The sequence below is a fragment of the Microbispora sp. H10830 genome (assembly GCF_014161375.1).
Classification (GTDB): Bacteria; Actinomycetota; Actinomycetes; order Streptosporangiales; family Streptosporangiaceae; genus Microbispora; species Microbispora catharanthi.
Window position 1 is genome coordinate 227,538 of sequence record NZ_JABBWX010000003.1, and the last position, 57,468, is coordinate 285,005.

A 57,468-nucleotide genomic window follows, 5' to 3' on the forward strand; every position below is an offset into this window, starting at 1 on the left:
CGGGAGGCCGCGGATCACGCCCGCGATCTGGCGGAGCCGTGGCGGCGGCGCGGGGAGGACGACCCTGCGGGGACGCTCGACCGGCTCTATCTCACCTACCGCGTCGGCCGCTGGCACGCCGCCTCCCGGGCCGCGCTGCTGCGCGGCGGGACGCCGGTTCCGCCGTTCCTCGACAACCTCGTCGTGCGGACCGCGCTGAGCATCGACCCGATGTGGCGGCGTTCCGAGGATGTGGTCCACCGGTGCATCGTGGCCTTCGCGCCCGCGCTGCGGGACGTCCCGATCGAGGGCAGGCCGTGGCGGTTCGCCGCCGAGCCCGCGGGCCGGACGTTGCTGGGCCGCGTCCGGCGTCGCCTGTGGGACGTCCCGTCGCCGGTCGCCGGCGGAGGCGGCCCCAAGCCCTGGAACTGGCGCGTCGACATGCCGGAGGCACTGGCCGCCGAGCTCCGCGCCGGCGTCCTCGCGTCGGACGGGACGGCCGTCACGGACGAGCTGGCGCGGATCGTGGACGAGGCGGCGGTCGCCGGTCTGTTCTCCGGTCTGTCCGCCATGTCCGGGGGGCGGCCGAAGGCGCGGCGGCCCCAGGTGGCGTGGCACCTGTTCACGGTGGCCGCCATGGTGGCCGACGGCTTCTCCGGCTCCGCGCCCCCCGCGGACGCGCCGATGCGGATCGCCGATCCGATGGACGATCACAGGGGCGATGGCCGCGTGCCTTCGAGGGCACGGGCGTGACGCGGGCCTCCACGGCCGGGGTGGAGGCTCAGGCGTCCTTGATCTCGCACAGGACGGCCCCGGCGGTGACCGTCTGGCCGACGGCGGCCGCGAGGCCGGTGATCGTGCCGCCCTTGTGGGCGGTCAGCGGCTGCTCCATCTTCATCGCCTCGAGGACGACGATCGTGTCGCCGGGCTCGACGGTGTCGCCGTCGGCGACGACGACCTTCACGATCGTGCCCTGCATCGGGCTGACGAGGGAGTCGCCGCTCGCCGCGGCCTTCTTGGCGCCGCCCCCGCCGGACCGCCGGGGCGCCGCCTTCCTGGCCGGGGCGGAGCCGGCCGTTCCCAGGCCCGCGGGCAGGACGACCTCCAGGCGCTTGCCGCCGACCTCGACCGTGATGCGTTCGCGCTCGGCGGGCTCGGCCGCCTCCACGGCCCCCTCGTACGGGGGGATCTCGTTGACGAACTCGGTCTCGATCCACCGGGTGTGCACGGAGAACGGCTCGCCGGTGAAGGCGGGGTCGTCCACCACGGCCCGGTGGAACGGCAGCACGGTCGGCATGCCGCCGATCTCGTACTCGGCCAGGGCGCGGCGCGACCGCTCCAGCGCCTGCTCACGGGTCGCGCCGGTGACGATCAACTTGGCCACGAGCGAGTCGAACGCCTGCGGCACGCTCATGCCGGTCTCGTAGCCGCCGTCCAGCCGCACGCCGGGGCCGGACGGGACGCGCATCGACGTGATCGTCCCCGGCGCGGGCAGGAAGTTGCGGCCCGCGTCCTCGGCGTTGATGCGGAACTCGATGGAGTGGCCGCGCAGCACGGGGTCGTCGTAGCCCAGCGGCTCGCCGTCGGCGATGCGGAACATCTCGCGGACCAGGTCGATGCCGGCGACCTCCTCGCTGACCGGGTGCTCGACCTGCAGCCGGGTGTTGACCTCCAGGAAGGAGATCGTGCCGTCCTGGCCGACGAGGAACTCGCAGGTGCCGGCGCCGACGTAGCCCGCCTCGCGCAGGATCGCCTTGGAGGAGGAGTAGAGGAGTTCGAGCTGCTCGTCGGTCAGGAACGGGGCCGGGGCCTCCTCCACCAGCTTCTGGTGCCGGCGCTGGAGCGAGCAGTCGCGGGTGCTGACGACCACGACGTCGCCGTGGGCGTCGGCCAGGCACTGGGTCTCGACGTGACGCGGCCGGTCGAGGTAGCGCTCGACGAAGCACTCCCCGCGCCCGAAGGCGGTGACGGCCTCGCGCACCGCGGACTCGTACAGGTCGGGGATCTCCTCCATGGTGCGGGCCACCTTGAGCCCGCGCCCGCCGCCGCCGAACGCCGCCTTGATCGCGATCGGCAGGCCGTGCTCCGCGGCGAAGGCGACGACCTCGTCCACTCCGGAGACCGGGTCGGGGGTTCCGGCCACGAGCGGGGCGCCCACGCGCTGCGCGATGTGCCGGGCCTGGACCTTGTCGCCGAGCGCGGTGATCGCCGAGGGCGGCGGGCCGATCCAGATCAGGCCGGCGTCGAGCACGGCCTGGGCGAAGCCGGCGTTCTCGGCGAGGAAGCCGTAGCCGGGGTGGACGGCGTCCGCGCCCGTCTTCTTCGCCACCGACAGGATCTTGTCGATGTCGAGGTAGGTCTCGGCCGGGCTCTGCCCGCCGAGCGCGTGCGCCTCGTCGGCCACCCGCACGTGCAGCGCGTCCAGGTCCTGGTCCGCGTAGACCGCGACACTGGACATCCCGGCGTCTGCGCAGGCCCGGGCGATCCGTACGGCGATCTCGCCGCGATTGGCGATCAGGACCTTGTGCACCGCGTCCATCCTTCCGTCGGACCCCTGGGTTACGAGCCTTGGTGGATTTTATGCACCTGGCGACGCTGGACGGCGTCCGCCCCCTTACTGAGTGGGACTGGTGTCGTGCCTCGCCCCCACCCCTCCACGTCCCCATCACCGGTATGCCGGGTTTGAACCGGCATGTTTTGAAGCGGCATCGCCGGTCGGGTTCGTTAGGCTGATCACTTATGCGGGGACCCGGCCTTCTGGCGACCGTGCTGGCGCTGCTTCTCATGGCACCGCCCGCGCCGCCCGCCCAGGCGCGCGCCGCGCCGGTGCGGTGCGTGCCGCGCAAGGGCGGCATGGGGGTGGCCGAGCCGTGGGCGCAGCGCAGGCTCGACCCGAAGCGGTTGTGGCCGCTCACCACGGGTGAGGGGGTCACGGTCGCGGTCATCGACAGCGGGGTGGACCTGACCCATCCCCAGATCCGGGTGGCCAAGGACGTGGACTACACCGGGACGGGACATCGCGACTGTGTCGGCCACGGCACCGCCGTCGCCGGGATCATCGCCGCACAGTACGTGAAGGGCGTCCCCTTCATCGGCGTCGCGCCGGGCGTGCGGCTGATCTCGCTGAAGCAGACGAACGAGGAGAACGGCGACCCGGACACGCTGGCCAGGGCCATCGTGGACGCGGCCGACTTCGGCGCCGACGTGATCAACGTGTCGATCGACGCCCACGACGATCCGAAGCTGAGGCAGGCCGTGGCGTACGCGCTCGGCAAGGACGCGGTGATCGTGGCGGCGGCCGGCAACACGACCGCGGATGACGGCACGCCGGAGGCCTCCTACCCCGCCGCCTACCCGGGGGTGCTCGCCGTGGGGTCGGCCACTCCGGACGGCAGGCGTGCCGACTTCTCCAACACCATCACTCCCGTCTCCGTCCTGGGGCCGGGCCAGGACATCACCTCCACGTGGCCCGGGCGGTCGTACATGAGCGGGCTCGAAGGCACCAGCTTCGCCGCGCCGTACGTCGCGGGGGTGGCGGCGCTGGTGCGCGCCCGCCATCCGGAGCTGAACCAGGAGCGGGTGCGGTGGCGCATCACCGCCACGGCGGACGGCGGCGTGGGGACGGGCACGGGCGCCGGGATGGTGAACCCGATGCTCGCCGTCACCGCGATCCTGCCGCTGGAGGCAGTGGACGCCCCCGTGATCGCGCCGCCGGCGCCGGCCCCGCTGCCGCAGAACGCGGTGAGCAGGGCGGCTCCGGTGGACCGGGAGGCGATCGACCTGGCGCTGGCGATCGCGGCGGCGGCGCTGTGCGGTGTGGGACTGATCGTGGCCGTGCGGGTGTTCGTGCCGATGGGCAGGCGCAGAAGATGGCGCCCCGGCCGCGAGGGTTGACTCGTCGGCTTTGAGTAATTGACGGTTAAATGTTTTGGCCTGCCGGAAACAGCTGCTTTGTGCCGTGTCCTCTTGGTTGAATGATCCTGATCAGGTCACTTCCAGAAAGGACTGAGATGCACCCTTTACGGCCGGGTGATCCCGAGCAGATAGGCGAGTACGCCATCCTGGGACGGCTGGACGAGGGGCCCCGCGGCGACGTCTATGTCGGCAAGGAGACCGGCGACGACGCCCCTGTGCGGGTGATCAAGCTCTTGGCCGCTGAGCCGGGTTCGGGGCAGGCCGTCCTCGACCGGCTCACTGTGGCCACGCGAGTGTCCAGCTCATATGTGGCCCGCACGATCACGGCGGGCCTGTTCGGTGATCGACCGTATGTCGTCAGAGAACACGTCGAGGGGCGCAGCCTGGCCGCCGCCGTGGCGGCCGAGGGCCCGCTCTCGGGGGAGGCGCTCGAACGGGTCGCGGTGGGCGTGCTCACCGCGCTGACCGCCGTGCACCTCGCCGACCTCGCGCACGGCTCGCTCACCCCGCACAACGTCATCGTCGCGGACGACGGCGTCAAGCTGACCGACGTCGCCGTCGGGCCCCCGTCGGGAGAGCCGGCGTACCGGGCTCCGGAGCAGATCAGGGGCGAGCGGTACGACGCGTACGCGGACATGTTCGCCTGGGCCGCCACGGTGGTCTTCGCCGCGACCGGGCGTCCGCCGTTCCCGCAGGAGCCGCAGGCGGTGCTGAACGCGCAGCCCGACCTCGGCGGACTCGAGGAGCGGCTGCGCCAGGTCGTGCTGCCCGCGCTGGCCAAGGAGCCGGGGCAGCGGCCGACCGCCTACACCGCGATGCTGCAACTGCTCGGCGGCGCCGCCGCCGGGGCGCAACCGGCGGCGGGTCCCGGCGCGACGGTGGCGCTGCCCGCGCAGCCGTCGCAGCCGCCGGTCGGGGGAGTCCCCGTTCCGCCGGTCCCGCAGCAGACGTGGGGTCCCGCGCCCGTGCCCCAGGAGCCGCCCACCTCAACCTGGCAGCCGCCCGCCATGCCGCAGGAGCAGCCCCGGCAGCAGACGTGGGGGCCGCCGACCACCCAGGGCCAGGTCGAGACGGCCAAGCGCAGGCCGTTCCCCGTCGGCCTCGCGGCGGCGGTCGGCGCCGTGGTCCTGCTCTCCGGAGTGGGTCTGTGGGGCGCCGGCCACTACGCCGAGGTCCAGCTGTCGCCGGCCGCCGCGGAGCGCGCCGCGGGCCAGCACGGGACCGGTGGGCGTGTGATCGCGGGCGGCGGGGACGTGGGTGGCGGGACCACGGGAGGCGCGACCGGAGGCGGCGGGCAGGCCCCGACGCCGGCGCCGCAGGTGACGGTGCCGTGGGCGCTGACGTCCGACGATCCCGACTCGCCGGTGCAGCCGCTGGTGCTGCCGAGCGAGTGGCCGACGGACGCTCCGGTGACGCCGGAGCTCACCTCGGTCCCGACGCCCGGCCCGATCGTGCCGGTGCCGACGCAGCCGGTGGTTCCGCCGCCGGCGCAGCCCACCGGCCGGACGCAGCCGACGGCGCATGTGACGACCACCGCCACGGTCACCGCGACGCCCAGCCCCACGGCGAGCCCGGTGCCGACGGAGCCGTCTCCCGAGCCCCCGCCCACACAGTCGCCGAGCCCGGTGGCCACGGAGACGCAGGAGACGGTGCCGAGCCAGGAGCCCACGGTGCCCGCCCGGCCGAGCCCCACGCTCTCGCCGGTGCCGACCACCCAGGCGCCGCCCACGCCGGAGCCGTCGCGGACCCCGACGGCTGCGCCGACCCGTACCGCGACGACCCGCCCGACGATCACCAGGACGGCGACGCCCCGCCCGACGATCACCAGGACGACGACTCCGCCGAAGCCGACCGCTACGCCGAAGCCGACGGTCACGCCGAAGCCGACGGTCACGCTGAGGCCCACGGTCACGGCCAAGCCGACGACCGCGGCGCCGAAGCCGACCAGCACCGCCGCTCCGGCGAGGAACCCCTACAGCCCGGCACAGGTCTGCGGGTCGGGCTTCTACGTGCAGCACAGCAGCCCTCTGGCGGCAGGCACCGTCTATCAGCTGTACAACGCGAGCACGGGGGAGAACTGCGTCGTCACCATCAAGACGGCCGACGTCGGCAAGGCGACGCCCGTCTCCGCGACCCTGGAGGTCCAGGGCGGCGGCATGAAGACCGACAGCGGTAACTACGAGTACTACGCCGGCCCGGTGAAGCTGCAGGCCAAGGGCAAGTGCGTCAGGTACTCCGGCCGCGTCGGCTCGGCCGGCGCCAGCTCTGACTGGGGCAACTGCGGCTGACCGATCCACAGGAAGGCCGGACCGCCAGGTCCGGATTCAGGAAGGCCGGGCGGGCACCCGCCCGGCCTTCCGTCTGCGCTCCGCCTGAGATCCAGCCGTCCAGGGCGTCGATGACGACGGTCACGAGACCCGGCACCACGAGTGGCAGATGCCAGTGCCGGAGGCGGTCATGCCGTCTCATCCGGCGCGGAGACAGAAGGGGTGCCCGGCGGGGCTGGCGTAGACCCGGGAGCCTGTGGCCGGTGAAACAGCATCGTCGCTTTCGGGGCTGAGACGACGGGCCCCGGCAGAGACCGCCAGATGGTCCGCGGCCTCCAGATCGTCGACCGCCAGATCGACGTGCATCTGCTGTGAACGGCCGCCGGGCCACTGCGGTGGAAGATGCTCTGGAGCCAGCTGGATCACGAACGCCGGAAACCCGTCGATCCGGAGAAAATGATGAGTCCGCGTCCGGGTGATGGCGCCGCCCAGCAACTGATGCCAGAAGGCACTCTCGGGCTCCAGCTCGGCAGCCTCCAGGAGCACCGCACTCAGGGTGAATTTCATGACGTCCTCACTTCGAGATTCGTGGTCGTACGAGGCGGGGGTGGGCCTCGAGGACTGCCGGCAGTGATCGGTCACACCGCCGGGATGATGCCTCCGTCGACCCGGAATTCGGCACCGGTGAGCCACTTCGCGCGCGGTGAAGCGAGGAAGGCGATCATCTCCGCGACGTCCTCGGGCTCGCCCGGCCGCCCCATCGGCACGTTCAAATGGTCCACAATCTGCTGTTTGACCTCCTCCAGCCCGGTGCCCTGGGTGTCCGCGATTCTCTGTAGGTGCTCCGTCGACCCCTCCGTGACGACGAAACCCGGCAGGACGCACACCACGCGCACGCCGTGCTTGCCCACGGCGGTGGCCAGCTCACGGCTGTAGACGTTGAGGGCCGCCTTCGCCGCCGCGTACGGCGCCTCGGACGGCTGCGGCACCCGGCTGGCAATCGACGAGACATGCACGACCACGCCGGAGCCCCGCTCCACCATCCCCGGCACCAGTACCCGGTCCAGGCGCACCGCGCTGAGCAGATTCATGTCGAGTTCGGAGCGCCAGGATTCGTCGGAACGCCGCAGCGTCGGCACCGCGCCGGTCGTCGCGCCCGCGTTGTTGACCAGCACATCCACCCCGCCGACAGCGTCGATCACTCGTCGGCCGAGTACCGCCACGCCCTGCTCGGTCGCAAGATCCGCGGGGATGAACGTCGCCGGGAAGCCTTCCGGGGGCGCGCTGCGTGAGGCGGTCAGCACCTTCGCGCCGGCATCGGCGAAACGGCGCGCGGTGGCCGCCCCCAGGCCGCGGCTTCCGCCGGTGACCAGCACGCGCAAGCCGCGGAGACCCTCTTCTGGTACTGCCATGACTACTGCTCCTTAAGTAAGGTGAACCGGACTCCGGAAACTATACTGAACCCGGTTCACCTTAAGGAGCACCTGTTGCCATCGTCACGACCGCTGCGTGCCGACGCCCGGCGCAACCGGGACGCCCTCCTCGCCGCGGCACGCGATGCATTCCTCGCCGGCGAGGCCGACGCGCACGTCGAGGACATCGCCCGGCGGGCCGGCGTCGCTGTGGGCACGCTGTACCGTCACTTCGAAACGCGTGAGGCCCTCGTCGAGGAGGTCTATCGGCAAGAGGTCGCCGAACTGTGCGCCGCGCCACCGGCACTCCTGGAACAGCACGCCCCGGACGAGGCCCTGCGGCAATTCCTGCTCCTGCTCGTGGAGCATGCTGCGATCGGCAAAGGAATGGCCGCCGCGCTTGCGAGCATCATGGCGACAGACTCGCCGGTCTTCGTCGACGCGCGCGCACAGATGGCCGCCTGTCTCGACCGCTTGCTCGCCGCAGGCTCCGGGGCAGGCACGATCCGTGCCGACGTCGACGGCAAGACTCTCCTGCGCGCTATGGGAGGCGTCTGCAACCTGCGCGCCACGGAAGGCTGGCGTGAGGACGCCGCACGGATAACCGCACTCCTCTTCGACGGCCTGCGATGCCGCGCCGACATCACGAGGGCCTGACATGCTCGGGGTTCCGTGAAGTCGGCGTGGTTCGGCACCAGCCCCGGAGCCTTCGACGATCACCCACTCTGGCCCAGGCACGTAGCGTTGCGACGACTCCTTCCAGGCCAGGTTGTCGCCTTTCCGCGATTGCTACTGGGGCCCCTGAGGCTCGTTGAACGGGGTGAGGCCGGGAACGGTCATACTCGCCGGCCATCTTCCCGCTGGTCGCCCGGGGAGACCGCATCGCCGCCCGGGTCGGAGAGGGTCCAGCTCGCGAGAAGGTCAAGGGCGCGTTTCGAGGATGAGCCGGCTTCTGCGGTGTAGACGAAGAGCGTCATATCCGGGTCTCCGGGCAGGGAGAGCGTCTCGTAGTCGACGGTCAGTTCACCGACGAGAGGGTGACGCAGCCGCTTCGAGCCGTGAGTGCGCTGGTGGACGCGGTGCTGGTCCCACCAGTGGGCGAACTCGCGGCTGTGCTCGCGCAGGTCGGCGATGAGGGCGGCGGTGGCCTGGTCGTCCGGGTCGCGGCCGGCGTCGAGCCGCAGGCTCTCGACCGCGGCCCGCGCCTGGACCTCCCAGTCGACGAACAGCGATCGGGCGTCGTCGTCGAGGAACATCCACCGCGCGTAGTTGCGGTGCCGGGGCGGCAGCCGTTCGAAGTCGGTGAACAGCGCTTTCGCCATCTGGTTGGCGGCGAGGACGTCGGTGCGGCGGCCGAGGACGAGGGCGGGCTCGCCGTCGAGGGCGTCGACGAGCTGGTAGAGCCCGGGCCGCACGCGCTGGACACCGCGGGCCCGTCGCCGTACGGGTGCCGCGGTGATTCCGATGAGGTCGTGCAGATGCGCGCGTCCCGCGTCGTCGAGCCCGAGGGCCCGGCCGATGGCCTCGACGACCGCCGGTGACGGGGTGATGCGCCGGCCCTGTTCGAGGCGGGCGTAGTAGTCGGTCGAGACTCCGGCCAGGAGGGCGACCTCCTCGCGGCGCAGGCCCGGGACCCGCCGTACGCGGCCGTCCGGGGGCAGGCCGGCCCGTGACGGATCGACCTGGCTCCGGGCCCGTCTCAGGAAGTCAGCGAGTTCACGGTTGGTCTCGGCCACGAGACCCAGTCTCTCTCCTGCCGTCCGATCCTGACTGGTCCTGTGCGTCCTAGGTCGCACAGTGCGCGGTCGCGCAGGGCGCGATATGGCCCCCCACAGAGGGTCGTGCCGAACCAGGCTGGTGCCGTGCCGGTCGCGGGGCTCCCCGGCCGGCGCCACGGCCACATCCGACAAGCAGAGCATTCGACAAGCAGGGGATGATCATGAGCTTTCCGACAGATCGACCGGCCGTCTGGTTCGTGACCGGCACCTCCCGCGGCCTGGGCCTCGAACTGGTCAAGCAGCTGCTGGCGCGTGGTGACCGCGTGGCCGCCACGACACGGTCGTCCGAGCGGCTGCTCGCCGCGCTCGGCGACGGGATCGACCCGTCGCGCCTTCTCCCGCTCACGGTCGACCTCCGCGACGAGGCGGCGGTCAGGCGGGCCGTGGGGGAGACCACCGAGCGCTGGGGAGGCCTGGACGTCGTCGTCAACAACGCCGGCTACGGCTTCCTGGCCGCGGTGGAGGAGACCGGCGACCGCGAGGTCCGCGACATGCTCGACGTCCAGGTCGTGGGCGTGTGGAACGTGCTGCGCGCCGCCCTGCCCATCCTCCGCGAGCGACGCGGCGGCCACATCGTCAACGTGTCCTCGATCCTGGGCCTGACCGCCGTCCCGGGCTGGGCTCTCTACTGCGCGGGCAAGTTCGCACTGGAAGGGCTGAGCGAGGCCCTCGCCGCCGAGGTGGCGGACTTCGGCGTCACGGTCACCATCGTCGAGCCCGGCTACTTCCGGACGGAGTTCCTCACCGAGGACTCGCTCGCCCTGCCCGCCGAGACGACCGCGCACTATCCGGCCATCCGTGAGATGACCCTCGACCACATCGAACTCCAGGGCAGCCAGCTCGGCGACCCGGTCAAGGGCGCCGGGGCGATCATCGGCCGGGTCCTGGCCGGGGAGGGCCCGCTGCGGCAGCTCCTCGGCTCGGACGCCCACTCCTACGCCGCGGCCAAGGTCGAGGCCCTGCGGGCGAACGTCGAGGCCACCGCGCTCAGCGCGCCCGCCACCGACTTCCCCGCCGCCTGAACGATCAGTATCCGCGGTATCCGCTGCCGGTCTTCATGCCCACCACACCGGGGACGGCCGAGACCGAGCCGTAGCGCGCGACGGCATAGCGGACGCCCGCGATGATGTTGTCCACCGGGTTCCAGATGTCCTTGTGCCCCGGCAGGGACCAGCGGTCGAACGTGGGGTCGATGGTCTGCATCAGCCCCTTCGAGGGGGTTCCCGCGGCCGCGTTCGAGTCCCAGTTGTTGATCGCGTGCGGGTTCCCGCCCGACTCGTGCCGGATGATCATCCAGATGTCGTCCCGGTTCATCTTCCCGGCGGGGTAGCCCTGGGCCGTGAGGATCTCGATGGCCTGCTCGATCCACTCCTTGACCTGGCCAGTGGGTGCGGGCCCGCCGCCGGCCGGCGGCGGGCCGCTCGGGCCGTAGCCGCCGAAGCCGCCGCTCCCGCCCGAGCCGCTCACGCCGCTCAGGCCGGTCCGGCCGTACGAGGCGTACGTCGGGTGCGCCGCGTCACCGGGGGCCCCCGTGTAGCCGGGGGTGCGCCGCCAGTCGACCGTGTGCCCGTGCCGGGGCACGAACTCCTGCTTGCCCGGGTCCGGGATCTTGGCGAAGGTGAGCGCGCCGTCGCGGTAGTCGGCGCCCAGGTGGGAGCCCAGCGTCTTCGTGGCGTCGCCGACGGCCGTGGTCACCTGCTCCAGGTGCGGCCGGGCGTCCTCGACGCCCCGGGAGACGATGCCCCGCAGCCCGTTCTCGAGCTCCTTGTCCGTGGCATCCTGGTTTCGGCCCCGGTAGGCCGCCGCCTCGGCGACCACGTCGGCGCAGATGCCGTCGATCTTCGACTTGGCGCTCTCCAGCGCGGTGGCGACCTTCTCCAGCGCGCCCGCGCACGCGACCAGGGCGTCGTGGAGGCCGTCGGCCGCCTTGCCGTATTTGTTCATGTACCCGACGAAGGCATCGGCGGAGCGGCCCTGCCACGCGGCGTCCACGGTGCGCACGGCCCGGCCCACGCCGCCTACGTAGTCCTGCGCGTCGCGCGCCGCGCCGCGCCACTTCCCGGCGATGTCGCGGATGTCGCCGGGATCGCCGCTCACCTTCTGCGCCATGGCGGCCAGCTCGGCGCCACCCGGCAGGTCAGCGACGCCGCTCATGCCACCCCCTCGCCTGGCGGCTCGGGGTGTCGTCGTGCCGGAGGCGCGCAGGTAACCCAGCAGCGAAACGCACTGTGCTTACCGATTCGCTCGCTCCGCTCGCTCATGCCACCCCCTCGCCTGGCGGCTCGGGGTCGCATGAGCGAAACGCACTGTGCTTACCGATTCGCTCGCTCCGCTCGCTCATACCTGCATCGAGGTGGACGTGGCCTTGTGGGCCGTCCTGACGTTGTCCTGCACGCTCTCCAGCGCCCGCTCCACGCCCTTCAGCTTGGTCCTCGCGTCGGCCGCTTCCGCGGTCAGCGCGGCGTAGGCCGTGTCGACGGCCGCCGCCAGCGTCGCCGCGCCGTCCACGTGCCCGAAGGCGGCCGCCCGGGTGCCGGGCGTCTCGGGCAGGCCGCCGTGCAGGCTCTCGTACTGGCCCCAGGCCTTGCTCACCGCCGTACGGCAGCTTTCGAGCGCTTGGAAGTGGATGTCGAAACCGGCCACGTACCGCTCCTCTCCGCCTGTCACTCTTCCCCGGGAGGAGGCAGGAACGCGGTCTGGGCGAGCCGCGCGCCGAACCTCCTGTCGACGTGGTAGCCCCGGCCGGGTGGCAGCGGATGCGCCCGGACGTTGCCGAACAGGTAGCCCTCGTCCTTGTTGCCGGACAGGATGACGGCGGGGCTGGCCATGTCCTTCAGCTTCTGGATGACCGGGTCGTACATGGCCCGGCCGGCGCCGCCCATCTGGCGCGACAGGACCAGGTGCAGCCCGATGTCCCGCGCCTGCGGCAACAGGTCCACCAGAGGCAGCAGCGGGTTGGACGAGGTGGCGACCAGGTCGTAGTCGTCCACGACGATGTAGACGTCCGAACCCTGCCACCAGCTCCTGTCCCGCAGTTGCTCGGGCGTGAGGTCCGCCGGAGGCAGCCGCTTGAGCAGGGCCCCGCGCACGTTGTTGATCAGCTCCTGGGCGGCGGTGCTCGACGCCGCGTAGCCGATGCGGTGGGCGGTCGCGGCCGAGTCGAGCAGCGACCTGCGGTAGTCGATGACGATCATCATCGCCTCGTGCGGCTGCCGCCTGGCCACCAGCCCCTCGGCGACGAGCCGCAGCAGGTTCGACTTGCCGCTCTCGGTGTCGCCCAGGACGACGAAGTGCGGGTCGGCGTCGAAGTCGAGCAGCACGTTCGAGAGCGTCGCCTCGTCGATGCCGATCGGAATCTTCGGTCCCGTCTCGTCGAGGCCGGGCAGCGAGGCCGCGGGCAGCACCGGCGGCAGCAGCCGGATCGCCGGCGCGGGCGGCCCCTGCCAGGCGTCCCTGACCGCGTGCACCAGCCCGCGGACGCCCGCGGCGAGGTCCTCGGAGCTCTGCACGCCGTCGATGCGCGGCAGCGCGGACAGGAAGTGCAACCCCTCCTTGGTGAGGCCGCGTCCCGGCATGCCCTCGGGGACCGCCAGCGACGCCTTCCTGTTCACCTCGGACTCGTAGGCGTCGCCGAGCTTGAGCTCGACCCTGGTGCCGAACAGGTCGCGGATGCTCGCCCGGAACTCCGACCACTTGTTGGTGGCCGCCACCACGTGGATGCCGTATCCGAGGCCACGGGCGGCGATGTCGGTGACGACGGGTTCGAGCGACTCGAACTCCTGCCTGAGCGTCAGCCAGCCGTCCACCACCAGGAACACGTCGCCCCAGCCGTCGCCGTCGCGGCCGGACTCGGCCCGCATCCGCCGGTAGGCCGCGACGGACTCGATGCCGTGCTCGGCGAAGTCCGCCTCACGCCGCTCGAGGATCGTGGAGATCTCGGCGACCGTACGGCGGACGCGGTCGGCGTCGAGGCGGCTCGCGACGCCGCCCACGTGCGGCAGCGCCTCCAGCGAGGCCAGGGAGCCGCCGCCGAAGTCCAGGCAGTAGAACTGCACCTCGCGCGGCGTGTGCATGAGGGCCATGCTCGTGATCAGCGTCCGCAGCACCGTGCTCTTGCCGCTCTGCGTGCCGCCCGCGACGCCGACGTGGCCCGCGCCTCCCGACAGGTCCAGCCAGTAGGGGTCGCGGCGCTGCTCGAACGGCCGGTCGACGATGCCGACGACCGCGTGGAGCATCCCCCGGCCGCCCCAGCTCGCGGTGGTGAGGCCGAGTTCGGGGGTGACGGACAGCGGCGGCAGCAGGTGGGCCAGCGTCGGCGGCTCGGCCAGCGGGGGCAGCCAGATCCGGTGCGCCGGCGGGCCGTGGCCGGTGAGCCGGCCGACCACGACGTCGAGCAGGCTGTGCCGCGAGCCGCCGGGCTCCTCCGCGGGCGCCAGCTCCCTGGGCGTCTCTGTCACCTCCACGGGCGCGAAGGCGGTGCCGTACTCCACCACGTCGCGCACCGGGCGGCCGGCCTCGCCGGGCGCGGACCGCGCGGGGTCGGCGTGGTGGGGCCCGGACACGTAGGCCGCCTTGAACCGGGTCATCCCCGTGGTGTCGTACTTCAGGTAGCCGTTGCCCGGCGCCGGCGGCAGCTCGTAGGCGTCGGCGACGCCGAGCACGACCCGGCTCTCCATGGCCGAGAACGTGCGCAGGCCGATCCGGTACGACAGGTGGGTGTCGAGACCCCGCAGCCGGCCCTCCTCCAGGCGCTGGGAGGCCAGCAGGAGGTGCACGCCGAGCGAGCGGCCGAGCCGCCCGATCATCACGAACAGGTCGATGAACTCGGGCTTGGCGGTGAGCAGCTCGCTGAACTCGTCGATCACGACGAACAGGGTCGGCATCGGCTTGAGATCCGCGCCCTGCTCCCTGGCCCGCTCGTAGTCGCGCAGCGAGGCGTAGTTGCCCGCGGCGCGCAGCAGCTCCTGGCGGCGCACCATCTCGCCGTGCAGCGCGTCGTGCATGCGGTCGACGAGCGGCAGCTCGTCCTCCAGGTTGGTGATGACCGCCGACACGTGGGAGAGGGACTCCAGGCCGAGGAACGTGGCGCCGCCCTTGAAGTCGACCAGCACGAAGTTCAGGATCTCGGAGGAGTGCGTGATGGCCAGACCGAGCACCAGCGTGCGCAGCAGCTCGCTCTTGCCGGAGCCGGTCGCCCCGATGACCAGGCCGTGCGGCCCCATGCCGCCCTGCGCCGACTCCTTGATGTCGAGCTCGACCACCCGTCCGTCCGCGCCCAGGCCGATCGGCACCCGCAGCCGGTTGCGTCCGGCGCGGGGCTGCCAGATCACCGCGGGATCGAGATGGACGGGGTCGCCCACGCCGAGCAGGTCGGTGAGCGAGGTGTTGACGCCGAGCACGTCCTGCGCCTCGCCCTGGGCGCCGGCGGAGGCGCGCAGCGGCGCGAGCTGCCGGGCCAGCCCCTCCGCCTGGGCATGGCCGAGGCTGTCGGGGTCGCCGAGCCGGTTGCTCGACCGCCGTCCCGCGTGGTCGATCTTGACCATGTGGAAGCCGTCGGGCTGGACGTCCAGCCGGAGCGTGATCGCCTCGGGGGCCGGCCCGGTCACGCCGGACAGGTCGATCACGGTCACGCCCTGGATGGCGTCGGAGCCGAGCTGGCTGTCGTGCGGCACGTGCCCGCCGTCCACGATCACCACGTGGTACGGCAGGGCGTCGGCGGAGGCGCCGGGCCGGAACCTGGCCCGCTCCCTGAGCTCCTCCCCGACCAGCGCGTCGAGGTGGGCGAGGTTCTCCGCCATGAGCCTGACCTGGCCCGCGGCGTCGGCCTGCTCGGGGTGCAGGGCGTGCGGCAGCCACTTCACCCACTCCCAGTGGGGCATCCACTCCTTGCTCGCGCAGATCATGATCCGCATGTCGTCGGGGGAGTGGAAGACGACGAGCTGCGCGATCACGGCCCGAACCAGCTCGCGCATCGCGGTGGGGTCGCCGGTGAGGTGGATGCGGGCGAAGGAGTGCAGGGCGACCGCGACGGGCAGCTCCGACACCGTGGCGTGCGCCCGGACGAACCGGCGCAGCGCTCCGGCCGACAGGGCGTCGAGGTCCTCCACCGGCTTGGTGTCCGGCGGGACGAGCTGGATGGCCAGCTTCTGCACGCCGGTGCCGAGCCGTACGGTCGCGAAGTCGTCGTCGCGCGGCCTGCGCTCCCACAGGCGCGGTCCCATCGCGATCCACCACAGCGAGTCGGGCGGCGGCCCGCTCCACTCCAGCGCCTCCCGCTGCTGCACGGCGGCCCTGCGGACCTTCCTGCGAATCTGGCCCAGGTAGCGGAAGTAGTCGCGGCGCAGCCCGTTGAGCCGGTTCCTGCGCTCACCGGCGTTGCGTCCGAGCTGGCCGACGCTCATGCCGACCATGGAGACGGCGAACAGCCCGCTGGCCACGTACATGAGGGGGTTGCCGTTGCCGCCCGCCGTGAACATCAGCGCCATCGCGGCGCCGCCGGCCAGCATCGGCACGTACGTGAGCATGGACATCAGACCCTGCGGCTGGACCTCGGGAATCTCCGGTGGGGATTCCAGGAGGATCTCGCCACGGGGTGGTTTGGGGCCCGGGCGGCGTTCGGGACGCGAGACCACGACAATGCTCATCTGACTGACTTTTCTACCAGGTTTGCCGATATTTTCGGGCTGTCAGAGAGATCTTCGGGAGAGGATTCCCGCTGTGTCATCGCCGGCCCCCCTTCACATCCAGCAGGGTGTCGTCCAGCAGGGCATGGTTCAACATGGCCCGGTTCAGCAGGGCGCGTTGCCGCAGGCGACCGTGCCGCTGCCACCCCTGTGCCACGTCACCGTGGTCGCCCCGCGCAGGAAGGCGGACCTCGCGCTGCCGTCGGACATCCCGTTGCCGCACGTCATGCCCGGACTGCTCCGGGCGGTAGGCGAGGCGGGAGGCGACGCGGCCGCGGCCCCCGGCTGGGTGCTCCAGCGCCTCGGCGGCCCGCCGCTCGACCTCGGCCAGAGCCTGGGCGCGCTGGGCGTCCTGGACGGGGAGGTCCTCTACCTGCGCCCGCGCGACGCGGTGCTGCCGCCCGCGGTGTACGACGACGTGGCCGACGTCGTCGCCACCGGGACCAAGGAAGGCGGCGGCAGGTGGGAGCCGCGGCACACGAGGCTGCTCGGCATGGGCGTGGCCGCCGGGCTGCTCGCGCTCGGCGCCGTCGTCCTCGCGCTGGCGGCGGCCCCGCCGCGGCTCACCGCCGGAGTGGCCGGAGCCGTCGCGGTGCTGCTCCTCGCCGCCGGGGCCGTGGTGTCCAGGGCCGTCGGCCGGCCCACCGCCGGCGCCCTCGTCGGCTACGCGGCCCTGCCGCACGGCTTCCTCGCCGGGCTGTTCACGCCCGGCGCGTCGGGCGCCGTGCTGGTCCTCGGGGCGCCCAACCTGCTGGCCGGGCTCGCGTACACCGCGCTGGTGGCGACCGTCGGCGGTGTGCTGATCGCCGACGGCGTGGCGGGCTTCCTCGGCGTCGCGGTCGCGTCCGTCGCGGGGGCCGTCGGAGCCGGGTGCGTGATGGTGTTCGGGGGATCGGGCGCCGGGGCGGCGGCCGTGGTCGCGACGGCACTGCTGGCGCTGAGCCCGCTCATCCCCACGCTGTCGTTCCGGATGGCCAGGGTGCCGCTGCCGCCGCTGCCCACCAGCGCCGAGGAGCTGCGCAGCGACAACCAGCGGATCGACGGCCCGCTGGTGCTCCAGCGGACCGCGCAGGCCCACCGGTACGCCACCGGCATGGTCATCGCGATCGCGCTCGCCGGTGTCGCGGGGGAGCTGCTGCTCGTCCAGCACGGCGGCTGGGTCGCCCGCGTGACGGCGGCGACGCTGGCGCTGGCGCTGGCCATGCGCGCGAGGGTCTTCGCGGGGGTCGCCCAGCGGCTGTGGATGGTCCTCGCCGCCGCGGCCGGGGCCGCCGCCCTGGCGTTCGCGCTGGGCACGGGCGCCGACGCCGTCGCCGAGGTGGCCGTGACGATCGGGGTGCTGTGGACGGCCCTGCTCGTGCTCGGCCTCGGTCTCTGGCTGCCCACGGGCAGGCCCTCGCCGTTCTGGGGGCGGGCGGCCGACATCCTCGACGCGCTGCTGATCGTCGCGCTGGTCCCGCTCACGCTGGGCGTGCTCGACCTGTACACCTGGGTGCGCGGCCTGTCCGGCTGACCCCTCGGGTCGCATGACGGCATCTCCCGAATGCGCTGGTCGCCGGTGGCCTCCCGCCGGAGGTCACGCGGCCGGCCGCACGGGCAGCAGCGCGGGGCGCTTGGCGGTGCGACCGTCGCCGGACGACCTGCCGAGGAGGCGCCGCACCAGCCACGGGCCGAGGAACGTGCCCGCCCAGCGCAACTCGGCGCCCAGAATCCGCCACCCGGCCGGATCCACCGGGGGATGCAGGGGCAGCGTCCAGCCGTCGTCGCTGCCGGGCAGGCCGAGCGCGTGGGCCACGGCCGCGGCGATGCGCTCGTGGCCGAGCGGACTCGCGTGCAGCCGGTCGGAGCTCCACAGCCGGGGGTCGGTGCAGACGGCGTGGGGCGCGGTCTCGGCGACCACGACCCCATGCCGTGCCGCCGCCGCCCGGATGCGGTCGTTGAGTTCGAACACCCGCGACCGGAGCGGCCGGGCGATCGGCGCGATCTTCCCGACGTCCGGGAACGTGAGGGTCGCGACGCGGGCCCCTGCGGCCGTGAGACCGGCGAACATCGCCTCCAGGTGCCCGGCCACCTCGGCGGCGTCGAAGCGGGGCCTGATCAGGTCGTTGACGCCGGCGACGACCGTGACCAGATGGGGGCGCAGTGCCAGGGCCGGCGCGAGCTGCTCGTCTCGCACCTCCCCGGCGAGTCGCCCGCGCACCGCCAGGTTGGCGTACGTGACCTCCGGGTCCACGGTCGTGAGCCGCTCGGCGAGCCGGTCGGCCCAGCCCCGCGGGTGGGCGGGGTCGCCGTCGCCGAGTCCTTCGGTCTGGCTGTCGCCGAGGGCGACGTAACGCAGGCGCTCACCGCTCGGCATGGGCCACCTCCGAGTTCCGGGGGGCCCGCGTGGTCCCCTCTCCTGTCACGGCCGCGGTTCCTTCGCCCGGCCCGGCCGCGCTCCTTTCCCGCAGGATCGCCGCGGTCCGCAGGCACCAGTCGCGGTTGCCCTCCTCGAAGGCCAGACCGCGCAGGCAGGTCAGATACGGCCCCACGCGCCCGCCCGTGCGGAGGAACTCCTCCTCGCCCAGGCCGCCGCGCATCTTCCGGAGGATCCGCCGGAACAGGTCGATCTTGGCCTCGGCCATGGCGGCCCTCTCCTCGACCTGCCGGATCAGCGGCCCGGCGTCGACGTGGTCGGCCGCCTGCACCTTGACGAGCAGGTCGTCGCGGATGAACGACGGCTTCGACGCGGCCGCCGCGAACCGCTCCAGCTCGGTGAGCCCGGCGTCCGTGACGTGGAAGAGGCGCTTGGTGGGCCGGGTCTCCTGGACCACCTGCCGCCCCGCGACCAGCCCCTCCCTCTCCAGCCTGGCCAGCTCGGCGTACAGCTGCTGGGGCAGGGCGTGCCAGAAGTTCGCCACACCGACGTCGAACGCCTTGGCCAGCTGGTAGCCGCTGAGCTCCCCGTCGAGCAGCGCCGCGAGGACGGCGTGCCGTAAGGCCATGGAACCGCTCCCTCCGCTCCTTGATAGTCAAGAATATGACTATTCAGAAAATTGAGCATCAGGAGGCCCTTGAAGCGGGTCCACGCGAGCCCTCCATGATTCGGTGAGGAGTCGCCGAGGAGGGGCGGTGTTCCCGGTCAGAGCCGATCGGCGCCTTCGGGCGACGCCCGCTCGTCGAACATGCGGCGGGCGTCGCCGAGGAGGGCGGCCACGTGCGGCACCCCGGCGGCCTCCAGCCCGCCGCGCAGCATCTCCTCCTTCGCCGCCTCCGCGGCCGCCTCGGCCCGCCGTACGGCCTTCAGGACGGCCTCGGCGAGCGCGCGGCTGTCGAGCCTGCGCATGCTGAGCGGGTGGATGTCGACGGCGCGAAGCGTGCCGACGGCGTCGACGGTCGCCGTGATCCGGCCCTCGTCGGCCCTGCCGGTGTACTCCCGCGTGCTCCACTCGGTCGCGAGCTCGTCCATCCAGGCGGCCGCGGCCGTCAGCCGCTCCATGCGCGCCCGGAGCTCGCGCATCTCGTCCACGGTCACTCCTCCCGCAGCAGGGCCTGGACGTACGGGGCGAGAGGGTCGCCGGGCGCGGGCGATTCGGCGAACTCCTCCATGGCCCTCGCCAGCCGCTCGCCCGTCGCGCCCCGCGCGGCGCCGATCGCGCCCTGGATCGCGGCGGACATCGCGACGTGGTCGAGGTCGCGCATCGCCCGCGGGTCGATGGTCAGCCCGAGCAGGAGGCCCGCTCCGGACACCCGGGCCACCACGGCGCCCGTGGCGTCGGTCCCCTCGACCACCTCCTCGTTCAGCCCGTGGAGCAGGTCGGCGAGCGCGCCGACACGGCCCTGGACCTCCCGCACCAGGCCGGCGACGTCGCCTTCCCTGCCCTCGTGGAACGCGGCCGTGTTCTTCATTCGGGGTCCTTGCTCGCCGGCTGCCAGTAGTCGAGAACGTGTGCGCGGTCCGCCACGGCGGGGGTGAGCGTGAGGTCGCGGCGACCCCGCGCCGGGTCGCCTCCCTCGAAGAAGGCGGCCTGCAGGTCGTTGAGCTTCTGCTCCGCCTTGTTGAGGTCGCCCTCGGAGGCCATGTAGATGTCGGCGAACTGCTTGACGAGGTTGCCCAGCGCGCTGGCGAACACGCCCACCTGCGATATCAGCGCGACCCGCCCGGCCGGGTGCGCGCTCATCGCCGCCAGCGTACGGAGGATCGGCGCCGTGGCCGCGTAGAGGCCGAACACCGACAGGTCGTACTCCAGGACCTCCTTGAACTGGCTGTGCATCGCGCTGCTCATCTCGCCGGTGACCCCGTGGAGCTTCTCGTACAGGACCGTGGTGTTGAAGCGGACCCGCCGCCCGAGCAGGTCCGCCGCGTGGCCCTTCCAGTTGGGGCTGACGTCCTGGAAGTAGGAGAACCAGATGTCGGACCTGCCGCTCTCAAGCCGGCCTCCCATCTCCTTCCAGAGCTCCCGGCGGTCGTAGAAGAGGAAGGGGTTGCCGAGGTTCAGCGTGGCCGCCACGTCCAGGGCGAGGGCCGCGACTCCCAGCCCGGACATGGCCGCCGCGGTACGCGTCTGCTGCCGCAGCGGGTTCAACCCCTTGACCAGGTTCTTGAAGAAGCCGGGATCGGTACGGGTGGCGGCCGAGGCGGCGGCCGTGTCGGCCGTCTCGGCCGGTGCCACGGAAACGGCTCGCTGGACGTTGCCGCTCGAGTCCGTGATGTAGAGCTCCTTGGGGCCCGCGGTGGGCCGGCCGGGAACGAACAGCTTGCCCGGCTCGCTGGGCGGGGTCGACATGCGGATCCTCTCAGACGCGCGTCTTCTGAATGGCCGCCTTGCCGGCCTTCTCCGCCGCCACGTAGTTGTCCGCGGCCCTGACCAGGGTCTCGCCGTCCCTGTGCAGGGCGTCGCCGAGGACTCCGGCGGCGTTCGACCAGGTTTCGGAGACGGAGTTGAACCGGTGGACGAAGGTGAGCCCGACGATGGGGACCCCGGCGAGCGGAGCGAGGTTCCAGCCCTGGAAACGGGGCGTGGCATCCCTCAGCCGCCGGACGCCGTCGGCGGAGCCGCCCACCGCGCCGGCGAACTTCCTGATGAAGCCCGTGGCCACCTCGTAGCCGGGCAGGTCGGACGAGCCGCCGCTCGGGCCACCGCTCTGGCCGACGGAGGGCGTGGCCGTCGTCGGCTTCGGGGTCTGAGGCGCGCCCGTCTGCCGTACGCGCAGCGAGTCGGGCAGGCAGGGGCCGGGCGGCGGGCAGGGCGGGGTGTGCGGGCACGGGCTGACCATCGAGGGCACGGACGGAGCCGGGGAGGCGGAGGCCGTCGGTGTCGCCGTCGCCGTGGGCACCCCGCCGGATGACCCCGTGGAGGGTGCCGCGGAGGTGGGATCGGACGTCGGCGGGGCGGTCGAGGCCGGCGGCACCGGGGAGGCCGACGGGCTCGGCGTCGCGCTCACCGAGCCGGTGGGCGACGCCGTCGCGGAGACCGCCGGTGACCGGCTTGGCGAGGGTTCACCGTATGACACGTGATCTTCCCTATCACCGGGCTCCGCGCCCCTACCATGCGCCGGGGTGACGTTTCCGCAGGTAGAAAGCGGAAATTAGGCGTATGTTCACTGACATGTAACGGGTGAGCCCGTAGACCCCGTATGTCTGCCTTGAATGCGTTAGCTTGCCGGTGTTCCGGAAATCGCGGGGAAAAGGGGCTCAAATGGCCGGCGGCGGATTCGACGACTTCGACATCGAGCGATTCAGGGAGCGGGCGGACGCCAGGATCGCGGCCGTCGAACAGCTCCAGAAAGCCCTCTCCTCGCTCGTGGGCCGGGCCAGGGACGAGGACGGCCTGGTCAACGTGGAGTTCTCCAGCCGGGGGCTGAGCGAGCTGGAGCTTCATCCCAAGGCGATGCGGCTGAGCTCGGGCGAACTGGCCGAACGGATCAAGGAGACGATGCGCGCCGCGTCCGACGACCTGTACCGGCAGATGAACCGGGCCATGGCCGAGGCACTCGGGGAGGAGGGCGACCAGACGAGGTTCCTGGACGACCCGGAGGCCGTGCTCGCCCAGGTCAGAGAGGCGGAGTCGGCCTTCGATCGGACGGCGGAGGACGTGCTCGGCGAGCTCGACCGCATCAGCGCCAGGCTCGGTCTCTGACCTCCCCGCCGGGCTAACCCAGCGGGGAGGCCGCCGCGCGGGGCCTCAGCCGATGCGGTCGGGGCTGATGGTGCTCGTCACCCGCCAGACGTCCGGCTCGGGATCGTAGATCTCCCGCTCGCGCTCCTCCTGGCCCTCCGACCCGGCCGCGCCTCCCGGGGCGTAGGGCATGAAGGAGGAGCCCGCGCCGGCCTGGCCGGGCCGCAGGCCGCCGAGGACGGACTCGCCCGCCTGGGCGCCGCCGACGCCGAATCCGGTCCCGAAACCGCCGCGCTGCCCGCCGTACGTGCCGATCACTCCGCCGGGCGGCAGTGTGGTGCCGGGCCCGACCGTCCCGACGGGCGTACGCACGTCGGGGGGAGCGCCGGTGAGCACGGACGGGCTCGTGCCGCCGGGGGCGGTGGTCATGGGGTGTGTGTTGGCCAGGCTGGTCCGGTCGTCGGCGCCGATCACGGGCGGAGCCGTGCCCTGCCCGTCGCCGGAGCCGTTCCCGCTGCCCGAGGAGCCGCCGGGATCCGTGGACTGCGGCGCCGTGCCGGGGTCGCCGGTTCCGCCGGACCCGTTCGAGCCGCCTGAGCCATCCGAACCGTTCGATCCATCCGAACCGTTCGAGCCGTTCGACCCGTCCGAACCGTTGGAGCCGTGCGAACCGCCGGACCCGTCCGAGCCGCCGGACCCCGAGTGGCCGCCGGTCGAACCCGAGCCGCCCGTGGTGGACCCCGAACCGGTGTCGCCGCCGTGCCACACTCCGCCGGGATGGGTCGTGGGCGCGTTCGTGCCGCCCGGGTGGATGCGCGGCGACTGGGTGAGGTCGATGGTCATCGGCTCGATGGCGGGCAGCTCGAAGGCCAGCCCGTCGGCGAAGGCGTTGTTCGCCTGCTGGATGTCCTCGTTGAGCTTGCGGAAGTGGTTACGCGCGGCCTCGTCCGCGTCGACGGGCGGGCTCCCCGTGGTGCCGCCCCCGGCGCCCTCGCCGCTCTTGTCCGTGGCGGCGGGGAAGTTGGCCTGCGCCTCCTTCACCACGCTCGCGTACCAGGACATGGCGGCCCCGCTGGACGCCATGGCGTCACCCAGCGCGCCCGCCGTGGCGTACAGCGCGCGCAGCGCCGACTGCACCTCGACCGCGGCCGGGCCGCGCCACACCTGGGAGAGCTCCTTGGCCGTCCTGCTCAGCGCGGCCTGGATGCCTGCCTCGGATGGGCCGTTGCCGCCGATCGTCCCGCCCACCAGGTCGGCGGCGTCGAGGAACGCCTGGCCGGCCCTGCTCACGTCGTCCGGCTTTGCGGCGTCGAGCTTCTGCTTGATCTGCTCCCGGGTCAGGTTGCCCGGGTCGAGACCGTACAGGGTCTCGTAGATCTTGATCAGCTCCCAGCCGGAGTCGGATCCCATCGCGGTCTATCTCCCTGCCCTCTGGCTCACGCGCTGCTGCTCTTGTGGCCTTTTTCGTAGTTGGCGACCGCCCGCTCGACGGCGGTGACCAGCGCCTCGACCCGGTCGATCAGCAGCTGGTACTTGCCGCTGAGCACTTCGTGGGCCTGTTCGGCGTTCAGCCCGAAGTATCTGGCCGTGTTCCACGGGCCGGCCTCGGCCGGGCCGACGTTGGTCAGGCCCTGGACCTCACCCGCGGTGCCCGGGCCGCTCCAGGTGGCGCTCATGCTCGCCGGAGCGCGACCGCGCAGGCTCCCGAGCTCTTCCCGCAGCCCCTTGAGGACCTGCAGGACCCGGGTGTGCTCGATGTACGGCCCGCCCGCCGCGCCGTCCGGGCTCCCGTCGAGACCCGGCCAGCCCTCGGGCAGGCGCAGCTTCGGCGGCGGTGATCCGCCGCCCGCGTCATGGGTCACGTCACACCTTTCTCGATCATGTCCTGTCGATGCGGGGGGAGGTGGTCGGCTGGTCGCTCATGAAGAAGTCCTCGTCCTCCAGCAACCAGGTGGTCCGCTCGCGTTCCTCGCCTTCCTCGCCCTTGCCCGCGCCGTGCGGCGCGACCGGCAGCATCGAGCCTCCGGCGGAGGGCCGCAGACCCGCCGCGTTCACGCCGGTGACGCCGCCGGCCCCGGACCCGCTGCCGCCGCCCGCTCCGGCTCCGTACCCGCCGTACCCGTTGGCGCCGAAGCCGGTGCCGTGGTTCGTGCCCGCCCCACCGCCGCCGAAGCCGCCGGGGCCGTCGAGCCGCGGGGTGTGGGCGGCCAGGCTGGTGCCCTGACCCGCGCCGTTCGGCCCGCCGCCGTTGCCGCCGAGGCCCGTCCCGTTCAGGCCCGCCCCGTTGAGTCCCGAGCCGTCGAGCCCGTTCAGGCCCGTCCCGTCCGATCCGCCGCCGTCGAGTCCGTTCCCGTTCGGCCCGTCGCCGCCCAGTCCCGACCCGGGTCCGTCACCGAGCCCGTACGGCGGGTAGCCGCCGTTCCCGCCGACGTCGAAGCCGGGCACGTTGGCCGTAGGGCCGGTCCCGAGGTCGCCGAGCGACCCGAGATTCCCCGGGCCGCCCACATCGGTGGAGACGTTCCCGCCCGGGAGGCTCCCCCCGGGGCCGGTGAACGGGTCGAACTTGGGCGGCGTCACGTCGAACTTCGGCACGTCGGTGTCGAGCGAGGCGGGGAACAGGTCGTTGGCGGCCTGCGTCGCCTGGGTGAGCTTCTTGAGATGCTCCTCGGCCGCCTTCATGTCCTTCTCCTCCTTCGACTCCCCGAAGAGGTTGAGGAAGGGACCGTCGCCGAAGACCGACCCGATCGCGCCGCCGATGCCGCCGACGATGAACCCGCCCACGCCGCCGATGACCGCGCCGGGGACCGCCCCGATGCCCGCGAAGGGAGACCCGGCGATCGCGCCGCCCGCGGCGCCGACCGCCCCGGCCTCCAGGGCCGCGTCGTACCAGTCGACGTCGCTCTTGGTGGGCTTCGGGACGTTCTCGCCCCGGAACTGGTTGAGCGAGCTGGCGTACACGTCCAGCGCGGGGACCACGCCGCCCGGTGTCGAGGGCGGTCCGGCGCGGCCGCCGGGGAGGGAGGTCTCCACGATCGCGTTCATCACCGCGACCGTGGAGCTCCTGAGCCGGCGGAGCTGCTCCTTGACCTGCTTGGCGTCGTCGCCCGTGGTCCAGTGCTTGTCGAGCGCGTCCAGATGCCTGTCGAGGGTGTCGACCACGGACTTCAGCTTCTCGTGCACACCCTTGAACTCACCCGACGCCGCTCTGATCAGCTCGGGGTCGGTCTTCCCGAGCGCGGTGCGCAGGGTGTCCAACATGACGACGCCCGGGTCGGACGCGTCGAACGCCGCCCTGATCGGCATCTTCCTCTCGGCCAAGACGCCTCCTTAACCGCTCCCCGTAAAACGGCTAGACCTCCGCCGTGCCGGCCTGCTGCACGCCCGCCTGCTCGCCGGCGTCGAGGTTCCTGATCGCCAGCTCCAGACGCTCGGCGGCGATGCCCAGGGTCGAGGCGATCTCCGCGTAGACGGCGGTGACCGCGCCCTCCGCACTGGTCAGACTCGTGTGGAAACCGATGGCCGCGGGCCAGAACCCGCCGACCGCGTCACGCTGCGAGATCAGCTTCTTCACCGCGCCGCCTTCGGCGAAGGCGACCGGCGTCACCTCGCGCTTGGACGCGCCCGGCGCCAGCAGTTCGAGCGCCTCCTCGAAGTCCTTGCGGGCGTTCCTGAGGGCCGTACGGCTGACCTCTACGCCTCCGGACATGCGTCACCCTCCCGTTCACGGCCGAGGACGGCGCCGGCGGAGAGATCGCCGGTGCCGCCGGCCGTACCGTCGGACGTCCGCTCTACTTGCCGTCGAACATGGCGGCGTTGATCCGCTCCACGTCCTGCATGTTCATGTTGGTGATGTTGATGTTCTTGGCCAGCAGGGACACGATGTCCGACAGGCCCTTGGCCTCCTGCTGCCAGATCCGCCTGGTCTGGTCGTAGGCGTCCTTGGCGCTGCCCTGCCAGATCGCGGTCTTGGTGTTGAGCTTGTTCTCGAGGTTCTCCAGCTCCGTGACCAGCCTGTTGAAGGCGTTCTGGAACTCGGTCTCGCCGGTGTCGAGACCGCTGAAGTTGACCTTTGTGATGTCGAAGTCCACCGTCGCGCTCTCCGTCCGTTACTGGTGGTCGTCTCGGGCTCAGCGGCTGTACGAGGCGGGCGGGGCCTGGTTGATGAGCGCCTCGATCTTGTTGATCTCGGCGGTCGCCTGCGCGTTGAACTCGGCGTAGTTCTTGTTGTTCGCCCTGATGCTCTCCGCGAGGGTCTGCAGGCTGCCCAGGATGACGTCCATGCGCTCGTGCCACAGCAGGTGCACCTTGTTGAACGCGTGGTGCGACTCACCCTGCCAGTGGACCTTGAGGTTCTCGCCGGCGCTGTCCAGGTAGCGCTGGATGCCGCGGATGTTCTCGGCCGCGTCGCCGATCCAGGTGATCGCCTCGTCCAGGTCGTGCCGGCTCACTTGGGCCTGGCTTGCGCCAGAGTGCGACATGGTCACCTCCACTGATCCTGTCGAATTCCCCCGACCAGGAGGGTCGGGTGATGACCCAAAAGTCACAGTAATGGATCAGTGGGGGGCTTGCCGGGGCTGTCCGAGATTAAGATTTTGTCACGTCTCTTGCGGTTTTGTCAGACGGCCGGTTAGGGGATTTGTACGATTTGCGAGCTTTGTGGTGACTCGGCCGTAAGTAGTTGAAAACGCAATCTGCCGGGAATCGGCTGGAGGGTGCTGTGACCGATACGAGTGGGGGCGCGACGAATCCTTTCGCCGGCCTCGCGACCTCGATGGGAGCGGGCGGCGCGGTGGACCCCCGCCTGAGCGATCCCGAGTTCAAGATGGACTACGGCGAGGTCACGAAGTTCGGCAACGACGTGGCCGGCCGGGGGCAGGTCCTGGCGGACACGAGTGGCCGGATCAAGAACATCCACCTTCCGATGCTGACCTTCGGCGTGATCGGCGGCGGCCTGAACGGCGTGCACAGCCAGCTGCGGAACCAGACGGCCGACGCGGTGGCGAAGGGTAAAGAGGTCCTGGAGTCCTGGAAGTCGGCACTCGACCAGGCCGTCGAGAACGCCAAGGAGGCCGAGAAGCAGAGCTCGGGCGGGACCGGCAAGGACGGCACGAAGGGCCCCGGGATCGACCCCAAGAGCCTGGGACTCGGCGGCGGTGGCTTGCCGAAGGCCGGGTCCGGCCTCGGCGACAACTGGAAACTGCCGAAGGACAAGCTGGGCACCGACCTCGACGACAGCCTGCGGCATCCGGACCTGCCTGACGGGAGCACCCTGCCCACTCCCGGTGGAAACGGCAACGGCCTCGACCCGAACGGCAACGGCCTGGGCGGCAGTGGTCTCGACCCGAACGGCACCGGGCTCGGCCGGACCGGCCTCGACGGGCTCGACCAGAACGGACTCAACACCCAGAACCCGACCGGCCCCGGCGGCACCGCTCTCTCGGCCTACAACCCGAACCCCGCGTCCGTCCCGACGGTCCCCAACCTCGGCACGACCGGATACGGCCCGGGCGACTACACCACGGGGAACTGGCCCGGCACCGGCGGCACCGGCGGCACGGGCACCGGCGGGTACGGCTCCGGCACCTCCGGCACGGGCGGAGCCGCCGGCTACGGGACCGCCGGCCGCGGCGGCGTGGGGACCGGCGGGATGGCCGGCATGCCGTACGCCCCGATGGCGGGCGCAGGTGCGGGGAGCAACGACGACGGCAAGGAACGCGCGCGGGGCCCGGCGGTGCCGGAGGACGAGAGCACCTGGTTCGGCGACGAGGACGTGGCGCCCCCCGTCCTCGGAATGCATGAGGAGATCTAGGCCATGGTGGACATCTGGAGCGCCCGGAGCAATTTCATCACCGGCGCCGGCCTGGCGGCCTCGGCCGCGATGCTTGAGCCGAGCGCGCTGTCGCTGGCGGGACTGCTCGCCACGATGATCTCCGATCCCGACTCCATGTCGCGGGGCGCGCGCGAGTGGCGCAACGAGGGCGGCGAGGACGGCCAGGCGCCCGCCGACATCGGGCAGCTGCGCAAGGATCTGCACGGACAGCTCACCGCGCTCGAGTCGAACGACCATCTGAAGGGGCGGATGCTGACCGCGGTCAAGCAGAAGTTCACCGAGCTGGACAGCCAGCTCGACGGGCTGGACAGGGGCATGAAGGGGGTCGGCGACAGCCTCGACTCCGCGGCTCAGCTCTATACGGTGGCGAGTTACATCTCGCTGTCGATCGGCGGGGCGGCGATGACGCTGGCGAGCGCCAGCGCCGCTTCCAGGGCCAACCCGCTCGCGATGGCCGCGATCCAGCCCGTTGTGACAGGGGCGATGGCCTCCCTGTCGAGGGTCGCGCAGAGAGTGTTCGCGGCCCTGGGAAAGGTGAGCTGGAAGGTCGCCGCCATCTTCACGGGAGTCACCTACCTCTTCGCCGGCACGCAGCACAAGCTCCCCGGCATGCAGGCCGTCACGATGCAGGCGCCCGACTTCACCAAGGCCAAGGTCGCCTTCGACGGGACCACCGGCGGTCTCACCGATCCCCTTCCCGATGTGGACGACATGCCGAAGACGCCGTCCTTCATGCCGCCGATGACCCTCTGATGGAGTGGGCCGCGAGCGTGTTCGAACGGCGGCTCGGGGCGGCGTACGAGGCGGGTGACCTCGGGGTCTGCCTGGGCATGCTCAGGGACACCGAGCTGGCGCTGCCCGCGCCGCCAGACGGCGACGCCGCCTGGCCGACGATCACCGCGCCCGACCGGGTGTGGCTGCCCGCCTACACGTCGGTCGAGGCGATGCGGGCGGCCACGGGACTGTCGCGGGTCAGGGTCACCTCGCTGGTCGAGCTGGCCGCCGGCTGGCCCGATCCCCGGTGGGGCCTCGCCGTCAACCCCGGCCTGCCGGTGCGCTTCCTGCTCGAACCGGGGACCGTCGCCAGGCTCGCGGTCCCCACCCTCGCCCAGGACCGCAGGGCGGAGCCCGAGCCCGCCCTGCCGGTCGTGCAGAAGCCGCTCACGCCGCACGACCTGCGGACCCATCTCGGCGAGGGGGAGTCGCGCGTCTCCGGCTACTGCCACCACGCCCTCGACGTCGCGCACGTGGCGACGCCGGCCGTGCTCGCCGACGCACTAGGCCGGGGCGCCGACGACGGTCTGATCAGCGGCGAGGGCTCACTGTTCCTGCTGCGGTGGCGCACGGCCGGGCTGAACCTCTACCGCACGCCATATGGCGGGACCGACGAGGCGGGCATGGCGGCGGTGGCGGGCTGGGTCATCGAGGAGCCGCCGTTCGTCGGCATGGGCCTCGCGCCGAACGTCGACTCCCTGGTCCGCGAGTACAAGGTGGACGCCGTGCGGCTGCCGCACGGCTCGGAGATCGTCGAGCTGACCGCAGCCGGGACCGAGGTCGTACGCGCGGTCTACGACGGCGACCTCGGCCGCTGGCTGCCCGGCGAGCACCCGGCGCAGGCCCCGGCGAGCTCCTACCGGGCGTGCTGGCGAGGAGCCGAGTATCCGGCGAATCCGGATCCGGGACACGACGGGCTGCTGATCCGGCTGCTCGGCGACGGGCCGGCCGACGGGTTCGAGGAGCGGGCTCCGGGCCGCTTCGTTCGGTCGGTGCCCGCCGAGGAGTGCGAGGCCGTCTTCCACGTCACGCGGATGTGCGAGTGGCACGGCGCCCCCTGTCTCGTACGGGACGAGCGCGAAGGCGAGTTGCTGCTCGAATACACCGGCGGGCGGCTGCCGGTCGCGCGGGCGCTCGGCATGGAGCGGATCGAGCGGGGCGTCCACCGGCGCTGGGTGGCCCGCGCCGAGGTGAGCGGGCTACATGAGCACGCCGAGCCCCTCGACCTGGGGATCGACGATCTAGCCTGATTCCGGGACGACTCGGATCGAAGGAGCGGACGCAGATGGGCGAGACCGATCCGCACATCCATGTCGAGCAGAAGGTGATGCGGGCCGGTGCCGCCTACCGCAATCTGATCGCGTCGTCGTTGGGGCGCGCGCCCGACGCGCCGGATGTCGTCACCACCGGTTGCGGGCTCCGGGTGCCCTACGCGATGACCGCGACCCGCCCGGAAAGCGTCACCTGCCTCGCCTGCCGGGAACACGCTCACCGGGAGTACCTGCGCTACGCCGAGCAGGTGGAGCGTCTGAGCCGGATGCCCGGGTCGCCCGTCACCGGCGGCCAGGGCGCGGAGGCCGCGCGATGGGCCAGGGACTTCGCGAAGAGGTTCTCCAGCGCCTGATTCGCCGCCGTCTCGACATCCGCAGAGCACGCCGCGGCCGGCTCGTCATGCCCCCGCATGGGACGAGCAGAGCTCTCGCTACTCGAGGAGTTCGGCGGCTTTGGTCATCGGACCTCCCGTGTCACCCGTGTTGAGCGTGCCGATCGGCTCCACCAGCATGATGGCCGTTTCCTCCTCGGCCACCGGGCAGTGCTCGACACCACGGGGCACCACGTAGAGTTCGCCGGGTTCGAGGACGACGTCCCCTTCCCGGAGCTGGATGGTGAGCCGGCCGCTGATGACCACGAACAGCTCGTCGGTCTCCGGGTGGGTGTGCCAGACGAACTCTCCCTTCAGCTTGGCGAGCTTGATCTCGTAGTCGTTGAGCCCGGCGATCTTCTTCTGCGTCCACAACTCGTCGATCTGGGAGAGCTTGTCGGCGATGGTGACGGGATTGAGGGAAACGGACATCGGGTGGCACCTCTCGCTCGGATGCGCACCGCCCGGATAGGGCGATGGCGGATGTGATGAGCGTGGCCTGCTCCCCTGCTGCCCGTCTTGTACGTTTTTAGCGTGATCGCTCACCGCCCGCCGACGATCAGTGCCTGGCGGCCACCGGTGCCGGGCATCGCCGAGGTCTTCCACGCGCACTTCACCGATCACGCCTACCCGGCCCACACCCACGACACGTGGGACCTGATGATCCTCGATGACGGCGCGGTCGACTTCGGACTGGACCGTCGCCGACACGCCGCCGCCGACCTCTCCGCCGTTCTGCTCCTGCCGCCCGGTGTCCGGCATGACGGCAGGACCGTCACCGCCGCCGGCTTCCGCAAGCGCGTGCTCTACCTGGACACCACCGTGCTGCCGGAACGCCTCACCGGTAAGGCGGTGGACGCTCCTATCCTCGCCGACCCACTCCTGCGTCACCGGATCCACCGACTGCATGCCGCTGTCGGTCATCCGGGAGAAGTGCTCGAGGCCGAATCACGCCTGTTCTTCGTCGCGGAGAGACTGCGCTTCCACCTTGAGGCGTTCCAGCACCGGGCACCCGGTCGCGAGGCGCACCGGCTGGCCGTCCAACTGCGCGAACTGCTGGACGCCCGTGTCCGGGCGGGTCTGCCGCTGCGGGAGGCGGCCGCCGTCCTTCACTCCCACCCCACGCACTTGATCCGCTGCTTCACGCAGACCTACGGCCTGCCGCCGCACACCTATCTCACGGGCAAGCGCATAGAACTGGCGCGCAGGCTCCTGCTGAACGGTCAACGGCCGGTCGACGTGGCGACGAGCGTGGGCTTCCATGACCAGGCGCACCTGAACCGGCACTTCACCCGGCACGTCGGCATCACACCCGCGCGTTATGCCGCACCGGTGAGAACCCGTCACGCAGGCGCACCCGTTCGCGTCTCGACCGCCCCGGCTGAACCATCACTAGCCGAATGTCAAAGCGAGGTGTGATAATCCCGCATATTGGACATAGATCATCATCGAGGTGAACGCGGTCGATCGGGGTGATGAACACGACCGGGGCACAGACGCCGGACGCCGCCGGAATGCGGGCGTACGCCGAGGAACTGCGGGCCACGTTCATGCGCCTGCAGGAGGAGGCGCCCGCACTGCACGAGAAGGCGCGTGCCGTGCGGGTGACGGAGAAGTCGCGTGACGGGCTCGTGGCGGCCACCGTCGGCGCGAACGGCGACCTGATCAGGCTCGACCTCGACCCGCGCATCTACCGGCGGCAGGACGCGCGCGGCCTGGCCGACGCCATCACGCGGACCATCCACGCCGCCGTGGCCAAGGCCCAGGACCGGGTCGTCGAGATCTTCGCGCCGCTCATCCCCGCCGAGCAGATGAGGGCGCACATCGACGGTGACCTCGACGCCGTGCTCGAACAGATGTCGATGAAGATGCCGAAGCGGACACCGGAGGGCCCATGAGTGAGCTGTTCGAGGTGAACTACGTCGACATCCGTCCGCAGCAGCTCGCGAAAGGCCTGTCGCAGTGGCATGCCGCGTCGTCCGACGCGGAGAGCGGGTACGCCGCCGGCCTGCGGGAGATCCGGCGGCTCAACGCCGCCGAGCCGTGGGGGCACGACACGGCCGGGACCGCCTTCCACTCCGCCTACATGCAGGGCGGCGGGCCCGAGACGGTGATGAAGCAGGGTGAGGAACTCGCCGCGAAGGTGGTCGAGCTCGGCCCGACCGTACGGCGCAGCGCCGAGAACGCCCGGGGAATGGACGCCGAACGGGCCAGAGAGGTGCGCGAGATCCTGAAGCGGATCTGACCATGACGCACTCCTCCACGACAGGTACGGGCTCCGGCGCCAAGCCGGCCACGACGAACGGCGACGTCACCTCGAACGACGACGGGCTGCCCGAGTTCGCCGACGGCGGCGGCTCGGTCACCGACGTCACCCCCGCCTGGGGCGAGTCGCTGCCCGCCTGGGCCGACGACCTCATCGCCCTGCTCACGGCGGGTCAGACATGGCCGGATGCGAGCGAGAGCCTGCTGTGGCAGCTCGCCCGCGCCCACCGCTCCGCGACCGTGAGCGTCGTCCAGTCCATCGATCCGGTGGGAGCCGCCGCCGTCGCCGTGCTCAGCGGAATGCAGGGCCCGTCGATGCAGGCGTTCCTGGCACGGCTCGGCGAGCACTACTCGGAGCGGTCGGGCCTGCTCGCGGTGGCGAACAACCACTTCGCCTACGCCGCGCAGGCCGACAACTATGCTCGCTCGACCCAATATTCCAAGTTGTCGGACAACGCGGTCTTCTGGATCGCGCTGATCGCCACGTTCATCGCGCTCCTCGCGGCCTTCTACTCCGCCGGGGCCTCCACCCGGTTCGTCGGGCCGATCGCCGCCCGCGCCCGCGCCGAGATGGAGAAGATCCTCGAACAGCTCGCCCTCGTCGCAGGCCGTCCCGCGGCGGCCCAGGCGCTGGCCAGAGGGACCGCGTTGGCCTCGCTCCGGGCCGGTCTGCTCGGCCGCGTCCTCGCCAACCCCCTGGGGAGGGAGCTCTTCGAGGAGATCGGCGAGGAGGTCGCCGGCGACGCCTTCGCCCAGTCGGAACAGCGGAAGGCAGGCACCCGCGACGGCTGGGACTTGAAGATGACGGGCGCCACCGCCCTGGGCGCGGCGGGCGGCGCGGCCGTCGGCATGCGGGCCGCGCGTCCCGTCAGCAACCTGGTCAACAGGACGCCCCTGCTCAGAAGGCTGAACACCGACGCCCCCGGCTTCGGCAACGCGTTCAAGCGTTTTCCCGGCCGGGCGCTGACGACCGGCCTGACCAACGTGATCGCCTCCCCGGCCGGGAGCGTCCTCGCCAACGGGCTCGTGTACGGCCAGTGGGAGATGCCCGACGGTGAGTCGCTGCTCGGGGCCGCCGCGTCGGGCGCCGCCCGTACGAACACGATCAGCCCGTTCAACCCGGACGTGATCGAGGCGGGCATCAGCCCGCGTACGGCCCTGGCCTCGGCGTACGACACCAGCCTGCGTACCGACCTGATCCGCGCCCTCTCCGGTACGTCTCCGGATCCCGCCGCCGGACAGCCTTCTGGCGGCGATCCGGGTTCCGCGAACACGAATACGGCCGGCGGCGGTCAGACCGCAGGCAACGGCGCGTCCACGGGCTCGGGCAGCACGAGCACCGCGTCCGTCGTGGGGCAGCCCTCCGGCGGCCCGCCCGCCGCACAGTCCGGTGCAAGCACGGCGTACTCCGGCACAGCCGGCACCGCCAACGCGGGCGGCGCCAACCCCGGCGCGGCCGGTTCCGGCAGTGCGTCGAACGCGGGCAACACGGGCAACGCGAACGCGGCGGGCCCGTCCGCCGCGAATCCCGGTCAGGCGCCGGCGGCAGCGCAGAGCGCGTCGGGCCAGCCGGCCACCGCCAATCCCGCCCCGGCGACGGGCACGGGCGGTGCCAACCCAGGCGCGGCCGGCTCAAGCAACACGGCCGGCTCAAGCAACACGGCCGGCGCGGCGAACACGGCTGGTGCGAGCAGCGCGGCGGCGGCCAATCCCACTGCCGCCGGCGCGGCGAACACGCCCGCCACCTCCACTGTGACGTCCACGTCGGCCGCGTCCACGGGGACGCCGTCGCCCGCTTCTCCCTCCGGTGGCACCACGTCATCCGCCGCGGCGTCACCGGCCGCCCCGGCACCGGCGGCGTCCTCGGGGACGACCGGCGGCACCACGTCCGGCAGCGCCTCCGCGGCGCACGCGTCGGCTCGCACGGCGATTTCCGATGTGCTGTTCACGATCGCGCCCGACGTGCTCTTCCTGCGTGACGGCCGGGGCGCCAGGCTGACCGGTCCTGACGGAAGGCCGGTGCAGCTGTCGGGCGAGGACATGAAGGCCCTCGCGGATCGGCTGACGACGCGTGCCGCCGAGGGCGTGGACACACCTCGGCTCCGCGCGGAGGCGGCCGCGCTGCTGGGGGCGAGGATCGCCGAGGAGAGCCTGGGGCTCCCGGTCGAGGGGGCCCTCGACGCGCTCGCCCGGCTCGCCGACGCGACGCCGGACAGCCGCGCCGCCGCCGTCGAGGTGGCGGGCGAGGTGCTGGAGGACAACCCGCGCGGCTGGCGGCCCGACCGGCTGAGCGACGCGGGGGCAGGACTGGTGGAGGAAGCGGCGGTCCCGCCGCACGGACCCGACCACGCCCTTCGCGTCGGCCGTTCCTCCGACACCGCCGCGGACATCGTCAGGCGCGCCGAGAGCCTCGCCGGGATCCCGTCCACCTCCGGCACGAATGGGACAGCCAACCCGGCGAGCGGAGGCCAGGCCGCCGCGGCCTCCTCGAACACCGCGGCCTCCTCCACCCCAGGGCCTGCTCCGGCGACGAACTCCGCTCGAACAGCCAACCCGACGGGGCCGGGGACGGGGCCGTCCCGGACGCGGCCGGGACCGCGTACGACCCGGGGGCGTGGCCGGGTGAACGCCCGGCCCATCGCGCGGAGCCTGTTCGTCGCCGACGGCAGGCCGCCGCACCTGGCCGACCTGTCGCCGCAGGAGGCGGAGCAGGGCTTCCTGTCGCTCCACGCGTCCGACGTGGGCCCGGACGTGACAGGACTGAGCACAGCCGGCGAGCGGACGGTCGTCGTGAACACGGGCCGGCTCGGCGCGCAGCACTTCCGGTTCGAGATCGGCAGGGGGCGTGTCGGCAGACTGTCCGACGGCCGTCTCGCCAGGACCAGGGTCCGGTCGGGCACGGCCGCAGACCCCCACGTCGTACGGCTGTCGCCGCGCCTGGCGAACGACATCCTGCCCCGGGTGTGGCTGCACGAGATCAGCGACGTCTTCCAGCGGATGTCCGGCCCCCGGCAGGGCGTGATCCGCTCCTTCCTGAGCCGTACGGCCGAGCCGGACGCCACGGCCTGCGTGACGGCCCGCTATCGCGAGCACGCGCTCCTGGACCGGCAGTGGCGGGCGGCCCCGGCGCAGGAGCGCCCCGCCATCGCGCACGAGATCGAGCAACTGGGGCGCGAGATCGAGAGGCTCGGGCACGTCGCCCCGGCGCCCCCCTGGTCGGCGCCCCGGCCACCCACCGCATCCCAGCCGGCGCCCGACCCGACGACGCAGACCTCCACCGCGCAGAGCCCCACGGCGCAGAGCCCCACCGCGCCCGATCCGGTGGCGGACCTGCTCGGGCTGGCCCGCACCCAGCGGGAGACGCTGGCGAACGCCGCCGACGAACTGCTCAGAGCGGTCAAGGAGAAGATCGACAGCACCAGGGCGGCCAAGGCCGACGCGAAGAAGGCCGAGGAGGCCGCCGAGAAGGCGTCGCAGGAAGAGGACCGCGGCGCCGAGGAACGCCGCCGTAAGGCGCTGGCGGACCGCGACGTCCACCGGGCGAGCGCCGAGCGCGCCCGCCGGAGCAAGGAGGCGTACGCGCGGGCGGTGCGGCGGGCGGTCGAGGCGCGCACGGCGTACGAGACGCTGGAGAACGCCCTGAACGCCCTCCCCGCGGGCCGGAAAGGCACGCTGCCCGCGGAGATCGCCCGGCTGGCCCGGGAGGCGGATGCCGCCCACACCGCCTACAAGGAGGCGTTCGCGGACGCCCTGCCGTCGTCCGAGGCCATGACGGAGGCGACGCCGGCGGGCCGGCTGCCCCACCTCGAACGGCTCACGCAGGTCGTCAACGAGATGCTCGAACGCGCCGGCGTCGACCAGCGCTACGCGCCCGACGAGCTGTCGCACGTGTTGCGGTCGAACTTCAGGTGGCTGGTCTCGCAGGACGGCGTGGTGCTGCGGGTGGGCCGCGGCACGCGGGCCGAGCTGCGGTTGCGGCTGAAGGTCACGGACCTGGTCGAGGTCTTCGGCCATCCGGTGCGGCATTCCCAGTCGATGCTCGGCCAGTTGCCGCAGGGCGGCCGCTCGGCCTCCGCCACCGCCAACCGTGCGGTGCGCCTGGCGCCGAATCTCGACCTGAACGCCCTGACCAAGCCCTGGCAGGACACCCACTGGCTCGGGTTGCTGATGAAGTTCGGCCTGTTCAAGGGGGGCGCCGCTTTCGGCAGGAGCGAGTCGTTCAGCGGCAACGCGTCGGATTTCGCGCTGGCCGGCGCGGTGCAGGACAACGCGGGCGAGGCGCTGGTGCTCGACGGGCTCGCCTCGGCGGAGGTGGAGCTGCGCACCGCGACCGGCACCGAGCGGGCGCGCGTGGACAGCGGCACGGCCGGCGACGCCCGGAGCCTGCAGGTGTATCTGCCGCACACGCACGCGCAACGGGGGCCGGCCGAGGTCACCCGGCTCTCGCGGAAGGAGTGGCAGCGCACGCCGTTCCCCGAGCACGCGGTCACCGGGCTGACCGGGCTGCAGGACCTCGCCGAGCGCACCGCGGAGCGGACCGGCCACTCCGAGATCGGCAGTATGACCCGCGACCAGATCCTCACGATCATGACGGAGGAGCTGCCGGCCCGGCTCGGCGAGGCGATCAACGATCCCGAGGGACTGCGCCGCCCGATCACCGTCAACGGGCGGGTGGTCGGCTATGTGCGGATCAAGACCCGGGTCGTGATGGACACGGCGCGGCCGGTCGGCACGCCGAGCACCAAGCACCGCCTGGAACGGCTGCGCGTGGGGTTCTCGGGCGCGTCGGGCTCGCGCTCGGCCGGCCGGTCCTTCGAGGTCAAGGGCACCGCGGGAGTCCAGCTTCCCGTCGGCGATCGGCACGTGCTCGGCGCCGCCGGTCTCGACGGTTACAAGACCGCCACGCCGCGCCTGACGGGCGGGCTCGGCCGCTCCTGGTCGCGATCGCGGTCGATGAGCGCGGGCGGCACCGCCATCCGGCCGAGTGTGCAGCGCTGGGCGGGCCACACCCAGGCGTACGCGCTGGAGCTCGAGCACACGGTGACCGTGCAGATGAACACCGACGACGCCCCGCATGCCCCCTTGAGCGGCCGGAGCACGGGCCTGTTCCGCATCCCGGAGCCGCAGGCGTACCGCTACGGCCTTCCCGTCGACCGGTCGGCCGTACGGAAGGACGGCAGGCTCAGGGACGACCCGAAGCCCGGCACGCCGAAGGGCCGCCTGCCCAGGCTGCCCGGCTGGTCGCGCGGCACCGGAGCCGGGCCCGCGCTCGTCCAGGCCAGCGAGCGGCCGGAGAGCGTCAGGAACCTCGACGAGGTGCGCGCGAAGGTCGAGGCGGCGTTGCGTGCGCGCGGCCTGCTGCCGGACGAGAACGGCCGGCTGTCGCGTGACCCGCTGACCCGGGCGAGCCAGATCGCCAACATGATCGAGCTGGCCGAGCAGTTCTCCCCGGCCCGTCTGCAGACCGCGTATGACCAGGCCATGCAGGACGGGATCTTCCTCGACCTGGTGACCCAGGGAATCGGCCGGGCCAGCCGGCACCTCACCGTGCGCATCCGGTTGGAGCAGTCGGGCCAGGAGGAGTTCCAGGGCACCAGCGCCGCCGACGTCGTGACCGACCTCGACATCTCGTCGGAGACCTCCGGCCGCTCGGCCGGCCGGTCGCGCGGCCGGGCCCGGGACGTCGGCCCCGGTCTCGGCCTGGAGACGAATCCGGGCGAGGCCGGCTCGACCGGCGGTGGGTTCGGCGCCCACTGGAGCAGGGGGCGCACGTTCTCCACGACCCTCAACGACACGGGCAACCTGGTCACGCTGGCAGAGGGCACCGCTCCGGCGGCGGTCTTCGAGGTCCCCCACAAGCTCACCGTGGACCTGATCGAGGACGACGGAAAGGTCACGCCGCTGGCCCAGAGCGACGACGTGTGGATGCGGGTGCTGCTGCCCTCCGACCTGCTGCCGGAGCAGCGGACCGAGCCCTCGCCCAGCCATCCGACGTCCTCGGAGGCGCTGAGCCTGGCCACCCTGCTGCACGTGGACGGGAGCGGCGTGCTCGACGCCCTTCGATCGGTGCTGCCGAGGGCGATGCGGCCGGGCTCGGTGTCGTTCCACCACCTCGCCGAGGCGTTCAACATGCGCAACCTCATCTCCCACCCGGAATGGCTGCTCGCCGACCCCGCCAGCCCCGCCACGACGTACAGCACCGCCTTGGCCGTTCGCCCGCGCGGCCTGCGTACGCACCGGGCGTCGGCGTGGATCACGGCCCAGCCGGGCGAGTCGACGTTCGTGACCGCGGCCGACCTCGTGATCGGCGACATCAACTTCACGATGGGCGCGCACACCACGCGGATGGAGACGCGCAGTGGACGGTCGGCGGACGCCTCGACCGGCGCGAACGAGGCCCTGCCCGGCCCGCTCGGCGGCAAGGAGGAGGCCGGCGCGTCCGGGGCGGGGAGCAAATCGTCCTCGATCTCCGACACGGCGATCTGGGGCAGGGAACGGCTGGCCATCGACACCGGCAAGCACTACGTGTTCGCGATGAAGGCGGACATCACGGTTTCCGGGGACGAGGCGGGCAACCGGCGGGCCGACGCCGCGCCGCTGCGGGACAGGACGGTCGTCTACTCCCTCCCCGAGCGCGACGCGCTCGACCTCTACGGCAGGGGCGAGCTCAAGCTGCCCCTCGACCAGGTGGCCGACGCGGTGACGCGACTGCTGGACGGCAACCTCCAGCTCGACCCGCGTACGGCCGTGCCGCTGGTCCGCAGATACCTGGCCGACCGGGCGCTGGCGCGAAGGGACGGCCACCCCCGATCCGACCTGGAGCAGAAGCACCCTCGCGCGATGCTCGTCGAACGGCTCGCCAAGGACTTCCCGATGAACCTGGCCGCCGAGGGGAACCGGCTCAAGCGGATGCACGACAGGCTGCCGGACCTGGCCACCCGCGTGGACGTCCCCGACCTGTACGAGGACTCCCTCGGCGAGAGCACCGTGAAGTCGGTCCGGCTCACGACCCCGGGCGGCAAGCGGACCCGGCTGCTCGACGAGGTGCTCGGCCAGATCGGCACGGTGGCGCCCGGCGCGCTGAAGCGCGACCCGGTCCTGCTGCGCAGCCTGTTCGGCGACTTCGCCGGCAAACGCTGGTGGGGCAAGCTCGACGACATGACCGGGTCGGCCGGCTTCGTCAAGACGTACTCGCTCAAGATCGGCCCGCACCTCACCGAGGACGTGACGGTCAGGATCACGGCGGAGCTCCACGGCGACCAGGCGACGTACGGCGGAAACGTCCACAACTTCGGCCAGATCCTCCAGGACTACACGTACACGCAGGAGGAGCGCGCCGAGTCGTCGGGCAAGACGTTCGGCGGCAACGCGAACGCCGGAGCCGGGCAGGACGCCGGGAGCGGCGGCCGAGCGGTCGCCACCGACCGCTCGCACACCGGCACGGCCTCCACCGGCACCCAGCGGACCCGCATCCAGCGTTCGGCGGCGTTCCGCGGCGGGCAGCTCGTCGAGCATCCGGTGACCATCAGGATCGAGGTCGAGCGGTCGTCGGGCCGCGTGCGCGGCGCCGTCGCCAGGACCACCGGCGTCCCCCGGACCAGCCACATCACGCTGCGCGGCACCATGACCCGGGTGCTGCCGGACGGCATGGTCGCGAAGGAGGGCACGGTCGCCGCGCGGCCGCCCGCCCGGCCCGACGTGCGGAGGGTCGTGCCGCCGGAGGTCTTCGTGACCGAGCGGCTCAAGGCCGACGACCTGCTGCGCACCGTGTTCGGCCGGCTCTCCCGGGAGGACCTGCTCGGCGGGGCCGCCGCCATGGAGCACTACGCCGAGCTGGCCAAGGCGCTCACCGGGAACGGGCTCACGACCCGGCTGGAGCGGATGACCGGCCCCGACGGGCACCGGCTCATCCGGCTGCCCATGCCGGGAAAACCCGGCCAGGTGGTGGACGTGCGGATACACGCCGACCTCTCCGAACCCGACCCGGTGGCCCTGGGCCTCAACGACACCGAGCTGGGGCAGGTGGACCGCGAGCAGAACACGGCCGGCACGGCCACCGACCGGGGGCAGATGGCGCCGCTCGGCCGCACGTACAGCGCCGGGCACGCCGTGGGCGCCGGCACCGATTTCGGCGCCGGCGACCAGACCGCGCAGTCGAGCTCGGGCAGCGGCGGCAACCGCGACGAGACCAGCGTCTTCGTGAAGGGCACCGGGGCCAAGGTGCGGTTCCGGGTCGACTTCGGCCTCCGGTTCGAGGTGCGCCAGGTGGCGCGCGACGGCGCGGAGACGGTGCTGCGGACCGTGGACATTCCGCACGGCGCGACCGGCACGGCCCACCTGATCATGTTCCAGCACGCGCTGGAGGAGATGCTGGCACGCCGCGACGCCGGCGTCGCCCGGCCGCTGTGGGACTTCCACCGGCGGAGGGCGGCCGCGCCCGGCGTCTTCTTCTCCCACGACACCGTGCGCGCGCTGGCCGCGAGGCAGCCGTCGTACGACCCGGCCGCCCCCAGCAGAGCGATGGCCGAGGCGCTCAGAGGACGGACGGGGACGTTGCCGGTGGGCATCGTCGCCGACATCGGCCAAATGAATCAGACGCCCGGTTCGACGGCTCTCGTGACGGAGGCGAGGCTGCTCGCCCGCGACCTCGGCGCCGACGTCCACCTCCATCTCAGGCGGCCCGACGGCAGCGTCGAGCGTTATCACGCCACACCCGCGGGCGAGCTGTCCGGCGATCCGTTCGCCGAGGCGCTCGGCACGGTGCCGCCCGGCCTGGTGGCGCTGGCCGAGGGACACGGCCTCGATCTGCGTGACCTGTACGGCGGGCGGTCCGACGGGTTCGCCGACCGGATCGGCGAACGGCTCGACGCCCTCGGCGTCGCCCGGCCGGCGCCGGCCGACCCGGGCTGGCCGGTGCCCGAGACGGCCGCGGACGCCACCTGGGGCGGCACCGCCCTCATCACCGCCCCGCCCGGCAGCGTGACGGCCGAGCCCATCCCCAAAACCGCGTTCGTGGCCGACGGCCGGGCCCCGCACCTGCCCGACCTGTCGAACGACGAGATCCCCGCGGCCGTCGCAGACCTGCGCCCGGCGGACTTCGGCCGGGGCGTCCACGCCGTGACCGCGACGCCGGACGGCACGGTCGTCACCGTCGAGACCGCCCGGTTCGGCACGCAGCGCTTCGTCGTGCTGCCCGAGGACCCCGGCGGCGGACGCCCGGGCCGTACGGAGGTCGACGCGGGCACCGGCCCGCACGTGATCCGGCTGGCGCCGAGGCTGGCCCCCGACGTGGTGGCCCGGGTGCTGCTGCACGAGATCAGCGACACCCTGCAGAAGCGGTCGGCGGCGGAGCAGGGGAGGGTGCGCCGGTTCCTGAACGCCCTCGATCCCGGCTACGACGCCTGTGCCTCCGCCCGCTACAACGAGCACGCCTACCTGTCGCGGCGATGGAGGGCGACGACCTCGGACGAGGAGCGAGCGCGGCTGCGGCACGAGATCGAGGCGGTCGCCCGCGACCTCGGCGCGCGGGGTCAGGCGGCGCCCCCGCCGCCGTGGGTCACCGTGCCGCCTCAGGCGCCGGTCCCCGACCTGTGGGAGCGGATGCGCAGGCTCAGCAACACCTCCGGCTGGGAGCCGCCCGACGACGAGGATGAAACCGTCCCCGCACCGGAGGACACAGGACAGCGAAAGGTAAGGAACGGGTGATGCCCTACTCGATCGCCAGGAGCAGGGACGAGGCGCACCTCTATCTCGACCTGAACCCCTGCGCCTGCGGCTCGGCGGACACCGACTGGGACAGCGGCCTCGCGAGCGTCGAGGGGGAGCTGGTCACCTGTTACGAGGGGCGGTGCGCGGGGTGCGGCGCCGAGCGGGAGCACCTGTTCGGACTCCCGGAACGGGAGGTGACGCCCACGGGCTTCCCGACGTTCGGCGGCGCGGAGCCGTCCGAGTTGCTGGACCCCGGCGAGTGGCTGTGGGTGGCCGACCTGACGGCGGGCAACGTCCCGGACGGCGGGGAGAGGCAGGCGCTGTCCATCGCGCGGGCCGCGGTCGAGGAAGTGATCAAATTCGTTCCGCCCGGGCAGGACGAGGTGCCCGAGGACGCGTTCTGGTCGGAGCGGGGACGCGCCGTGCGCGCCGCCGAGCCGGGGCGGTTCCGCCTCGACCGGCTGCTCGTCGTAAGGGACACCTACCGGGAGCTGGCCGGAGCCTAGAGTAGGGGGAATGGAGCAGGCAGTGTCGATTCCGTACGCGCGGACGCTCGCGGAGGCCCGGCTGTATCTCGCGCTCACCGTGGACGAGGCCGCACGCGAGGAGCCGCCGGTCGAGGGGCCCGAGGCGTGGACGGTCCGGTCCGGCGGGGTCGAGCTGCTCGTGCCGTACGCGAGCGAGGCGGAGGCCAGGGACGAGGGGGAGCGGTTCGGCGTCGGCCTGTCCGAGCTCATCGACCCCGGTCAGTGGCGGCTCGCCGGTGCGGGGTACGCGCGCCGCGCGCTCGCCGACGACCTCGAATACACCGAGGAGCCGGGGGACGAGAGGCTCTTCCAGCGGGTGGTGAGCGGCTGGGAGGCGGCCAGGGACGCGCTTGGGGAGGCGCTCAAGTTCATCCCGCCCGGCGAGGACGAGGTGCCCGCCGAAGCGTTCTGGACCGAGGCGGGGCTGGCCGCCCGCGAGGCGGAGCCCGACTGCTTCCTGCGCGACCGGCTGGCCGAGGACATCGCCTTCTACCAGCAGAATCTGGACGACTTCCGCCGTCTCAACGGCTGACCTACTTGCCGAGCGGCACCGGCACGCGGGCGGCGGCCGGGTCGAGCGCCGGGCCCTCCGGGATGAGATGCAGCAGGTGTGCGGGCACCGGCGTGGCGTCGGAGGCGTCGTAGCCGAGCTTCGGCAGCAGGTCGGCCGAGGCGACGGCGAACCTGCGGCCCTGGTCCGTCACCAGGAAGTAGTTCGTGATCGACCCCAGCTGCCCCTCGCCCGGCAGCAGACCGGCGACCGCCGCCATACCCGGCGGGAGCAGCACCTGGTCGAAGGTCTCCTGGCCGCCCGGGGTCCTGGGCGTGGGGATCGCGATCGAGGAGCCGACGGTCAGGGTCGCCCGTGTCGAGCCGCCGCGGGTGCCGGAGTAGACCGCGCACAGCGGTGTTGTGGAGGCGGGGGAGGTCACCGTGGGCATCGTCTCGGGCATCCCGCCGCCCACCACGCTCTGCTTGGAGAGTGAGGCGTTGGCCGTGGCCGCGTCGATCGGGACGGCCCGCGGGGGGCGCCTGCCGTACGCCGCCTTGATGGCCGGGTCGGCCAGCAGGAGCGTGGCCTGGGTGAGGGTGATCGGCGCGAGGCCGTCGGACAGCAGGACGTACCAGCGGGCGGGGGCGCCCCCGATGCCGGGCACGGTGAAGACCTGCCCGATCGCCGCCGTGACCGTGCCGTCGGGCCCCCGGACCTTCCTGCCGAGGTGCCCCACCTTCGGGCCGCTGAAGTCGGTGCCTTCGGGGATGGCGTTGAGCCAGGTCGCGGGCACCTTCCTGGGCTGGGCGTTCAGGGCGCTCACCACGCTGGAGCTCGCCCGCATCCGCCGGTCGCCCCAGATGACCCACTTCTGCCGGCCGTCGTCCACGACCATGGCGCCGCCGCCGAGCGGCTTGCCGCCGACGTCCACGCCGCCCACCAAGGTGACGTACGGCCGCGGCGCCCCGGTGGCGTCGGGGCCGTCCACCACGCACACCGACCACGGTCCGTGCACCAGCTTGTCCTTGGCCGGCAACGAGTCGGGCGCGCCGGGGATGCCGACGAGCGGCCCGCGCGGCAGCGCGGCCAGCGAGGCGGCGGAGACGTCGCGCACCGTCACGTCGGCGGTGTCGAGCAGCAGCCGGGCGGAGACGTAGTTCGCCACGGGAAGCAGCACGCGCTCCTGCTGGCTGTAGACGTAGGTCGCGCCGGTGTCCTGCTCGACGAGCAGCTGGCCGGGCTCGGTGAGCTTGGTGGCGCCGCCCGGTTTGATCACACCCCAGATGCCGAAGACGGCGAGCAGGAGCACCGACAGCAGGACCCCGCAGAACGTGGCCAGGGTGTGCCGCCGCATCGGCGTCTCCGCGACGTCCGGCTCACCCTGCAGCAGGGCCTGGCCCAGACGCTGCTGCATCAGCCGGTATGCCTGGTAGAGGTCCTTCCGGGTCTGCACGTCACCTCCCTGTCCGAGGGCATGGGAGCCAGCATATTGATCCGGCGGCGTCTCTGTGATCTCCACAGTGTCCCGGCGGTCCCGCTTTGACGTAGGTCGTTGAAACTTGTACGGTTACAGCCACTGTTGTAACACTAATAGTTACATCGCTCGGAATCGACGGAGGATCGACATGGGTCAGCTCTCGGGCAAGGTCGCGATCGTCACCGGCGGCACCACGGGCATCGGCCTCGCGACCGCCAAGCGCTTCGCGGCCGAGGGCGCACAGGTGTACATCACCGGCCGCCGTAAGCCGGAACTCGACAGCGCCGTCGAGGAGATCGGCTCGAACGTCGTCGGGATTCAGGGGGACGTGGCGGACCTCGCCGACCTCGACCGGTTCTACGCGGCCGTCGCCCGGCACGGCCGCCGGATCGACGTGCTGTTCGCCAACGCGGGGGGCGGTGAGTTCGCCCGGCTGGAGGAGGTCACAGAGGAGCACTTCGACCGGACCTTCGCCGTCAACGTCCGCGGTCTGTTCTTCACCGTCCAGAAGGCGCTGCCGCTTCTCAATGAAGGCGCTTCGGTGATCTTGCCGGGTTCCACGGCCGCGACGACCGGAGCCGAGGCGTTCGGCGTGTACGGCGCGACCAAGGCCGCCATCCGGTCCTTCGCCCGGACGTGGGCCAACGAGCTCAAAGGGCGTGGCATCCGGGTCAACGTCATCGTCCCCGGGCCGATCGACACCCCTGGAATCACCGGTCTGGCTCCGGACGAGGAGCAGGCGGGACAGCTCAAGGGCGTCCTGGCGAGCCAGGTGCCGCTGGGCCGCATGGGGCGGCCGGAGGAGGTCGCGAGCGCGGTGCTCTTCCTGGCCTCGGACCAGAGCAGCTTCACCAACGGCGCCGAGCTCTACGCCGACGGCGGCATGAACCAGGTCTGAGCCGGTCTCCCGCTCCTGGCGCGAGCCGGCCGGGCTCCTCCACCCGCCCTCACCCCCCGGGTGGTGGGGAAGGGCGCCGGGCTCGTCGCCCGCCGCCTACTCCCTCTGCCGCGCCAGCACGTCCCGCAGCACGTCGGCGATGGTGGTGCCCGCCAGTTGCTTCCTCATGGCGTCTTCCAGGCCGTCGTACACCTGCCGCAGCGTCGGCTGGATTCCGAAGCCGACCGGACACGACTGGTTCGGCTGCGCGTTGTGCATGCCGAAGAGGCCGCCCTCGTCCAGGGCCTCGTACACGTCCAGCAACGTGATCGACTCGGGGTCGCGCGTGACGACCCAGCCCGCTCCGGTGCCCCGTCTGGCCTCCACCAGGCCCGCCTTCCGCAGGTCGCCCAGGCATCGCCGGATCACGACCGGGTTCGTGTTGACGCTGCCCGCGATGCGTTCGGAGGTGGCCACTTCGTGCCCCTCCCGGCGGTCGAGCACCATCCACGTCAGCACGTGCACCGCGACCGTCAGCCTGCTGTTCGCACTCATCCGCTCGTCCGTCTCCTCTGTGTAACTCACAAGGTTACAGCGCCGCTGGAGGCCGGTCTGTCGCACGGTTCACTGCGGCGGGCGGCGGCCTGCTTGTCTCTCGGCGGCGTCGAGTGCGGGCGTGAGCGGTGCGAGCGTGGCGCGCAGCAGGTCCGGCAGGGAGCCGGACGGCAGGACGAGCCCGCTGGCCGTGGAGGATGCGGCGGTCGTTTGCAGCCATTCTCGGAGAGCGAGGCGAACTGCGGCGGCCACGCTCGCCGCGAGCACGCGGGCGGTGTGCCCGCCTGTGAGGCCGAGGCGTCGGGCGATCGCGTCGCTGAGGGGATGTTCGATCGCGGCGGCGGCGTCGACGAACTCGTCGCGCAGCGCGGGGCGGGTGGTGATCAGCAGGAGCGCGTCGCAACCGGGTTGGCCGGGGTCGGTGTACTGGTCCACGATCGCCTCGACGACCGCCTCGGCGAGGCCGACGTCGGCGGGCCGCTCGGCCACGGCGGCCGCGACCCGTGCTTCCCGTTCGCCGGTGACGGCGGCCACGATCGCCTGCTCCCGGCTGGAGAAGTAGTTGTTGTAGGTCCTGGGGGAGACGCCGGCGGCCTCGGCGATGTCGTCCACGCGCACGTTGTCCGGCCCGCGCTCTAGAGCCAGCCGCAGTGCCGCCGCGCGCAATGCCTCTCGCGTGGCCTGCTTCTTCTGCTCGCGCAACCCGGTCGGTCTCGTCTCCACCGTCCCAGCGTTCCAGAATTGATGCGTGGGCGCAAACTTGCGCGTACGCAACTTTTCTTCCTAGTCTGCCTCCCGGCAGGGAGGATGTCCCAGCGGCCCAGGCGCGCTTCGGCGCTCCATCCGCCCTGCTCTCGTCCGCGTGAGCAAGGGAGAAGACGTGATCACAGATGTCGTCATCGCCGGCGGCGGCCCGAACGGGCTGATGCTGGCCTGCGAGCTGAGCCTGGCAGGGGTTCGGCCGGTGGTGCTGGAGCGGCTGCCGGAGATGAGCGAGGAACCGAAAGCGAACGGATTGCTCGGCCAGGTCGTGAGAATGCTCGACCGCCGGGGGCTGCACGAACGTCTCAGCGACAACCCGGCACCGCCGCAGCCGAACTCCGCGTACTTCATGTTCGGCGCGCTGGGCCTGGACCTGAGCCTGCTGGAGGACAGCCCCGTTTACGCCCTGCCGGTGCCGCAGCGACGCATTGTGCAGGTCCTGCAGGAGCGCGCCATCGAACTGGGCGTGGAAATCCGGCGGGAGCACGAGGTCGTCGGCGTGTCCCAGGACGAGGACGCGGTCACCGTCGATGTCGCGCACCCCGGCGGGGCATACCGGTTGCGGGCCCGATACCTCGTCGGCGCGGACGGAGCACACAGCGCCACCCGCAAGCTCTCCGGCATCGGGTTTCCTGGCGTCACCTATGACCGGATGACCGTCTGCTCAGCGCACGTGAAGCTTCCGGCGGACTGGGTCGATCCCGCGACCGGCGCGCTGCACGTGCCCGGCTACGGCGCTGTTCTGCCGTTCCTGCCCCACCGCACGGAGCACGGCGGGTTCTCCTACGCACCGATGCCCGGTCACCCGCCGCTGGTCAGCACCACAGAGTGGGACCTGCCCACGACCGACGCCCCGATGAACCTTGAAGCGCTGCGGGCGAGCATCCGCCGCGTGCTCGGCGTCGACGTGCCACTGGGTGCGCCCGATGGCCCAGGGCCGCACGTGCTGCGCCGGCTGACCGGCGGTAACACCCGGGTCGCCGACCGGTTCGCCGACGGCCGGGTGTTCCTGATCGGTGATGCCGCGCACGTGTACGCCGCCACCGGGGGAGGACCCGGGCTCAACCTCGGCCTGCAGGACGCGGTCAACCTCGGCTGGAAACTCGCCGCGGTGATCCGCGGCAGCGCCCCGCCCGGACTGCTGAACAGCTACGAGGCCGAGCGGCGACCCGCCGCCCACCGCATGATCCTGAACGCGCGGGCGCAGTCGGCCCTGATAGCCCCCGGCGGCGACGTCACCGGACTGCGCGAACTGTTCACCGAGCTGCTCCGCGACCAGAGCACCGTGCAGCGCCTCGCCGAACTCATCGCGGGCGCCGACGTCCGCTATGACATGGGCGAACCCGACGCGCATCCGCTGATCGGCCGGTTCGCGCCGGACATGGAACTGCACACCCCGGCCGGGCCGGTCCGGCTGGCCGAGCTGACCAGAACCGCACGCCCCCTTCTGCTCGACCTGACCGAACGAGCGTCGCTGGCGCGGACGCTCGACCTGCGGCACGACTACGTCGATATCGTCACCGCGCGCCCCCAGGTCCCGGCGCCCACCGCACTGCTCCTTCGCCCGGACTGCTACGTGGCCTGGGCATCCGCATCACCCGAACCGGATCCCACGGAGATCGAAGCGCTTCGGGCCGCCGTACAGCGATGGTTCGGTGGGCTTTCCGGGCGTTAGGAAAAAGGGGAATGGAGTGGCGGAAAAGCCAGATTCTCCCGGGCTTCGATATAGCCGCTCGGCATAAGGGGTTCACAAGATTGACAAACGATTTACGGTGAGGGCGGCCCCTTTGTCGATGAAGGAGTGACTGAATGGGTAACAGCTTGCTCGGCGGCGACCCCGCGGAGATGCAGAGCATGGCCGCGCAGTTCAGCCAGCAGGCGGACCAGGTTCGCGCCACGATGGCCAACCTCGACCGTGAGGCGGCCAAGGTCGGCACCGCCTGGACCGGCCCCGGCGCGCAGCGCTTCCACGACGCCTGGCAGAGCTACCGGGCGGCGTTCCAGCGCATGGCGGAAGAGCTCAACGAGGCCTCCCGGGTCATCACGACCTACCGCGGCAACATCGAGTCCGCCACCCGCTGACCGGCACCCGCAAACCGCCGGCCGCCGGCCGTCATGAGTGCCATGGCGGTCCGGCGGCCTCCTCATGTCACCGGCGGCTCGGTCGAGGCCCCGGGGCTCAGTCCGGCACCGCGGCCTGGATCGGGGTCGCGGCGCCCGAGACGACCAGCAGGCCCCGCCCGGGAGGCCCGCCGACGGCGCCGCGCGGCAGCCGTACGGCGAACAGGTCCCCGTCGGCGGGGCTCTGCACGTTGAGCAGCAGGCCGGTCCTGCCCTTGCGCGCCTCGGCGGCGAACCCTCGGTAGGCCGTCGCCAGGTCGCCCGTGGCCCCCGCGATGAGCAGGCCGTGCTCGCCGTCCCGCCCGGTGCGCAGGATCTCGTCCAGGGCCAGGCCGAGCGCGGAGTCGGGGGAGATGAGCTCCGCGTCGTCCACGGCCACCACGTAGCGCTCGTGCCCGGCGACCAGAGCGAGCGGGTCGAGGGCGCCCGGCAGGCCGCCGAAGTCGTCCGCGCCGCCCCCGGTCACGCTTCTGGCGTTGCCGTCCAGCACGGCGAGCACCCCCGGCGCCCCGGCGAGGTCGCGCAGCGGGCTGCGTCGCGGGGTCACGACGAGCACGGGCGTGCCCCGGTCGAGCAGCGAGCGCGCCGCCGTGACCAGCGCGGACGACCGTCCCGAGCGCGGCGGCCCCGCGACGACGGCGGCCGGTCCCTGGCCCTGCAGGTCCACGCCCATCGGGGTGAGGGCGTCGCCGCCCGCGCCGAGCAGCGCCCACAGGGCCGACGGCGGCCGGTGCGACGGCGCCAGGTCGAGCGCCTGGCTCGCCGTGATCCGCATCGGCAGCGCGTCCACCCGCAGCGGCGGCTCCGACGGCCAGGCCCACTTCCCGAGGGTGTCCGAGCCGCCGAATCGTGCCGCCGCCGTACGGGCGAGCTCCTGCAGGACGGCCACCTGCGCGGGGCCGGAGGGGTCGTCGCACAGCAGCGCGATCTGGCTCTCCGCCAGGCCGTGCTCGCCGACGGCCAGGGCCCTGCCCGGGGGCATGGTGCTCGGCAGGTCGCGCATCGGCAGCCCGGCGAGCCCGTAGTCGGCGGGGTCGGCGAGCCGCAGCACGAGCCGGTCCTCGAAGACGGTGGAGATCTGCCCGAGCAGGCCCGACCGGTCGGAGGTGACCACGGCCCGCAGCCCCACGGCCGGCCCCTCCCTCAGCAGTTGCAGCATGGCGTCGACCAGCCGCCCGTAGTCGTAGTTCTCGAACGCGGCGACGTACCCCTCCCAGCGGTCCACGAGCAGGACCAGCCAGGGCAGCGCGCCCACGCCCGTGCGGTCGCGGGCGGCCCGCGACCGGGCGGCGGCGCGCGCCTCGGCCAGCGAGGCGTACCCGGCCTCGGCCAGCAGGTGCTGACGGCGCCCGACCTCCGCGCGCAGGCGGGTCAGCAGGCGCTCCACCCGGTCGAGCTGGTCGCGGGTGACGACCGCCCCGCAGTGCGGCAGCGCGACCAGCGGCAGCAGCGCGCCCGACCCGCAGTCGACGGCGTGGACGTGCACGTCCTCGGGGGAGGCACCGGCCGCGATCGAGCCCGCGATCGTCCGCAGCGCGCTGGACCGGCCGCTGCGCGCGCCGCCCGCGATCAGCAGGTGGCCGCCGTGCCGCGGGTCGAGCGTGAGCGGGCGCCGGCCCTGCTTCCAGGGCAGGTCCGTCACGCCGAACGGCAGCGGCGGCACATCCTCGGCCCCCGGCCGGTAGGGCGCGGCGCCCGCGAGCAGGCCGCCGGAGGAGTCCGCGGCCCCGACGTCGAGGACGACCTGGTCGGGCAGCGGCGGCAGCCACGGGCTCGGCTGCCGGGGCATGTCGCTCCCGGCCTCCCGCAGCGCGTCCACGAGCAGGGCCAGGTCGGTGCCGCTCGCCGCCTGGGCGGGCGGGGCGGGCAGCGGGTGGCCGAGCGCCTGCCAGGGCAGATCGAGGACGCGCACGTCCTCCCCCGCGTCGGCCGCCCCCGCACTCCGCGGATGTGGTGTGCGGCCGCCGATCCTGGCCGTCTGCACCGCCACGGGCGCTCCGGAGCCGGCCCGCACATAGCAGCGGCCGGGCGTCGTCCGCGAGATGTGGGCGGCGTCCGGCACGTCGATGACGTCGGCCGACTCGTTGGCGTCGGTGACGCGCAGCGCGATCCTGAGCGAGGTGTTCGCCTGGATGTCGGCGGTCACCACACCGCCGGGCCGCTGGGTGGCGAGGATCAGGTGGATGCCGAGCGAGCGGCCCCTGCGCGCGATGTCGACCAGCCCCTCGACGAAGTCGGGCAGCTCCGCGACCAGGGCGGCGAACTCGTCGATGATCAGCACGAGCCGGGGCAGCGGCGGCAGGTCCTTGCTCCCGGCGGTCTCCGGCACCGGCGCGGCGAAGATTCCGCCGCCGCGCGCCCGCCGGACGCCGCCCGCGCCGAGCACCCAGGTGGCGCCGCGCGCCCGCTGGTAGTCCTCGATGTCCTTGGCCCCCGCGTCCAGCAGCAGGCGTTCCCTGCGCCGGATCTCGGCGGCCAGCGACGACAGGGCCCGCTGGGTCAGGTGGCCGTCGAGGTCGCTCACCATGCCGACCGTGTGCGGGAGCCGTACGCACTCCTTGAAGGCCGCGCCGCCCTTGTAGTCGATGAGCACGAACGTCATCTCGTCGGGCCGGTTGGCCACCGCGAGCGAGCAGATCAACGTCTGGAGCAGCTCCGACTTGCCCGCGCCGGTCGTGCCCGCGACCAGGGCGTGCGGCCCGTCCCTGCTCAGGTCGACCTCGAACGGGCCTTCCGGTCCCACGCCGATCAGGGCCCGGGTCGTACGGCCCTGCCGCTCGGCGAGCGCGGCGGGGTCGAGGGACACCTCCAGCAGGTCGAGCAGGCGGACCGCGTCGGGCAGGGCGGCCGAGGGGTCGTCGCGGCTCACGTCGCGCAGCGGGGCCAGCGCGCGGGCCAGGCGTTCGGCCCAGGACGGCGAGACCTGGTCGGCGCGGATGCCGGTGATCGGGTCGAGCCCGCCGCCGTGGAGGCGCACCCCGCCCTCGCGGTCGCAGGACACGACCGTCGCGCACTCCTCGGGCAGCAGCCGCTCGTCGTCGTCGATCGCGATCGTGTAGACCCCGGCGCGCGGGCCCTGCCGCAGCACCTGCGGCATGCCGGGCAGGCCGCGCAGCACCTGCGCGCCGTCGAGCACGACGAGCACGTCGAACGGCCGCTCGTCGTAGGCCGCGAAGGCCGGCTCGGCGGGCCGGTTGCCGCTCGCGCGCCCCAGGTCGTCCCAGCCGGCCGGGCCGCCGGACAGGCGGGTGCCGCGCGGCACGCCGGGGTAGGGCCCCGAGCCGTTCTCGGCGTCGAGCCGCTCGGTCACCAGGGCGGCGAGTTCGGCGACCCGGCGCGCGGCGGCCTCGGGGTCGGCGCCGACGAGCGCGGCGCAGTCGGACGACAGGGCGCCGCCACGGGCGGCGGCGTCGGGCGCGCAGTGCGGCAGCCAGCGCACCCAGCCCCACTGCCCGGCGCCGTCGGCGTTGGCGGACAGCACGACGACGGCCAGGTCGCGCGGGCTGTGCAGGGCGGCGGCCTGGCCGACGAGCCAGCGGGCGCAGCCGAGCGCGACGTCTCTGGGACCGGTGAGCCCGGCCACGCCGAGACGCCGCATGACCAGCGCGACCGGGACGTCGTGGCAGGGGGGCGGCTCCCGGCGGGGCGCGTCCTGGGGCGTGCCGCTCTCGGGCTCGAACTCCAGGTCGGCGGGCAGGTCGGCCAGCCCCAGGCGCAGCCGCAACGCGTCGCGGTCGTGCACGCGGCGCTCCCACAGCCGGCGGCGCGGCCCGGTCGCGGTGAGCAGCACCTCGGCCGGGTCGGGCGCGCCGCCGCGCCTGGCCTCCTCGTCCTGCCGCACCGCGCGGGCCACCTCCTCCTCGAAGGCGGCCATCCGCTCGCGGTACGCCTTGACCGCCCGGCGGTGCTTCTTCCTGCCGTGCCTGCGGTCGCTCACCCACTGGCCGATCATGATCAGCGGCGTCATGAACGCGATCAGCAGGTAGTACCACGTGTGGGTGACGGCGGCCATGACCACGCCGAGCACGGCGGGCAGCAGCGCGGCCAGCAACTGCAGCCGCATCCCCTCGCCCCGCTTCGGCTCCGCGGGGACGGTGAACCGCCGCTGCCGCTCCGGCCGTTGGAGGCGGGGCGGGCGGTTGTAGGCGAGCCCGCCGTCCGGCAGCGCGTCGAGGTGGGCGTCCGGCGGCAGGACCGGCCCCAGAGCGAACACCGAGCCGCCGCAGGTGAGCATGGCCCCGGCCGGCCACGGCGCCGCCTCCGTGAGCGGCTCGCCCGCAAGCCGGGCCACCGGCTCGCCCCCGGGGGTCGCCGGCTCCACGGTGGCCGTGCCGGGGGCCAGCCGCACCATCAGCGCGACCGGCGGCATCCTCGGGTCGGGTACGGAGATCGCGCACGCGGGGTCGGCGCCGATCGTGTGCGCGCCGAGCCCGATGCGATGGACGGCCCCCGCGCCGGGGCCGCCCACGACGCGCAGCTCCGCCGGCCCGCCGGGCTCCTCGGTCACCGTCGCCCCTGCGGCGTGGCCGTCCACGGCCACCAGGTCGCCATCCCTGAGCAGGCCGAACACGGGCGCGTCCGGGTCGACGGGCCGGCCGTCGACCCACAGCTTCACCTCGCCGGACGGCCGGGCCTGCCGGTCCCCCCGGTCCAGGTCGTACGGCGCGCGGGCGTGCGGGAGCCGTACGACGTTGGCCGGGCGGGCGGCGGCGCCGCCGTCGAGCGCGGCGGCGAGGGCGGCGACCGTGGTGCTCTCGTCGCCCTCGACCAGCACGTCGCGGCGGCCGTCCTCGCCGACCACGGTGAGCGTTATCCGCATGCGCGAACTCCCAGAAGGCGGTTGTGCGGCGGCCTCGCGGAAAGCGTTTCATCCCGGGGCGTCCCCGTGAAGATCTCCGGGTGTGCGGGCCGCGCGGCCCGCGGGGACACGCTAGCCGCGACTCCCGCGCTCATCTGGGCGTTTCCCGGAACAGGTAAAGATGCCTGTCATCGCGCGCTTCGTGCGACACCGTCGTGACATGCCTCCCGTGTATGCCTGCCGTCCGCCATGGCGCGAACAGTGTGAATAGTGTGACAACCGGGAAAGAAGTGCAAACGTACTATCACGAAATTTCGTGTCAGTAAAGCCTTGTGTTGATATGGCGATAGATCCACTCCCGTTGACAGGCGTATTCCTAACGGATAAGCATGGGTCGCCGCTTCACGGCACTTATGGCGGCGCGAGCTGGCCATAATGGAGTGAATTCGCAACAAACGGCAAGACCGTAAACAGATTCGAGCGGCCCGAAAACAGATGGGCGCTCTCATCCCTGGGAGTCCCCCACCCATGAGGATCAGCGAGAAGACGTCGCAGGACGGCCGGGCGCCCGCACGGCCGGGCCTGTCCGGGCCGGCCGCACGCAGGCTGCCCGTTCCGCCGAGGGAGCGCAAGCCCGCGCTCGCCGCGCTCGCCGTCCTCCTCATCCTGGGAGGCGCGCTGGCCACCACGCTGCTGGTCATGCGCAGCGGCGACCGCGTCTCGGCCGTGCAGATCACCCAGCAGGTGGGGGCCGGGCAGCTGATCCCGCAGTCCGCGATGCAGGAGGTGCAGATCGCCGACACCGGCGTCGACTACGTCCCCTGGCGGTTCAAGGACCAGGTGGCCACGACGTACGCCGCGGTGACGCTGCTGCCGGGCACGCTGCTCACCCAGCGCATGACCGCCACGACGACCGACCAGGTCGGGCCGGGCAAGGCCAAGGTGGGCCTGTCGCTCAAGGCCGGCCAGATGCCCAGCGACCTCAAATGGAGCGACATCGTCCAGGTGATCTACGTGCCGTCGGCGGGCCGGGGGTCGGGCAGCGCCCAGCAGAAGGTGCTGGCGACCGCCGCCCGCGTCGAGAGCGCGTCGTCCGGGCGGTCCGGGGGCGGGCTGGTCACGATCGTCGTCGACACGTCGATCGCGCCCACCATCGCCCAGTACGCCTCCAGCGGGGAGATCGCCCTCGTCACGCTCCCGGGGGTCAAGTGACGTGGCGCTGATCGTGCTCGCCGCCGACAAGGGGGCGCCCGGCGTGACCACCGCGGCGACCGCCCTCGGCGCCGTGTGGCCCCGTCCCGTGCTGCTGGCCGAGTGCGATCCCTCCGGCGGCGACCTCGCCTACCGGCTGCCGGGCGACGACGGGAGCGTGCTGAACCCCGGGCGCGGCCTGCTCAGCCTTGGCGCGGTCGCGCGGCGCGGGCTCCACGCGGAGCTGATCTACGAGCACACGCAGCGACTCGTCGGCGGCCTCGACGTGCTGGCCGGCCTGACCAACGGCGAGCAGGCGACCGGCCTCACCTGGCTGTGGGGCCCGCTCGGCCGGGCGTTCGCCGCCCTGCCGCAGGCCGACGTGCTCGCCGACTGCGGCAGGCTCGGGCTGCATCCCCAGATCGGCGACCTGGTGGCCGAGGCCGACCAGGTGGTGCTGTTCACCAGGGCCAGCCTCGACCACGTCGCCCACCTGCGCGAACGGCTGTCGCTGATCGGGCGGAAGGTCGGGATCGTGGTGATCGCCGACCCCCGGTCGTACCGGTCGTCGCTGGAGGAGATCCGGCGCATCGTCTCCGGCTGGGACGTCGCCTTCGTCGGCGGTCTCGCCTACGACCCGAAGGGCGCCGAACTGCTGCGCGGCCAGTGGGGCGGGCGGCTCGACCGCAGCCTCCTGATCCGTACGGCCAGGGAACTGGCCACGCGCCTGGCCACGCAGCTGGCCGCGGGCGGCGAGACGGCGGCACCGCCCGCCGCCAGGTGGGCGAAGAGGGAGCCGGAGGTGCGGTCGTGAACTCCCAGCGGCGGCCTATCGACCACGGCCTGGTGAAGCGGTTCCGGCAGGAGGTCGGCGACCGGCTGGCGCACCAGCGGCGGCTCGACCAGGCGAGCGGCGTGCCGCCGATGTCGGGGGAGGACGAGCGGCAGTTCGCCCGGGCGCTGATCGCGCAGGTGCTGGAGGAGCACGCGCGCAGTGAGATCGGCGTCGGGCGCACTCCGCCCACGGCCGAGGAGGAGGAGGCGCTGGCGGCGGGCATCCACGCCGCGCTGTTCGGCGTCGGTCGCCTCCAGCCGCTGCTCGACGACCCCGAGGTCGAGAACATCGACATCAACGGCTGCGACCGGGTCTTCGTCGGCTACGCCGACGGCCAGGAGCTCATGCACGATCCCGTCGCGGAGACCGACGAGGAGCTCATCGAGCTGATCCAGATCCTGGCGGCGTACTCCGGCCTGTCGTCGCGGCCGTTCGACACCGCCAACCCGCAGCTCGACCTGCGCCTGCCGGACGGCTCCCGGCTGTCGGCCGTCATGGACGTCACCGTGCGGCCGGCGCTGTCGATCCGCCGCGCCCGCCTCGGCAAGGTGTTCCTCAGCGACCTCGTCGGGAACGGCACGCTCACCCCCGAGCTGGGCCGATTCCTCACCGCCGCCGTGGCCGCGCGCAAGAACATCATGATCGCGGGATCGACGAACGCGGGGAAGACGACGCTGCTGCGGGCGCTGGCCAACGAGATCCCGCCGCACGAGCGGTTGATCACGGTGGAGCGGGCGTTGGAGCTGGGACTGGACCAGTTCCCCGAGCTGCACCCGAACGCGGTGGCCTTCGAGCACCGCCTGCCCAACGCCGAGGGGCAGGGCGAGATCACGATGGCCGAGCTGGTGCGGCGGTCGCTGCGCATGAACCCCTCGCGCGTGATCGTCGGCGAGGTGCTGGGCGACGAGATCGTCACGATGCTCAACGCGATGACCCAGGGCAACGACGGGTCGCTGTCGACGATCCACGCCAACTCCAGCATGGAGGTGTTCAACCGCATCGCGACCTACGCGCTGCAGGCCGTGGAACGGCTGCCGATCGAGGCCACCCACATGCTCATCGCCGGGGCCATCGACTTCGTGGTGTTCATCGAGAAGCGCAACGACTACCACCGGGGAGGCACCCTGCGGCGCTACGTGTCCAGCGTGCGGGAGGTCACGGGCTGCGACGGACGGGTGCTGTCCTCGGAGGTGTTCGCCATGGCCGGCGACTACCTGGTGCCGCACGCCCCGATCTCCTGCGCCGACGAGCTGGCCGCCCACGGATACGACCCGGCGCGGGGAGCGTGGCGATGAGCGGCCTGCTGCCCGCGCTGCCTCCCGGTGTCCTCGACCCCCTGGTGCTGCTGGCCGGGGCCGCGGCGGGTGGCGGGCTCTTCCTGCTCGCCCTGGCCGTCTACGGCCTGCGCCCCCGCCCGGCGACGCCGGACGGCCGGGCCGAGCGGATGCGCCTGCTGCGCGCCCTGTCCACGAGGTCGGCGA

The 57,468-nt window shown here is 72.6% G+C and carries 49 protein-coding genes (2 of these 49 running past the window's edge); 25 read left to right on the plus strand and 24 right to left on the minus strand.

Annotated features, from left to right (window positions below):
* Positions 1–732, plus strand: partial view of an asparagine synthase-related protein gene (locus tag HHX35_RS10335; protein ID WP_182898627.1) — the 3' portion only. Its footprint begins 1,179 nt before the window's first position; 732 of the gene's 1,911 nt are visible here — the last part of the coding sequence; the start codon falls outside the window, past its left edge; its stop codon occupies positions 730–732.
* A gap of 28 nt (positions 733–760) precedes the next feature.
* On the opposite strand, the gene HHX35_RS10340 is transcribed toward HHX35_RS10335, so the two are convergent.
* Positions 761–2,509, minus strand: a complete 1,749-nt coding sequence (locus tag HHX35_RS10340; protein WP_182898628.1) for a biotin carboxylase N-terminal domain-containing protein — start codon at positions 2,507–2,509, stop codon at positions 761–763.
* A 209-nt stretch (positions 2,510–2,718) separates the two neighbouring features.
* Between HHX35_RS10340 and mycP the strand changes: the two genes are divergently transcribed.
* Positions 2,719–3,873, plus strand: a complete 1,155-nt coding sequence (gene mycP / locus HHX35_RS10345; protein ID WP_182898629.1) for a type VII secretion-associated serine protease mycosin — start codon at positions 2,719–2,721, stop codon at positions 3,871–3,873.
* A 116-nt stretch (positions 3,874–3,989) separates the two neighbouring features.
* Positions 3,990–6,182, plus strand: coding sequence for a serine/threonine-protein kinase (locus HHX35_RS10350; protein WP_182898630.1), 2,193 nt, complete (start codon positions 3,990–3,992; stop codon positions 6,180–6,182).
* Between the two features lie 177 nt (positions 6,183–6,359).
* Here HHX35_RS10350 and HHX35_RS10355 read toward each other — a convergent pair whose 3' ends face one another.
* A complete protein-coding gene (locus HHX35_RS10355; RefSeq protein WP_182898631.1) occupies positions 6,360–6,728 on the minus strand; it encodes a VOC family protein in 369 nt (122 codons plus the stop codon).
* 71 nt (positions 6,729–6,799) lie between these two features.
* The gene (locus HHX35_RS10360; protein ID WP_182898632.1) at positions 6,800–7,573 is read right to left on the minus strand and encodes an oxidoreductase; all 774 of its coding nucleotides are present in this window, start codon (positions 7,571–7,573) and stop codon (positions 6,800–6,802) included.
* A 75-nt stretch (positions 7,574–7,648) separates the two neighbouring features.
* On the opposite strand from HHX35_RS10360, the gene HHX35_RS10365 reads away from it, so the two are divergent.
* Positions 7,649–8,230: a TetR/AcrR family transcriptional regulator gene (locus HHX35_RS10365; protein WP_182898633.1), complete on the plus strand. Its 582-nt coding sequence runs from the start codon at positions 7,649–7,651 to the stop codon at positions 8,228–8,230.
* A 179-nt stretch (positions 8,231–8,409) separates the two neighbouring features.
* Here HHX35_RS10365 and HHX35_RS10370 read toward each other — a convergent pair whose 3' ends face one another.
* Positions 8,410–9,309, minus strand: a complete 900-nt coding sequence (locus HHX35_RS10370) for a helix-turn-helix domain-containing protein (RefSeq protein ID WP_182898634.1) — start codon at positions 9,307–9,309, stop codon at positions 8,410–8,412.
* A 203-nt stretch (positions 9,310–9,512) separates the two neighbouring features.
* On the opposite strand from HHX35_RS10370, the gene HHX35_RS10375 reads away from it, so the two are divergent.
* Positions 9,513–10,373 carry an SDR family NAD(P)-dependent oxidoreductase gene (locus HHX35_RS10375; protein WP_182898635.1) on the plus strand — a complete coding sequence of 287 codons (861 nt, stop codon included), beginning with the start codon at positions 9,513–9,515 and terminating at the stop codon, positions 10,371–10,373.
* Positions 10,374–10,377: 4 nt separating this feature from the next.
* On the opposite strand, the gene HHX35_RS10380 is transcribed toward HHX35_RS10375, so the two are convergent.
* The 3 genes from HHX35_RS10380 to eccCa all read right to left on the minus strand — a co-directional run bounded on the left by HHX35_RS10380 (position 10,378) and on the right by eccCa (position 15,995).
* Complete coding sequence (locus tag HHX35_RS10380) at positions 10,378–11,505, minus strand: WXG100 family type VII secretion target (protein WP_182898636.1); 1,128 nt, start codon at positions 11,503–11,505, stop codon at positions 10,378–10,380.
* A 183-nt stretch (positions 11,506–11,688) separates the two neighbouring features.
* Positions 11,689–11,994 carry a hypothetical protein gene (locus HHX35_RS10385; RefSeq protein ID WP_182898637.1) on the minus strand — a complete coding sequence of 102 codons (306 nt, stop codon included), beginning with the start codon at positions 11,992–11,994 and terminating at the stop codon, positions 11,689–11,691.
* A 20-nt stretch (positions 11,995–12,014) separates the two neighbouring features.
* Positions 12,015–15,995, minus strand: a complete 3,981-nt coding sequence (eccCa, locus tag HHX35_RS10390) for a type VII secretion protein EccCa (protein WP_182898638.1) — start codon at positions 15,993–15,995, stop codon at positions 12,015–12,017.
* 124 nt (positions 15,996–16,119) lie between these two features.
* On the opposite strand from eccCa, the gene eccD reads away from it, so the two are divergent.
* Positions 16,120–17,547 carry a type VII secretion integral membrane protein EccD gene (eccD, locus tag HHX35_RS10395; RefSeq protein WP_182898639.1) on the plus strand — a complete coding sequence of 476 codons (1,428 nt, stop codon included), beginning with the start codon at positions 16,120–16,122 and terminating at the stop codon, positions 17,545–17,547.
* 63 nt (positions 17,548–17,610) lie between these two features.
* Here the strand turns inward: eccD and HHX35_RS10400 are convergent, their stop codons facing one another.
* The 6 genes from HHX35_RS10400 to HHX35_RS10425 all read right to left on the minus strand — a co-directional run bounded on the left by HHX35_RS10400 (position 17,611) and on the right by HHX35_RS10425 (position 21,290).
* Positions 17,611–18,390, minus strand: a complete 780-nt coding sequence (locus HHX35_RS10400) for an SGNH/GDSL hydrolase family protein (RefSeq protein WP_182898640.1) — start codon at positions 18,388–18,390, stop codon at positions 17,611–17,613.
* Positions 18,377–19,018 carry a PadR family transcriptional regulator gene (locus tag HHX35_RS10405; protein WP_182898641.1) on the minus strand — a complete coding sequence of 214 codons (642 nt, stop codon included), beginning with the start codon at positions 19,016–19,018 and terminating at the stop codon, positions 18,377–18,379. Before HHX35_RS10405 ends, HHX35_RS10400 begins: the two co-directional genes overlap by 14 nt.
* A gap of 137 nt (positions 19,019–19,155) precedes the next feature.
* Positions 19,156–19,533 (minus strand): YbaB/EbfC family nucleoid-associated protein, encoded by a 378-nt coding sequence (locus HHX35_RS10410; protein WP_259404988.1) that lies wholly within the window; start codon positions 19,531–19,533, stop codon positions 19,156–19,158.
* Between the two features lie 11 nt (positions 19,534–19,544).
* On the minus strand, positions 19,545–19,922 hold the full coding sequence (locus HHX35_RS10415) for a YbaB/EbfC family nucleoid-associated protein (protein ID WP_182898643.1): 378 nt from the start codon (positions 19,920–19,922) through the stop codon (positions 19,545–19,547).
* Positions 19,919–20,800 carry a hypothetical protein gene (locus tag HHX35_RS10420; RefSeq protein WP_182898644.1) on the minus strand — a complete coding sequence of 294 codons (882 nt, stop codon included), beginning with the start codon at positions 20,798–20,800 and terminating at the stop codon, positions 19,919–19,921. Before HHX35_RS10420 ends, HHX35_RS10415 begins: the two co-directional genes overlap by 4 nt.
* Before the next feature lie 10 nt (positions 20,801–20,810).
* Positions 20,811–21,290, minus strand: a complete 480-nt coding sequence (locus HHX35_RS10425; RefSeq protein ID WP_182898645.1) for a hypothetical protein — start codon at positions 21,288–21,290, stop codon at positions 20,811–20,813.
* Between HHX35_RS10425 and HHX35_RS10430 the strand changes: the two genes are divergently transcribed.
* On the plus strand, positions 21,268–21,531 hold the full coding sequence (locus HHX35_RS10430) for a hypothetical protein (protein ID WP_182898646.1): 264 nt from the start codon (positions 21,268–21,270) through the stop codon (positions 21,529–21,531). The two genes, HHX35_RS10425 and HHX35_RS10430, sit on opposite strands and share 23 nt — an antisense overlap.
* Positions 21,532–21,712: 181 nt before the next feature.
* Complete coding sequence (locus tag HHX35_RS10435; protein ID WP_182898647.1) at positions 21,713–22,153, plus strand: YbaB/EbfC family DNA-binding protein; 441 nt, start codon at positions 21,713–21,715, stop codon at positions 22,151–22,153.
* A 45-nt stretch (positions 22,154–22,198) separates the two neighbouring features.
* Here HHX35_RS10435 and HHX35_RS10440 read toward each other — a convergent pair whose 3' ends face one another.
* From HHX35_RS10440 to HHX35_RS10465, 6 genes are all read right to left on the minus strand, one after another.
* A complete protein-coding gene (locus tag HHX35_RS10440; protein WP_182898648.1) occupies positions 22,199–23,542 on the minus strand; it encodes a hypothetical protein in 1,344 nt (447 codons plus the stop codon).
* Positions 23,543–23,568: 26 nt separating this feature from the next.
* On the minus strand, positions 23,569–23,994 hold the full coding sequence (locus tag HHX35_RS10445) for a hypothetical protein (protein WP_182898649.1): 426 nt from the start codon (positions 23,992–23,994) through the stop codon (positions 23,569–23,571).
* A 16-nt stretch (positions 23,995–24,010) separates the two neighbouring features.
* A complete protein-coding gene (locus HHX35_RS10450; RefSeq protein ID WP_182898650.1) occupies positions 24,011–25,450 on the minus strand; it encodes a WXG100 family type VII secretion target in 1,440 nt (479 codons plus the stop codon).
* A 31-nt stretch (positions 25,451–25,481) separates the two neighbouring features.
* A complete protein-coding gene (locus HHX35_RS10455) occupies positions 25,482–25,838 on the minus strand; it encodes a hypothetical protein (protein WP_182898651.1) in 357 nt (118 codons plus the stop codon).
* 82 nt (positions 25,839–25,920) lie between these two features.
* Positions 25,921–26,220, minus strand: coding sequence for a WXG100 family type VII secretion target (locus tag HHX35_RS10460; protein ID WP_139573466.1), 300 nt, complete (start codon positions 26,218–26,220; stop codon positions 25,921–25,923).
* 39 nt (positions 26,221–26,259) lie between these two features.
* Entirely contained in the window at positions 26,260–26,610 is a 351-nt protein-coding gene (locus HHX35_RS10465) for a WXG100 family type VII secretion target (RefSeq protein WP_182898652.1), read from the minus strand.
* A 239-nt stretch (positions 26,611–26,849) separates the two neighbouring features.
* Here HHX35_RS10465 and HHX35_RS10470 point away from each other — a divergent pair, with 239 nt between their 5' ends.
* The 4 genes from HHX35_RS10470 to HHX35_RS10490 are packed head-to-tail and all read left to right on the plus strand — an operon-like array spanning position 26,850 to position 30,360.
* Positions 26,850–27,941 carry a hypothetical protein gene (locus HHX35_RS10470; protein ID WP_182898653.1) on the plus strand — a complete coding sequence of 364 codons (1,092 nt, stop codon included), beginning with the start codon at positions 26,850–26,852 and terminating at the stop codon, positions 27,939–27,941.
* 3 nt (positions 27,942–27,944) lie between these two features.
* Positions 27,945–28,715 (plus strand): hypothetical protein, encoded by a 771-nt coding sequence (locus HHX35_RS10475; protein ID WP_182898654.1) that lies wholly within the window; start codon positions 27,945–27,947, stop codon positions 28,713–28,715.
* Entirely contained in the window at positions 28,715–29,986 is a 1,272-nt protein-coding gene (locus tag HHX35_RS10480) for an SseB family protein (RefSeq protein WP_259404951.1), read from the plus strand. The genes HHX35_RS10475 and HHX35_RS10480 overlap by 1 nt, the downstream gene beginning before the upstream one ends.
* A gap of 35 nt (positions 29,987–30,021) precedes the next feature.
* Positions 30,022–30,360: a hypothetical protein gene (locus HHX35_RS10490; RefSeq protein WP_182898655.1), complete on the plus strand. Its 339-nt coding sequence runs from the start codon at positions 30,022–30,024 to the stop codon at positions 30,358–30,360.
* A 78-nt stretch (positions 30,361–30,438) separates the two neighbouring features.
* On the opposite strand, the gene HHX35_RS10495 is transcribed toward HHX35_RS10490, so the two are convergent.
* Positions 30,439–30,810, minus strand: a complete 372-nt coding sequence (locus HHX35_RS10495; protein ID WP_182898656.1) for a cupin domain-containing protein — start codon at positions 30,808–30,810, stop codon at positions 30,439–30,441.
* A 102-nt stretch (positions 30,811–30,912) separates the two neighbouring features.
* Here HHX35_RS10495 and HHX35_RS10500 point away from each other — a divergent pair, with 102 nt between their 5' ends.
* From HHX35_RS10500 to HHX35_RS10525, 6 genes are read left to right on the plus strand one after another with little or no spacing between them, the layout of a single operon-like run.
* Complete coding sequence (locus HHX35_RS10500) at positions 30,913–31,797, plus strand: AraC family transcriptional regulator (protein ID WP_310738998.1); 885 nt, start codon at positions 30,913–30,915, stop codon at positions 31,795–31,797.
* Positions 31,798–31,853: 56 nt separating this feature from the next.
* Positions 31,854–32,276, plus strand: coding sequence for a YbaB/EbfC family nucleoid-associated protein (locus tag HHX35_RS10505; protein WP_182898657.1), 423 nt, complete (start codon positions 31,854–31,856; stop codon positions 32,274–32,276).
* A complete protein-coding gene (locus HHX35_RS10510; RefSeq protein ID WP_182898658.1) occupies positions 32,273–32,623 on the plus strand; it encodes a hypothetical protein in 351 nt (116 codons plus the stop codon). Before HHX35_RS10505 ends, HHX35_RS10510 begins: the two co-directional genes overlap by 4 nt.
* A gap of 2 nt (positions 32,624–32,625) precedes the next feature.
* Complete coding sequence (locus HHX35_RS10515; protein WP_182898659.1) at positions 32,626–42,348, plus strand: hypothetical protein; 9,723 nt, start codon at positions 32,626–32,628, stop codon at positions 42,346–42,348.
* Entirely contained in the window at positions 42,348–42,857 is a 510-nt protein-coding gene (locus HHX35_RS10520; RefSeq protein ID WP_139573457.1) for a hypothetical protein, read from the plus strand. Before HHX35_RS10515 ends, HHX35_RS10520 begins: the two co-directional genes overlap by 1 nt.
* Positions 42,858–42,867: 10 nt before the next feature.
* Entirely contained in the window at positions 42,868–43,410 is a 543-nt protein-coding gene (locus HHX35_RS10525; protein ID WP_205825607.1) for a hypothetical protein, read from the plus strand.
* Position 43,411: 1 nt separating this feature from the next.
* On the opposite strand, the gene eccB is transcribed toward HHX35_RS10525, so the two are convergent.
* A complete protein-coding gene (gene eccB, locus HHX35_RS10530) occupies positions 43,412–44,824 on the minus strand; it encodes a type VII secretion protein EccB (RefSeq protein ID WP_182898660.1) in 1,413 nt (470 codons plus the stop codon).
* A 172-nt stretch (positions 44,825–44,996) separates the two neighbouring features.
* On the opposite strand from eccB, the gene HHX35_RS10535 reads away from it, so the two are divergent.
* Positions 44,997–45,746 (plus strand): SDR family oxidoreductase, encoded by a 750-nt coding sequence (locus HHX35_RS10535; protein WP_182898661.1) that lies wholly within the window; start codon positions 44,997–44,999, stop codon positions 45,744–45,746.
* 96 nt (positions 45,747–45,842) lie between these two features.
* On the opposite strand, the gene HHX35_RS10540 is transcribed toward HHX35_RS10535, so the two are convergent.
* Positions 45,843–46,280 (minus strand): Rrf2 family transcriptional regulator, encoded by a 438-nt coding sequence (locus tag HHX35_RS10540; RefSeq protein ID WP_182898662.1) that lies wholly within the window; start codon positions 46,278–46,280, stop codon positions 45,843–45,845.
* A 69-nt stretch (positions 46,281–46,349) separates the two neighbouring features.
* On the minus strand, positions 46,350–47,003 hold the full coding sequence (locus HHX35_RS10545) for a TetR/AcrR family transcriptional regulator (protein ID WP_182898663.1): 654 nt from the start codon (positions 47,001–47,003) through the stop codon (positions 46,350–46,352).
* A gap of 157 nt (positions 47,004–47,160) precedes the next feature.
* On the opposite strand from HHX35_RS10545, the gene HHX35_RS10550 reads away from it, so the two are divergent.
* Entirely contained in the window at positions 47,161–48,717 is a 1,557-nt protein-coding gene (locus tag HHX35_RS10550) for an FAD-dependent monooxygenase (protein ID WP_182898664.1), read from the plus strand.
* Positions 48,718–48,851: 134 nt separating this feature from the next.
* Complete coding sequence (locus HHX35_RS10555; protein WP_079320176.1) at positions 48,852–49,124, plus strand: WXG100 family type VII secretion target; 273 nt, start codon at positions 48,852–48,854, stop codon at positions 49,122–49,124.
* 97 nt (positions 49,125–49,221) lie between these two features.
* On the opposite strand, the gene HHX35_RS10560 is transcribed toward HHX35_RS10555, so the two are convergent.
* The gene (locus tag HHX35_RS10560; RefSeq protein ID WP_182898665.1) at positions 49,222–53,982 is read right to left on the minus strand and encodes an FtsK/SpoIIIE domain-containing protein; all 4,761 of its coding nucleotides are present in this window, start codon (positions 53,980–53,982) and stop codon (positions 49,222–49,224) included.
* Between the two features lie 507 nt (positions 53,983–54,489).
* Between HHX35_RS10560 and HHX35_RS10565 the strand changes: the two genes are divergently transcribed.
* The 4 genes in view from HHX35_RS10565 to HHX35_RS10580 are tightly spaced (at most 1 nt apart) and all read left to right on the plus strand, a layout consistent with a single transcriptional unit that may run on beyond the window.
* Positions 54,490–55,173, plus strand: a complete 684-nt coding sequence (locus tag HHX35_RS10565; protein WP_182898666.1) for a hypothetical protein — start codon at positions 54,490–54,492, stop codon at positions 55,171–55,173.
* Position 55,174: 1 nt separating this feature from the next.
* Positions 55,175–55,966, plus strand: coding sequence for a hypothetical protein (locus HHX35_RS10570; protein ID WP_182898667.1), 792 nt, complete (start codon positions 55,175–55,177; stop codon positions 55,964–55,966).
* The gene (locus HHX35_RS10575) at positions 55,963–57,282 is read left to right on the plus strand and encodes a CpaF family protein (RefSeq protein WP_240808812.1); all 1,320 of its coding nucleotides are present in this window, start codon (positions 55,963–55,965) and stop codon (positions 57,280–57,282) included. The genes HHX35_RS10570 and HHX35_RS10575 overlap by 4 nt, the downstream gene beginning before the upstream one ends.
* Positions 57,279–57,468 carry the 5' end (the start) of a type II secretion system F family protein gene (locus HHX35_RS10580; protein ID WP_182898668.1) on the plus strand. The gene runs 746 nt beyond the window's last position, so only the first 190 of its 936 coding nucleotides appear in the window; its start codon is at positions 57,279–57,281; its stop codon lies beyond the right edge, outside the window. Before HHX35_RS10575 ends, HHX35_RS10580 begins: the two co-directional genes overlap by 4 nt.

Coding starts and splice junctions, on each gene's coding strand:
- mycP (WP_182898629.1), top strand. CDS start 2,719: ATGCGGGGACCCGGCCTTCTGGCGACCGTGCTGGCGCTGCTTCTCATG.
- HHX35_RS10350 (WP_182898630.1), top strand. CDS start 3,990: ATGCACCCTTTACGGCCGGGTGATCCCGAGCAGATAGGCGAGTACGCC.
- HHX35_RS10355 (WP_182898631.1), bottom strand. CDS start 6,728: ATGAAATTCACCCTGAGTGCGGTGCTCCTGGAGGCTGCCGAGCTGGAG.
- HHX35_RS10360 (WP_182898632.1), bottom strand. CDS start 7,573: ATGGCAGTACCAGAAGAGGGTCTCCGCGGCTTGCGCGTGCTGGTCACC.
- HHX35_RS10375 (WP_182898635.1), top strand. CDS start 9,513: ATGAGCTTTCCGACAGATCGACCGGCCGTCTGGTTCGTGACCGGCACC.
- HHX35_RS10380 (WP_182898636.1), bottom strand. CDS start 11,505: ATGAGCGGCGTCGCTGACCTGCCGGGTGGCGCCGAGCTGGCCGCCATG.
- eccCa (WP_182898638.1), bottom strand. CDS start 15,995: ATGAGCATTGTCGTGGTCTCGCGTCCCGAACGCCGCCCGGGCCCCAAA.
- eccD (WP_182898639.1), top strand. CDS start 16,120: ATGGTTCAACATGGCCCGGTTCAGCAGGGCGCGTTGCCGCAGGCGACC.
- HHX35_RS10400 (WP_182898640.1), bottom strand. CDS start 18,390: ATGCCGAGCGGTGAGCGCCTGCGTTACGTCGCCCTCGGCGACAGCCAG.
- HHX35_RS10405 (WP_182898641.1), bottom strand. CDS start 19,018: ATGGCCTTACGGCACGCCGTCCTCGCGGCGCTGCTCGACGGGGAGCTC.
- HHX35_RS10410 (WP_259404988.1), bottom strand. CDS start 19,533: ATGCGCGAGCTCCGGGCGCGCATGGAGCGGCTGACGGCCGCGGCCGCC.
- HHX35_RS10415 (WP_182898643.1), bottom strand. CDS start 19,922: ATGAAGAACACGGCCGCGTTCCACGAGGGCAGGGAAGGCGACGTCGCC.
- HHX35_RS10420 (WP_182898644.1), bottom strand. CDS start 20,800: ATGTCGACCCCGCCCAGCGAGCCGGGCAAGCTGTTCGTTCCCGGCCGG.
- HHX35_RS10425 (WP_182898645.1), bottom strand. CDS start 21,290: ATGGTCAGCCCGTGCCCGCACACCCCGCCCTGCCCGCCGCCCGGCCCC.
- HHX35_RS10435 (WP_182898647.1), top strand. CDS start 21,713: ATGGCCGGCGGCGGATTCGACGACTTCGACATCGAGCGATTCAGGGAG.
- HHX35_RS10440 (WP_182898648.1), bottom strand. CDS start 23,542: ATGGGATCCGACTCCGGCTGGGAGCTGATCAAGATCTACGAGACCCTG.
- HHX35_RS10455 (WP_182898651.1), bottom strand. CDS start 25,838: ATGTCCGGAGGCGTAGAGGTCAGCCGTACGGCCCTCAGGAACGCCCGC.
- HHX35_RS10465 (WP_182898652.1), bottom strand. CDS start 26,610: ATGTCGCACTCTGGCGCAAGCCAGGCCCAAGTGAGCCGGCACGACCTG.
- HHX35_RS10475 (WP_182898654.1), top strand. CDS start 27,945: ATGGTGGACATCTGGAGCGCCCGGAGCAATTTCATCACCGGCGCCGGC.
- HHX35_RS10480 (WP_259404951.1), top strand. CDS start 28,715: ATGGAGTGGGCCGCGAGCGTGTTCGAACGGCGGCTCGGGGCGGCGTAC.
- HHX35_RS10490 (WP_182898655.1), top strand. CDS start 30,022: ATGGGCGAGACCGATCCGCACATCCATGTCGAGCAGAAGGTGATGCGG.
- HHX35_RS10495 (WP_182898656.1), bottom strand. CDS start 30,810: ATGTCCGTTTCCCTCAATCCCGTCACCATCGCCGACAAGCTCTCCCAG.
- HHX35_RS10505 (WP_182898657.1), top strand. CDS start 31,854: ATGAACACGACCGGGGCACAGACGCCGGACGCCGCCGGAATGCGGGCG.
- HHX35_RS10510 (WP_182898658.1), top strand. CDS start 32,273: ATGAGTGAGCTGTTCGAGGTGAACTACGTCGACATCCGTCCGCAGCAG.
- HHX35_RS10515 (WP_182898659.1), top strand. CDS start 32,626: ATGACGCACTCCTCCACGACAGGTACGGGCTCCGGCGCCAAGCCGGCC.
- HHX35_RS10520 (WP_139573457.1), top strand. CDS start 42,348: ATGCCCTACTCGATCGCCAGGAGCAGGGACGAGGCGCACCTCTATCTC.
- HHX35_RS10525 (WP_205825607.1), top strand. CDS start 42,868: ATGGAGCAGGCAGTGTCGATTCCGTACGCGCGGACGCTCGCGGAGGCC.
- HHX35_RS10535 (WP_182898661.1), top strand. CDS start 44,997: ATGGGTCAGCTCTCGGGCAAGGTCGCGATCGTCACCGGCGGCACCACG.
- HHX35_RS10540 (WP_182898662.1), bottom strand. CDS start 46,280: ATGAGTGCGAACAGCAGGCTGACGGTCGCGGTGCACGTGCTGACGTGG.
- HHX35_RS10555 (WP_079320176.1), top strand. CDS start 48,852: ATGGGTAACAGCTTGCTCGGCGGCGACCCCGCGGAGATGCAGAGCATG.
- HHX35_RS10560 (WP_182898665.1), bottom strand. CDS start 53,982: ATGCGGATAACGCTCACCGTGGTCGGCGAGGACGGCCGCCGCGACGTG.
- HHX35_RS10565 (WP_182898666.1), top strand. CDS start 54,490: ATGAGGATCAGCGAGAAGACGTCGCAGGACGGCCGGGCGCCCGCACGG.